General features: G+C 54.2%; 50 protein-coding genes, 1 tRNA gene and 2 pseudogenes (1 of these 53 only partly in view). 28 read left to right on the top strand and 25 right to left on the bottom strand.

Annotation, left to right across the window (positions count from 1 at the left end; genetic code table 11):
• Positions 1-71 (bottom strand): hypothetical protein (locus HMPREF3140_RS29690; RefSeq protein WP_370655577.1); only part of this gene is annotated, 71 nt, incomplete at its 3' end.
• Between the two features lie 278 nt (positions 72-349).
• Here HMPREF3140_RS29690 and HMPREF3140_RS26695 point away from each other — a divergent pair.
• The 3 genes and pseudogenes from HMPREF3140_RS26695 to HMPREF3140_RS28020 form a co-directional block, all read left to right on the top strand.
• Positions 350-1108 carry a metalloprotease LoiP gene (locus HMPREF3140_RS26695; protein ID WP_004151780.1) on the top strand — a complete coding sequence of 253 codons (759 nt, stop codon included), beginning with the start codon at positions 350-352 and terminating at the stop codon, positions 1106-1108.
• Between the two features lie 33 nt (positions 1109-1141).
• Positions 1142-1216, top strand: a pseudogene (locus HMPREF3140_RS29155) (hypothetical protein); the annotation flags it as partial.
• Positions 1217-1302: 86 nt separating this feature from the next.
• Positions 1303-1518: pseudogene (locus HMPREF3140_RS28020) on the top strand (OprD family outer membrane porin); the annotation flags it as partial.
• A gap of 50 nt (positions 1519-1568) precedes the next feature.
• Here the strand turns inward: HMPREF3140_RS28020 and speB are convergent.
• From speB to yqgB, 3 genes are all read right to left on the bottom strand, one after another.
• Positions 1569-2489 (bottom strand): agmatinase, encoded by a 921-nt coding sequence (gene speB, locus HMPREF3140_RS26690; protein WP_002916572.1) that lies wholly within the window; start codon positions 2487-2489, stop codon positions 1569-1571.
• A gap of 233 nt (positions 2490-2722) precedes the next feature.
• Entirely contained in the window at positions 2723-4699 is a 1977-nt protein-coding gene (speA, locus tag HMPREF3140_RS26685) for a biosynthetic arginine decarboxylase (protein WP_004149805.1), read from the bottom strand.
• 8 nt (positions 4700-4707) lie between these two features.
• Positions 4708-4839, bottom strand: coding sequence for an acid stress response protein YqgB (gene yqgB / locus HMPREF3140_RS28015; RefSeq protein WP_002916578.1), 132 nt, complete (start codon positions 4837-4839; stop codon positions 4708-4710).
• 701 nt (positions 4840-5540) lie between these two features.
• On the opposite strand from yqgB, the gene metK reads away from it, so the two are divergent.
• The 8 genes from metK (at position 5541) to ruvX (ending at position 12800) form a co-directional block, all read left to right on the top strand.
• A complete protein-coding gene (gene metK, locus HMPREF3140_RS26675) occupies positions 5541-6695 on the top strand; it encodes a methionine adenosyltransferase (RefSeq protein WP_004149807.1) in 1155 nt (384 codons plus the stop codon).
• Positions 6696-7116: 421 nt separating this feature from the next.
• Complete coding sequence (locus tag HMPREF3140_RS26670; RefSeq protein ID WP_004197026.1) at positions 7117-8472, top strand: sugar porter family MFS transporter; 1356 nt, start codon at positions 7117-7119, stop codon at positions 8470-8472.
• A gap of 77 nt (positions 8473-8549) precedes the next feature.
• Positions 8550-9050 (top strand): SprT family zinc-dependent metalloprotease, encoded by a 501-nt coding sequence (locus HMPREF3140_RS26665; protein WP_029498565.1) that lies wholly within the window; start codon positions 8550-8552, stop codon positions 9048-9050.
• Between the two features lie 94 nt (positions 9051-9144).
• Complete coding sequence (gene endA, locus HMPREF3140_RS26660) at positions 9145-9852, top strand: deoxyribonuclease I (RefSeq protein ID WP_002916589.1); 708 nt, start codon at positions 9145-9147, stop codon at positions 9850-9852.
• Positions 9853-9943: 91 nt separating this feature from the next.
• Positions 9944-10675 carry a 16S rRNA (uracil(1498)-N(3))-methyltransferase gene (rsmE, locus tag HMPREF3140_RS26655; RefSeq protein WP_004144776.1) on the top strand — a complete coding sequence of 244 codons (732 nt, stop codon included), beginning with the start codon at positions 9944-9946 and terminating at the stop codon, positions 10673-10675.
• A 20-nt stretch (positions 10676-10695) separates the two neighbouring features.
• Positions 10696-11646: a glutathione synthase gene (gene gshB / locus HMPREF3140_RS26650; RefSeq protein WP_002916600.1), complete on the top strand. Its 951-nt coding sequence runs from the start codon at positions 10696-10698 to the stop codon at positions 11644-11646.
• Positions 11647-11820: 174 nt separating this feature from the next.
• Entirely contained in the window at positions 11821-12384 is a 564-nt protein-coding gene (locus tag HMPREF3140_RS26645; RefSeq protein ID WP_002916603.1) for a YqgE/AlgH family protein, read from the top strand.
• Positions 12384-12800: a Holliday junction resolvase RuvX gene (gene ruvX, locus HMPREF3140_RS26640; RefSeq protein ID WP_070553234.1), complete on the top strand. Its 417-nt coding sequence runs from the start codon at positions 12384-12386 to the stop codon at positions 12798-12800. The genes HMPREF3140_RS26645 and ruvX overlap by 1 nt, the downstream gene beginning before the upstream one ends.
• Before the next feature lie 52 nt (positions 12801-12852).
• Here ruvX and HMPREF3140_RS26635 read toward each other — a convergent pair whose 3' ends face one another.
• Entirely contained in the window at positions 12853-13506 is a 654-nt protein-coding gene (locus HMPREF3140_RS26635; protein WP_002916607.1) for a LuxR family transcriptional regulator, read from the bottom strand.
• A 347-nt stretch (positions 13507-13853) separates the two neighbouring features.
• Positions 13854-14834 (bottom strand): type IV pilus twitching motility protein PilT, encoded by a 981-nt coding sequence (locus tag HMPREF3140_RS26625; RefSeq protein WP_020801960.1) that lies wholly within the window; start codon positions 14832-14834, stop codon positions 13854-13856.
• A 16-nt stretch (positions 14835-14850) separates the two neighbouring features.
• On the opposite strand from HMPREF3140_RS26625, the gene HMPREF3140_RS26620 reads away from it, so the two are divergent.
• Genes HMPREF3140_RS26620 through hemW form a run of 5 tightly spaced genes read left to right on the top strand, consistent with a single transcriptional unit; the run spans position 14851 to position 18161 of the window.
• Positions 14851-15552 (top strand): YggS family pyridoxal phosphate-dependent enzyme, encoded by a 702-nt coding sequence (locus HMPREF3140_RS26620; protein WP_004144780.1) that lies wholly within the window; start codon positions 14851-14853, stop codon positions 15550-15552.
• Between the two features lie 20 nt (positions 15553-15572).
• Positions 15573-16139 (top strand): YggT family protein, encoded by a 567-nt coding sequence (locus tag HMPREF3140_RS26615; protein ID WP_002916613.1) that lies wholly within the window; start codon positions 15573-15575, stop codon positions 16137-16139.
• Complete coding sequence (gene yggU, locus HMPREF3140_RS26610) at positions 16136-16426, top strand: DUF167 family protein YggU (protein WP_002916614.1); 291 nt, start codon at positions 16136-16138, stop codon at positions 16424-16426. Before HMPREF3140_RS26615 ends, yggU begins: the two co-directional genes overlap by 4 nt.
• Before the next feature lie 12 nt (positions 16427-16438).
• Complete coding sequence (locus HMPREF3140_RS26605) at positions 16439-17032, top strand: XTP/dITP diphosphatase (protein WP_002916615.1); 594 nt, start codon at positions 16439-16441, stop codon at positions 17030-17032.
• Complete coding sequence (gene hemW / locus HMPREF3140_RS26600; RefSeq protein ID WP_032412414.1) at positions 17025-18161, top strand: radical SAM family heme chaperone HemW; 1137 nt, start codon at positions 17025-17027, stop codon at positions 18159-18161. The genes HMPREF3140_RS26605 and hemW overlap by 8 nt, the downstream gene beginning before the upstream one ends.
• 40 nt (positions 18162-18201) lie before the next feature.
• Here hemW and HMPREF3140_RS26595 read toward each other — a convergent pair whose 3' ends face one another.
• From HMPREF3140_RS26595 to trmB, 3 genes are read right to left on the bottom strand one after another with little or no spacing between them, the layout of a single operon-like run.
• Positions 18202-18921 (bottom strand): YggN family protein, encoded by a 720-nt coding sequence (locus HMPREF3140_RS26595; RefSeq protein ID WP_004889772.1) that lies wholly within the window; start codon positions 18919-18921, stop codon positions 18202-18204.
• A gap of 50 nt (positions 18922-18971) precedes the next feature.
• A complete protein-coding gene (locus HMPREF3140_RS26590) occupies positions 18972-19298 on the bottom strand; it encodes a YggL family protein (protein ID WP_002916620.1) in 327 nt (108 codons plus the stop codon).
• Positions 19298-20017 (bottom strand): tRNA (guanosine(46)-N7)-methyltransferase TrmB, encoded by a 720-nt coding sequence (gene trmB, locus HMPREF3140_RS26585; RefSeq protein ID WP_002916627.1) that lies wholly within the window; start codon positions 20015-20017, stop codon positions 19298-19300. The genes HMPREF3140_RS26590 and trmB overlap by 1 nt, the downstream gene beginning before the upstream one ends.
• A gap of 136 nt (positions 20018-20153) precedes the next feature.
• On the opposite strand from trmB, the gene mutY reads away from it, so the two are divergent.
• From mutY to HMPREF3140_RS26565, 4 genes are all read left to right on the top strand, one after another.
• The gene (mutY, locus tag HMPREF3140_RS26580; RefSeq protein ID WP_002916628.1) at positions 20154-21212 is read left to right on the top strand and encodes an A/G-specific adenine glycosylase; all 1059 of its coding nucleotides are present in this window, start codon (positions 20154-20156) and stop codon (positions 21210-21212) included.
• A 28-nt stretch (positions 21213-21240) separates the two neighbouring features.
• Positions 21241-21516 carry an oxidative damage protection protein gene (locus HMPREF3140_RS26575; protein ID WP_004105744.1) on the top strand — a complete coding sequence of 92 codons (276 nt, stop codon included), beginning with the start codon at positions 21241-21243 and terminating at the stop codon, positions 21514-21516.
• Between the two features lie 49 nt (positions 21517-21565).
• Complete coding sequence (gene mltC, locus HMPREF3140_RS26570; RefSeq protein ID WP_002916629.1) at positions 21566-22648, top strand: membrane-bound lytic murein transglycosylase MltC; 1083 nt, start codon at positions 21566-21568, stop codon at positions 22646-22648.
• 191 nt (positions 22649-22839) lie between these two features.
• Positions 22840-24093 carry a nucleoside permease gene (locus HMPREF3140_RS26565; RefSeq protein WP_004144787.1) on the top strand — a complete coding sequence of 418 codons (1254 nt, stop codon included), beginning with the start codon at positions 22840-22842 and terminating at the stop codon, positions 24091-24093.
• 43 nt (positions 24094-24136) lie between these two features.
• Here HMPREF3140_RS26565 and HMPREF3140_RS26560 read toward each other — a convergent pair whose 3' ends face one another.
• Positions 24137-26275 (bottom strand): ornithine decarboxylase, encoded by a 2139-nt coding sequence (locus HMPREF3140_RS26560; protein ID WP_032412416.1) that lies wholly within the window; start codon positions 26273-26275, stop codon positions 24137-24139.
• Positions 26276-26694: 419 nt separating this feature from the next.
• On the opposite strand from HMPREF3140_RS26560, the gene HMPREF3140_RS26555 reads away from it, so the two are divergent.
• On the top strand, positions 26695-27408 hold the full coding sequence (locus tag HMPREF3140_RS26555; RefSeq protein WP_002916694.1) for a DUF554 domain-containing protein: 714 nt from the start codon (positions 26695-26697) through the stop codon (positions 27406-27408).
• 105 nt (positions 27409-27513) lie between these two features.
• Positions 27514-27589 (top strand) — tRNA-Phe (locus HMPREF3140_RS26550).
• Positions 27590-27806: 217 nt separating this feature from the next.
• On the opposite strand, the gene HMPREF3140_RS26545 is transcribed toward HMPREF3140_RS26550, so the two are convergent.
• The 7 genes from HMPREF3140_RS26545 to HMPREF3140_RS26515 all read right to left on the bottom strand — a co-directional run bounded on the left by HMPREF3140_RS26545 (position 27807) and on the right by HMPREF3140_RS26515 (position 33170).
• The gene (locus tag HMPREF3140_RS26545; RefSeq protein WP_004217751.1) at positions 27807-28607 is read right to left on the bottom strand and encodes a tyrosine-type recombinase/integrase; all 801 of its coding nucleotides are present in this window, start codon (positions 28605-28607) and stop codon (positions 27807-27809) included.
• 163 nt (positions 28608-28770) lie between these two features.
• A complete protein-coding gene (locus HMPREF3140_RS26540; protein ID WP_070553232.1) occupies positions 28771-30060 on the bottom strand; it encodes a TraI domain-containing protein in 1290 nt (429 codons plus the stop codon).
• Positions 30061-30194: 134 nt separating this feature from the next.
• Positions 30195-31175 carry an ArdC family protein gene (locus HMPREF3140_RS26535; protein WP_016809383.1) on the bottom strand — a complete coding sequence of 327 codons (981 nt, stop codon included), beginning with the start codon at positions 31173-31175 and terminating at the stop codon, positions 30195-30197.
• A gap of 84 nt (positions 31176-31259) precedes the next feature.
• The gene (locus HMPREF3140_RS26530; RefSeq protein WP_070553231.1) at positions 31260-31865 is read right to left on the bottom strand and encodes a DUF3085 domain-containing protein; all 606 of its coding nucleotides are present in this window, start codon (positions 31863-31865) and stop codon (positions 31260-31262) included.
• 100 nt (positions 31866-31965) lie between these two features.
• Positions 31966-32313: a hypothetical protein gene (locus HMPREF3140_RS26525; protein WP_016809385.1), complete on the bottom strand. Its 348-nt coding sequence runs from the start codon at positions 32311-32313 to the stop codon at positions 31966-31968.
• 97 nt (positions 32314-32410) lie between these two features.
• Positions 32411-32809 carry an antirestriction protein gene (locus tag HMPREF3140_RS26520; protein WP_040236230.1) on the bottom strand — a complete coding sequence of 133 codons (399 nt, stop codon included), beginning with the start codon at positions 32807-32809 and terminating at the stop codon, positions 32411-32413.
• An 82-nt stretch (positions 32810-32891) separates the two neighbouring features.
• Entirely contained in the window at positions 32892-33170 is a 279-nt protein-coding gene (locus HMPREF3140_RS26515; RefSeq protein ID WP_016809387.1) for a hypothetical protein, read from the bottom strand.
• 344 nt (positions 33171-33514) lie between these two features.
• Here HMPREF3140_RS26515 and HMPREF3140_RS26510 point away from each other — a divergent pair, with 344 nt between their 5' ends.
• On the top strand, positions 33515-34468 hold the full coding sequence (locus HMPREF3140_RS26510) for a 14-3-3 family protein (RefSeq protein ID WP_040236228.1): 954 nt from the start codon (positions 33515-33517) through the stop codon (positions 34466-34468).
• Between the two features lie 4 nt (positions 34469-34472).
• On the opposite strand, the gene HMPREF3140_RS26505 is transcribed toward HMPREF3140_RS26510, so the two are convergent.
• From HMPREF3140_RS26505 to HMPREF3140_RS26500, 3 genes are all read right to left on the bottom strand, one after another.
• A complete protein-coding gene (locus HMPREF3140_RS26505; protein WP_040236226.1) occupies positions 34473-35366 on the bottom strand; it encodes an integrase domain-containing protein in 894 nt (297 codons plus the stop codon).
• Between the two features lie 1014 nt (positions 35367-36380).
• Complete coding sequence (locus HMPREF3140_RS29055) at positions 36381-36521, bottom strand: hypothetical protein (protein WP_175437610.1); 141 nt, start codon at positions 36519-36521, stop codon at positions 36381-36383.
• Positions 36522-36524: 3 nt separating this feature from the next.
• The gene (locus tag HMPREF3140_RS26500) at positions 36525-36905 is read right to left on the bottom strand and encodes a hypothetical protein (RefSeq protein WP_070553230.1); all 381 of its coding nucleotides are present in this window, start codon (positions 36903-36905) and stop codon (positions 36525-36527) included.
• On the opposite strand from HMPREF3140_RS26500, the gene HMPREF3140_RS26495 reads away from it, so the two are divergent.
• Positions 36904-37527, top strand: coding sequence for a hypothetical protein (locus HMPREF3140_RS26495; RefSeq protein WP_228705088.1), 624 nt, complete (start codon positions 36904-36906; stop codon positions 37525-37527). The two genes, HMPREF3140_RS26500 and HMPREF3140_RS26495, sit on opposite strands and share 2 nt — an antisense overlap.
• Here HMPREF3140_RS26495 and HMPREF3140_RS26490 read toward each other — a convergent pair.
• Entirely contained in the window at positions 37511-37771 is a 261-nt protein-coding gene (locus HMPREF3140_RS26490; RefSeq protein ID WP_070553241.1) for a helix-turn-helix domain-containing protein, read from the bottom strand. The two genes, HMPREF3140_RS26495 and HMPREF3140_RS26490, sit on opposite strands and share 17 nt — an antisense overlap.
• A 102-nt stretch (positions 37772-37873) precedes the next feature.
• Here HMPREF3140_RS26490 and HMPREF3140_RS26485 point away from each other — a divergent pair, with 102 nt between their 5' ends.
• The gene (locus HMPREF3140_RS26485) at positions 37874-38134 is read left to right on the top strand and encodes a helix-turn-helix domain-containing protein (protein ID WP_040236221.1); all 261 of its coding nucleotides are present in this window, start codon (positions 37874-37876) and stop codon (positions 38132-38134) included.
• 140 nt (positions 38135-38274) lie between these two features.
• On the top strand, positions 38275-38730 hold the full coding sequence (locus HMPREF3140_RS26480) for a cold shock domain-containing protein (RefSeq protein WP_070553229.1): 456 nt from the start codon (positions 38275-38277) through the stop codon (positions 38728-38730).
• Between the two features lie 78 nt (positions 38731-38808).
• Here HMPREF3140_RS26480 and HMPREF3140_RS26475 read toward each other — a convergent pair whose 3' ends face one another.
• Positions 38809-39054, bottom strand: coding sequence for a helix-turn-helix domain-containing protein (locus HMPREF3140_RS26475; RefSeq protein WP_040236217.1), 246 nt, complete (start codon positions 39052-39054; stop codon positions 38809-38811).
• Positions 39055-39157: 103 nt separating this feature from the next.
• Between HMPREF3140_RS26475 and HMPREF3140_RS26470 the strand changes: the two genes are divergently transcribed.
• Together HMPREF3140_RS26470 and HMPREF3140_RS26465 are read left to right on the top strand one after the other, a co-directional pair.
• Complete coding sequence (locus HMPREF3140_RS26470) at positions 39158-39409, top strand: helix-turn-helix domain-containing protein (protein ID WP_016809397.1); 252 nt, start codon at positions 39158-39160, stop codon at positions 39407-39409.
• Between the two features lie 226 nt (positions 39410-39635).
• A complete protein-coding gene (locus HMPREF3140_RS26465) occupies positions 39636-39935 on the top strand; it encodes a hypothetical protein (protein WP_040236214.1) in 300 nt (99 codons plus the stop codon).
• A 43-nt stretch (positions 39936-39978) separates the two neighbouring features.
• Here the strand turns inward: HMPREF3140_RS26465 and HMPREF3140_RS26460 are convergent, their stop codons facing one another.
• The 3 genes in view from HMPREF3140_RS26460 to HMPREF3140_RS26450 are tightly spaced (at most 2 nt apart) and all read right to left on the bottom strand, a layout consistent with a single transcriptional unit that may run on beyond the window.
• Entirely contained in the window at positions 39979-41508 is a 1530-nt protein-coding gene (locus HMPREF3140_RS26460) for a conjugal transfer protein TraG N-terminal domain-containing protein (RefSeq protein WP_070553227.1), read from the bottom strand.
• 2 nt (positions 41509-41510) lie between these two features.
• On the bottom strand, positions 41511-41852 hold the full coding sequence (locus HMPREF3140_RS26455; protein ID WP_016809400.1) for a hypothetical protein: 342 nt from the start codon (positions 41850-41852) through the stop codon (positions 41511-41513).
• A protein-coding gene (locus HMPREF3140_RS26450; RefSeq protein ID WP_070553225.1) for an integrating conjugative element protein crosses the window boundary here: on the bottom strand, positions 41849-42622 show its 3' portion. 648 nt of this gene lie beyond the right edge of the window; only the last 774 of its 1422 coding nucleotides appear in the window; its start codon lies off the right edge, out of view; it ends in the stop codon at positions 41849-41851. Before HMPREF3140_RS26450 ends, HMPREF3140_RS26455 begins: the two co-directional genes overlap by 4 nt.

Genomic DNA, 42622 nt, shown 5'->3' with positions numbered 1-42622 from the left:
GATTTGGCTTTCTGTACAGCGTCCATGCTCAGCGCACGAATAGCGTTAGCAAGCTCTTTACGTGAGGACATTTTGACTCCAGTTCGGACTGTTGAAGGCCATGCCCTTAACGACTTGACGAGAGCGCGTTTTGGGCTACGCCGGAAAAAAGTGTGAACAATGTAACCCAAGCGACAAGTCATGTACATGGAGCATCCTTTTGCCCTTTAAGAAATCTCTGGAACAGGTTGTGCTACGCCGGAATCCGCTCGCCCGCATCCTGCGATACTCTTTATAATTTACGCAGAATACGGTTCCCTGCCGTCGCCGTATTTTCGGATAAACAACCATAAGATTGTGGAAGATAAAAATGAAAATTCGCTCAACCGTACTTGCTCTTGGGATCGCAGCAACCCTCACCGGATGTCAGAACATGGACTCCAACGGTCTGCTCAGCTCAGGCGCCGAAGCCTTCCAGGCATACTCTCTCAGCGACGCGCAGGTGAAAACCTTAAGCGACCAGGCCTGTAAAGAGATGGACGCCAAAGCGAAAATCGCCCCGGCCAACAGTGAATACAGCCAGCGGCTGAACAAAATCGCGGCTGCGCTGGGCGATAACATCAATGGTCAGCCCGTGAACTACAAGGTCTATGAGACCAAGGATGTCAACGCCTTCGCCATGGCCAACGGCTGCATCCGCGTCTACAGCGGGCTGATGGATCTGATGAACGATAATGAAGTCGAGGCGGTGATCGGCCACGAAATGGGCCACGTCGCGCTGGGCCACGTGAAGAAAGGCATGCAGGTCGCCCTGGGTACCAACGCCGTGCGTGCGGCGGCGGCCTCCGCGGGCGGTATCGTCGGTAGCCTGTCGCAGTCTCAGTTGGGCGATCTGGGCGAAAAACTGGTGAACTCGCAGTTCTCCCAGCGTCAGGAATCGGAAGCGGATGACTACTCTTACGACCTGCTGCGTAAGCGCGGTATCAATCCGTCGGGACTGGCCACCAGCTTCGAGAAACTGGCCAAGCTGGAAGCCGGCCGTCAGAGCTCTATGTTTGACGATCACCCGGCATCGGAAGCCCGCGCGCAGCATATTCGCGATCGCATGAAGGCCGACGGCATTAAATAAGCGACAGCGGGAGGCGCTAGCGCCTCCTCACCAATCTTTGCCAGCCAACAATCAAATAGCCAGGGCTTTATTGAAGACAGCCACTTGGAACTCTTTTTACGTAACGCTTATACCCGTCATACTTCAAGCTGCATGTGCGTTGGCAATAACTCGGCCTATCCCTGGGCCTCGCCCCTACGGGGCCAGCGCAAGCGCTGTTCAAAACGGCTAGCCGTTTTGTCCGGCAACTCGAAATATTTAGGGTATATACCAAACGTGATTATCGCGATGGGTTGCCGGATAAAGCCGAATGGGGCCAGGGGATTATCGCCACCTTCAAATCGGGGTTTACCCAGGGACCGGTCGGCTTCGGTGTGGACTGTATCGCCCAGTATGCGGTGCGCCTTGACGGCGGTCGCGGGCCCAGCGGCCTGCGCCTTGATTAACCCCCTGTACCGTACGGCACAGGGGGTTACCGGGGTTATTCGCCCTTCTTCGCCGCCTGGATGTACAGCATCTCCAGCGCCAGGGTCGCCGCCGCCAGAGCGGTAATTTCGGACTGATCGTAGGCCGGGGCGACTTCCACCACGTCCATCCCGACGATGTTCAGATCCTTCAGGCCGCGCACCAGCTTGATCGCGCGGTCGGAGGTCAGCCCACCGATAACCGGGGTACCGGTGCCTGGCGCAAACGCCGGATCAAGACAGTCGATATCAAAGGTCAGGTACACCGGCATGTCGCCGACGATCTGCTTCACCTGGGCAATCACGTCATCAACGCTGCGGTCGTTAACCTGGCCGGCGTCGAGCACCGTAAAGCCATTGTCTTTGTCGAACTCGGTGCGGATCCCGATCTGTACGGAGTGGTTCGGATCGATAAGCCCTTCGTTCGGCGCGGTATAGAACATGGTGCCGTGGTCGAACTCGCAGCCGTTGGCGTAGGTATCGGTGTGAGCATCGAAGTGCACCAGCGCCATTTTACCAAAGTGCTTGGCATGGGCGCGCAGCAGCGGCAGGGTAACGAAGTGGTCGCCGCCAAAGGAGAGCATACGTTTGCCGGCCGCCAGCAGCTTCTCGGCGTGAGCCTGCAGCTTCTCGCTCATTTCGCGCGCGTCGCCGAAGGCGTACACCAGATCCCCACAGTCCACCACGTTCAGGCGCTCGCGCATATCGAAGTTCCACGGGAAACGGTTGTGCTCCCAGGCAAGGTTAGTGGAAACCTGACGGATCGCCGCCGGGCCATGACGGCCGCCCGCGCGCCCGGAGGTCGCCATATCGAACGGCACGCCGGTGATGACCCAGTCCGCATCGCTTTCATACGGCATAAAGTTCATTGGCAAACGCAGAAAGCCAAAGGCATTGGATACCAGGGAGTTATCGTATTGATGACCTAAAGTGCTCATGGATATGACCTCTTTTGACAGTCGTGGAACGTAAAAAATAAGTATAAAAAAACCCCTCCGCGTCGTTAGGCCCGACGAGGAAGGGTTTGATAGATAAATCGCTTATTGGCGTGAATTATCGCCGGTAATGCATACGGGTTCAAGTGAGTATCGCATGCTGCCGGATGACGGCTTCGCCTTATCCGGCCGACATACGCAGGCCCGGTCAGCGCAGCGCCACCGGGCATCAGCAGCTACTCGTCTTCCAGATAAGTATAGCCGTACAGTCCCGCCTCGAACTCCTCGAGGAACTGCTGCTGCAGCGCGTCGTCCAGACCGGTATTTTTCACCTGATCGCGGAACTGGGTCAGCAGCGTATTCGGATCCAGCTGCACATACTGCAGCATATCCGCCACGGTATCGCCCTCGTCGGACAGCTCAACCTCAACGCTGCCGTCAGGGAAGACGAACACGTCCACCGCCTCGGTATCGCCGAACAGGTTATGCATGTTGCCGAGGATCTCCTGATAGGCGCCAACCATGAAGAAGCCCAGCATCGGCGGGTTCTCCGGGTCGTATTCCGGCATCGGCATGGTGGTGGCGATCCCGTCGCCGTCCACGTAGTGATCGATGGCGCCATCGGAATCGCAGGTGATGTCCAGCAGCACCGCGCGGCGCTCCGGCGACTTGTTCAGCCCTTCCAGCGGCATCACCGGGAACAGCTGATCGATCCCCCAGGCATCCGGCATCGACTGGAACAACGAGAAGTTGACGTAGATTTTATCCGCCATTCGCTCCTGCAGCTCATCGATGATGGGACGATGGGCGCGGTTGCTCGGGTCGAGCTGCTTCTGCACCTCATGGCACATGTTCAGATACAGCTGTTCCGCCCACGCGCGCTCCTGCAGGTTGAAGGTGCCTGAGGAGTAGCCGATGTGGATATCGTGCAGGTCCATCTGGCTGTCGTGCAGCCATTCGCGCAGCGAGCGGCGGTTGCCGGTCTCGTGCATCTCCAGCCAGGTTTCCCACATGCTCTGCAGCGGACGCGCAGCGTCTTCCGCCGGCGGGGTCGCCTCGGTGTATTCGTTACGCTCCACGCCGATGATGTTGGAAACCAGCACGGTATGGTGCGCGGTCACCGCGCGGCCGGACTCGGTGATCACCGTCGGGTGCGGCAGGCCATTCTCTTCGCAGGCATCGCCGATCGCCCAGATGATATTGTTGGCGTATTCGTTCAGACCGTAGTTCACCGAGCAATCGGACTGCGAGCGGGTGCCTTCATAGTCCACGCCCAGGCCGCCGCCGACGTCGAAGCACTGAATATTGACGCCCAGCTTATGCAGTTCGACGTAGAAACGCGCCGATTCACGCACGCCGGTGGCGATATCGCGAATGTTAGCCATCTGCGAACCGAGGTGGAAGTGCAGCAGTTGCAGGCTCTCAAGATGGCCTGCCTCGCGCAGAATTTCGACCAGTTGCAGCACCTGGGTCGCTGCGAGGCCGAACTTGGACTTCTCGCCGCCGGAGGACTGCCATTTACCGGAGCCCTGCGAGGCCAGACGCGCACGCACGCCAAGGCGCGGCACCACGTTCAGGCGCTCGGCCTCTTCCAGTACGATAGCGATCTCGGACATCTTCTCAATGACCAGATAGACCTTGTGGCCCATCTTCTCGCCCACCAGCGCCAGACGGATATATTCGCGGTCTTTATAACCATTACAGACGATGACGCTGCGGGTCATCCCGGCGTGCGCCAGCACGGCCATCAGTTCCGCTTTCGAACCGGCTTCCAGGCCCAGCGGCTCGCCGGAATGGATCAGCGATTCAATCACGCGACGGTGCTGGTTAACCTTGATCGGGTAGACGAGGAAGTAATCGCCGTTATAGCCATACGATTCACGCGCGCGTTTGAAGGCGGCGTTGATCGAGCGCAGGCGGTGCTGCAGGATCTGCGGGAAGCAGAACAGAGCCGGCAAGCGCTGCCCTTGCGCTTCACGCGCTTTGACTAATTCCGCGAGGTCAACGCGCGCTTCCGGGACGTCCGGATCCGGGCAAACGCTGATGTGGCCCAGTTCGTTGACGTCATAATAGTTATTGCCCCACCAGGCAATATTATAAGTACGCAGCATCTTGCTGGCTTCCTGGGAGCTCATCGCTACCTCCTGCATGGAACGTAGTACACCGTGTTCGCCTGCTGACGAAGGCGAAACCATAGACATGTCGTCAGACATAGCGAACCTCAATTTTTAATAATAAGTGTAAGACAGTTAACTACTATCGCAGTCCAAAGATGCGATAACAACCCATGAACAGTCCTAAAGCCCAGCACTATCTGCTGGTTTTGCGACTGCGCGACCGGTTTCTTATTCATATCATCGTAAAACACGTAGCCGAACAGAGTATGACAGTCCGGAGAAACCACGAGAAAACTCTTGCCAGGCAAGAGCGCCCTTGTTCAGTTTTCTGACGGCCGACCGGCCCTGGAATCCTGAGAAGCGCCGAGATGGGGTGAACATCGGCTGGTTTGCATGAGAGAGATGCAGGTTGCGGAGTGCTGACGCGCGACAGAACGACGCGACGAATCAAACGAAAAACATTGGTTCATTATCTGGTATCACCTCCACACCGCCCTGCGACAGGGTCGGCGACAAGCCAAAGCTATACATACCGGGCAACAGGCGCTACGCCGCTGCGAGATTCTGTAAATACAGACTGCTTAACCCGGCTGGAAGTGGCACCACAGGGCCATGCCCCGTGCGCTTTTTTAATGAGCCGCGCGCGGCGTTTTATACCGAGAAGCGGGGTAAAAAGCAAAATAAAAATGTGCCTGTTTGCGCGGTTGTCAGGAAATTTTGCCAGGCGGGTTTTCCCATAAATGCGACCGCCATCAAAAAAGGCTGGAAATGGGCTCAAGATTTGACCTAAAATGGCCGTCCAGAAGTTAATCCGTCTATACTGATTAACACTCAGACTGCTCGTGTCGCTACCTGCGCGGCTTTGCGCTGATTATCCACCAAAGCCACATTACACAACAGTATGAGCTATCCGAATCGTCCACAGGTGAAATAAAATATGGCAAAACACCTTTTTACGTCTGAGTCCGTATCAGAAGGGCATCCTGACAAAATTGCTGACCAAATCTCCGATGCCGTGCTGGATGCGATCCTCGAGCAGGATCCGAAAGCGCGTGTCGCATGTGAAACCTATGTCAAAACCGGCATGGTGCTGGTAGGCGGCGAAATCACCACCAGCGCATGGGTTGATATCGAAGAGATCACCCGCAACACCGTCCGCGAAATTGGCTACGTGCATTCCGATATGGGCTTTGACGCCAACTCGTGCGCCGTACTGAGCGCCATTGGTAAACAGTCTCCGGACATTAACCAGGGCGTTGACCGTGCCGATCCGCTGGAACAGGGCGCCGGCGACCAGGGGCTGATGTTTGGCTACGCCACTAACGAAACCGACGTGCTGATGCCGGCGCCGGTGACTTACGCTCACCGTCTGGTGCAGCGTCAGGCTGAAGTGCGTAAAAACGGCACCCTGCCGTGGCTGCGCCCGGATGCGAAAAGCCAGGTGACCTTCCAGTATGACGACGGCAAAATCGTCGGCATCGACGCGGTCGTTCTGTCGACTCAGCACGCGGAAGATATCGATCAGAAATCCCTGCAGGAAGCAGTGATGGAAGAGATCATCAAGCCGATTCTGCCGACCGAATGGCTCAACGCGTCCACCAAATTCTTCATCAACCCGACCGGCCGTTTCGTTATTGGCGGCCCGATGGGCGACTGCGGTCTGACCGGTCGTAAGATCATCGTTGATACCTACGGCGGCATGGCTCGCCACGGCGGCGGCGCGTTCTCTGGTAAAGATCCATCTAAAGTTGACCGTTCCGCAGCCTACGCGGCGCGCTATGTGGCGAAGAACATCGTTGCCGCAGGCCTGGCCGATCGTTGCGAAATTCAGGTTTCCTACGCTATCGGCGTTGCAGAACCGACGTCCATTATGGTGGAAACCTTTGGCACCGAGAAAGTGCCTTCTGAACAGCTGACCCTGCTGGTGCGTGAGTTCTTCGACCTGCGTCCATACGGTCTGATTCAGATGCTGGATCTGCTGCACCCGATCTACAAAGAAACCGCAGCCTACGGTCACTTTGGTCGCGAACATTTCCCATGGGAAAAAACCGACAAAGCGGCGCTGCTGCGGGAAGCGGCCGGTCTGAAATAATCTCCGCGCTTCCTCTCTTCAAGGCCAGCCTCGCGCTGGCCTTTTTATTTACGCCTCACCCCCTTTCTGCGCCCCCATTTCAACGCGCGGCCGCCACAAAATGAAAGCGATTACATAGTAAAGACTGTCACCTTCTGCCCAAAGACGCTATCTCCTGTACCCATTTTTCACAATGTTACATATTGTTTCGGTCAACTCTGATTACCGTTTTTCAAAATGTCGTCTATCCTTGTTTATATTGCTGATTTAAAAAGCATTTAATGGATTACGTTTCTTTACCTTTGTGGAAACGATTACACAGCCGTGATTATAGTCACGTTTTTTTACCGACGAGTGTCCTACCCTAACCATCGACAGAATCAATAACTCAACTGGAGGGCGTTATGCCTGACAACAAAAACAAGGGCGTTCGAACAAGACTATGACGTTCTTCGTCTGTTTCCTCGCCGCGCTGGCTGGCCTGCTGTTCGGCCTTGATATCGGTGTTATTGCGGGTGCCTTACCCTTTATTGCCAATGAGTTCCAGATTTCCGCCCACACCCAAGAGTGGGTGGTCAGCTCCATGATGTTCGGGGCTGCCGTCGGCGCGGTCGGCAGCGGCTGGCTCTCTTTCAAACTGGGCCGGAAAAAGAGCCTGATGATCGGCGCCATCCTCTTCGTCGCCGGTTCGCTGTTCTCTGCCGCCGCGCCAAACGTCGAGATCCTGCTGGTTTCCCGTGTGCTGCTCGGCCTGGCGGTGGGCGTCGCCTCATATACGGCTCCGCTGTATCTGTCGGAAATCGCCCCAGAAAAAATTCGCGGCAGTATGATTTCCATGTACCAGCTGATGATCACCATCGGGATCCTTGGCGCCTATCTCTCTGACACCGCTTTCAGCTACAGCGGCGCATGGCGCTGGATGCTCGGGGTTATCATCATTCCGGCGGTATTGCTGCTGATCGGCGTTATCTTCCTACCGGACAGCCCGCGCTGGTTCGCCGCCAAACGTCGCTTTGTCGATGCGGAACGCGTGCTGCTGCGCCTGCGCGATACCAGCGCCGAAGCGAAACGCGAGCTCGATGAAATCCGTGAAAGCCTGAAGGTAAAACAGTCCGGCTGGTCGCTGTTTAAAGACAACAGCAACTTCCGCCGCGCGGTGTTCCTCGGCATCCTGCTGCAGGTGATGCAACAGTTCACCGGGATGAACGTCATCATGTACTACGCGCCGAAGATTTTTGAGCTGGCGGGTTATGCCAACACCACTGAGCAAATGTGGGGGACAGTGATCGTCGGTCTGACTAACGTGCTGGCCACCTTTATCGCCATCGGTCTGGTCGACCGCTGGGGCCGTAAACCGACGCTGATCCTTGGCTTTATCGTGATGGCCGCGGGAATGGGCGTCCTGGGTACCATGATGCACATCGGCATTCACTCCTCTACCGCCCAGTACATCGCCGTCCTGATGCTGCTGATGTTCATCGTCGGTTTCGCCATGAGCGCCGGCCCACTGATTTGGGTACTGTGCTCCGAAATCCAGCCGCTGAAAGGCCGCGACTTCGGTATCACCTGCTCCACAGCGACCAACTGGATTGCCAACATGATTGTCGGCGCCACCTTCCTGACCATGCTCAACTCGCTGGGCAGCGCCAATACCTTCTGGGTGTACGGCGGTCTGAACGTGCTGTTTATCCTGCTGACGCTGTGGCTGATCCCGGAAACCAAAAACGTCTCGCTGGAACATATTGAACGTAACCTGATGCAGGGTCGTCCACTGCGCGAGATCGGTGCCCGCGATTAACCTTCCTGAGCTTCCTCCCATCCCGGGAGGAAGCTTCCTCTTGCTCTCCCCCCTCCGCCGCACTATCCTCTGGCGCTATGAAAACGCCCCGTATTCCCATCGCTATTCAGCAGGCCGTCATGCGCAGCCTGCGGGAGCATCTCGCCAATGCGAATCGCAAGCTGGAACGCCACTATGCGGAACCGACGCTGGTCTACCTGCAGCGTGGTACTTCCGCTGGCACCGCCTGGCTGGAGAAAAACGAAATTCGTTTAAACCCGGTGCTGCTGCTGGAAAATCAGCGGGAGTTTATCGATGAAGTGGTGCCGCATGAGCTGGCGCACCTGCTGGTCTGGCAGCATTTCGGCCGCGTCGCGCCGCACGGGAAAGAGTGGAAATGGATGATGGAGAGCGTCCTTGGCGTTCCCGCGCGTCGCACCCACCGCTTTGAACTCGCTTCGGTCCGCCAGAACACCTTCCCCTATCGCTGTCGCTGTCAGCAGCACCAGCTCACCGTCCGTCGCCATAACCGGGTGGTTCGCGGCGAGGCCACCTACCGCTGCGTTCGCTGCGGCGATCTGCTGGTGGCTGAAAAATAACCATCGGAATTAATTAGAAACTTTCTGATCTGACTGATTGCATCCGGCACCCTCATTCGCTACGTTGCGGGCTCGTTTTGACACGGAGTTAACGATGTCCCGTATGCATGTTTTAGCCGTAGCGGTATTGAGCGCGGCAGTCAGTGGTCCGCTTGCGGCCGCTGGTATTAATAGTTTTTCCCAGGCCAAAGCCGCTGGCGTCAAAGTGAATGCCGACGTTCCGGGCGATTTTTATTGCGGCTGTAAAATCGACTGGCAGGGGAAAAAAGGCGTTATCGATTTGGAATCCTGCGGCTATAAAGTGCGTAAAAATGAGAACCGCGCCAGCCGGGTTGAATGGGAGCACGTAGTGCCGGCATGGCAGTTCGGCCATCAGCGTCAGTGCTGGCAGGAGGGTGGACGTAAAAACTGCGCCAAAGATCCGGAATACCGCAAGATGGAAAGCGATATGCACAACCTGCAGCCGGCGGTGGGAGAAGTGAATGGCGATCGCGGCAACTTTATGTACAGCCAGTGGAACGGTGGTGAAGGCCAGTACGGCCAGTGCACCATGAAGGTCGATTTTAAAGATAAAATCGCCGAGCCCCCTGCCCGCGCTCGCGGCGCCATCGCCCGCACCTACTTCTATATGCGCGACCGCTATCAGCTGAATCTTTCCCGCCAGCAAACTCAGCTGTTTACCGCCTGGAATAAACAGTACCCGGTCACCGCCTGGGAATGTGAACGTGATGAGCGCATCGCGAAAGTGCAGGGCAACCATAATCCGTATGTCCAGCAGGCTTGCCAGGCGCAAAAGAGCTAACCTACACTAGCGGCAATTGTTAATTTGCAGCCCTGTGCTTCCCGCCCGATGGCGGGAAGCTGGCATCTGCGCAACGAACGGAATATCAAGCATGCGCATTCCTCGCATCCATCATCCAGAACGCCTCATTGTCGGCAGCCAGATCGCGCTGAGCGATGACGCGGCCAACCACGTCGGCCGCGTCCTGCGCATGACCGCCGGTCAGCACCTACAGCTTTTTGACGGCAGTAACCAGGTGTTTGACGCGGTCATCACCGAGGCCGGTAAGAAAAACGTTACGGTTGAGGTGCTCAGTGGCGAACCTGACGATCGGGAATCGCCGCTGCATATCCATTTAGGCCAGGTGATGTCCCGCGGCGAAAAAATGGAATTCACCATCCAGAAATCGATCGAACTCGGGGTAAGCCTCATAACGCCACTGTTTTCCGAGCGCTGCGGCGTTAAACTGGATGCCGAACGTTTGCAGAAAAAGATCCAGCAGTGGCAGAAAATCGCTATTGCCGCCTGCGAACAGAGCGGTCGTAACGTGGTACCGGAAATACGTCCGGCGATGCAGCTGGAGACGTGGTGCGCCGAACAGGACAGCGGGCTGAAGCTCAACCTGCACCCGCGCGCCAGCGCCAGCATTAACACGCTGCCGCTGCCGGTTGAACGCGTCCGTCTGCTGATTGGCCCGGAAGGCGGGCTGTCGGCTGAAGAGATAGCGATGACCGCGCAATACCAGTTTACTGATATCCTGTTGGGACCGCGCGTTCTGCGTACAGAGACTACTGCGCTCACCGCCATCACCGCCCTACAGGTGCGTTTTGGCGACTTAGGTTGAGGCGTTAACGGAGAAGAACCATGATCAAGCTCGGCATCGTGATGGATCCCATCGCAACCATCAACATCAAGAAAGACACCAGCTTCGCTATGTTGCTGGAGGCGCAGCGTCGCGGCTATGAACTCCATTATATGGAGATGAACGACCTCTATTTGATCAACGGCGAAGCCCGCGCCCGGACGCGCACGCTGAGCGTCGAACAGAACTACGATAAATGGTATGACTTCACCGGCGAGCAGGATCTGCCGCTTGCGGACCTTGACGTCATCCTGATGCGTAAGGATCCGCCGTTTGATACCGAATTTATTTATGCCACCTACATCCTGGAGCGAGCGGAAGAGAAAGGCACGCTTATCGTCAACAAGCCGCAGAGTCTGCGCGACTGTAACGAGAAGCTGTTCACCGCCTGGTTCTCTGAACTGACTCCGGAAACGTTGGTCACCCGCAATAAAGCCCAGCTGAAAGCCTTCTGGGAAAAGCACGGCGATATCATCATGAAACCGCTCGACGGCATGGGCGGCGCCTCTATTTTCCGTGTTAAAGCCGGCGATCCAAACCTTGGGGTGATTGCCGAGACGCTGACCGAACTGGGCAGCCGCTACTGCATGGCGCAGAACTATCTGCCGGCCATTAAAGATGGCGACAAGCGCGTGTTGGTAGTGGATGGAGAGCCCGTGCCTTACTGCCTGGCGCGAATTCCGCAGGGTGGCGAGACCCGCGGCAATCTGGCCGCCGGCGGCCGCGGCGAAGCCCGCCCGTTGACCGAAAGCGACTGGGAAATCGCCCGCCGCGTCGGCCCGACGCTGAAGGCCAAAGGCCTTATCTTCGTCGGCCTGGATATCATCGGCGACCGTCTGACGGAAATTAACGTCACCAGCCCCACCTGCGTACGCGAAATCGAAGCCGCCTTCCCGGATATTTCGATCACCGGTATGCTGATGGACGCTATCGAAAGACGTATCGATAAATAAGCACGACGGCGGACCAACGTCCGCTTTTGGCGCAGCGAGCGCGGATTACCGCGCTCGTGAAACGTTGCCAGCCTGACGCCACTCGGGCGCCGGCCAGATAAAGTGCATCGACACCATTCTACTTTGCCCGCATACTGGGTGTTGCTTTTTTGAACCAGGAACGAACCTCTGACAATGAATTTACAGCATCACTTTCTGATTGCCATGCCCGCGCTTCAGGACCCCATTTTCCGCCGCTCCGTAGTCTATATCTGCGAGTACAACGACGAGGGTGCCATGGGCATTATTATCAATAAGCCGCTGGAAAATCTGCAGGTGGAAGGGATCCTTGAGAAGCTCAAAATTGTCCCGGAGCCGCGCAATCCAGAGATCCGTCTGGATAAACCGGTGATGCTGGGAGGCCCGCTGGCGGAAGACCGCGGCTTCATTTTGCATACCCCGCCCTCTGACTTTTCCTCGAGCATTCGCATCTCGGATAACACGGTGATTACCACCTCGCGGGATGTTCTTGAAACCTTAGGGACCGATCGGCAGCCGGGCAACGTGCTGGTTGCGTTGGGCTACTCTTCGTGGGAGAAAGGGCAGCTGGAGCAGGAGATTTTAGATAATGCCTGGCTCACCGCCCCGGCGGATCAGAATATTCTTTTCCGTACGCCGATCGCCGATCGCTGGCGCGAGGCGGCTAAACTGATTGGTATCGACATTGTGACGATGCCAGGCGTCGCGGGGCATGCGTGATGAGCGGAACCTTTCTCGGCTTTGACTTTGGCACCAAAAGCATCGGCGTGGCGGTGGGACAACGCATCACCGCGACCGCACGACCATTACCGGCGCTGAAGGCGCAGGACGGTAAACCGGACTGGAACGTCATCGAAAAACTGCTTAAAGAGTGGCAGCCTGAGGCGGTAATCGTCGGCCTGCCGCTCAATATGGACGGCACCGAGCAACCGCTGACGGCGCGCGCGCGTAATTTCGCCAATAAAATTCATGGCCGCTTTGGCGTCGCGATCCTTCTCTACGATGAACGGCTGAGTACGGTTGAGGCCCGCGCGGGCCTGTTTGAACACGGCGGCTACCGGGCGCTGAATAAAGGCAGCGTCGATTCAGCCTCTGCCGTAGTCATACTGGAAAGCTACTTCGAGCAGAGCTTTTAAACTCTGCCCTCCTGCGCCGCCGGCGGACCGCTGACGGCGCACGTTTACCCGCTTAGTGGCGCAGATGTTCGTTAGCCCAGCTCACCGCCTGGGTGCGATTTTTCACGCTCAGTTTACGAAACACATTGTACAGGTGCGTCCGCACCGTGTTCTCGCTGATAAACAGCGCGCGGGCGATATCCAGGTTCGTCGCGCCGCAGCGCAGTTCGTTGAGGATCTCGCATTCCCGCTCGGTCAGCGGCGAGTTCTCTACTGGAGTCGATGCATGGTCCGCAGCGTACATCGCCGGGTGCATCACGCTCAATTCAGCCGTCTGCTCGCCGTTCAGCACGGCCTTAACGCCCTCAATTAAGCGCGATTCATCATCGTCATGACGGAACACGCCATATAAAGCCGGCCACTGCGCCATTTCGTATAGCTCATACTTTTGTGCGCTATTAATAATCAACAAACGAGGATTATCTGCCTGCAGGCGAATAATATCCCGCCACACCCCGTTTAATTTCTTATTTGACACTGCAATATCAAATAATATTACAGAATCTTTTGCCAAACGCTGCGCCAGCGGTTTATTAATATTTTGTAAAACCACCGGTGCCATCAGGGTTTCGCTCAGATAGCTGGCAAAGGCTTTGCTTTGAATAGACGGGTGGGTAATAAAGGTTACCTGACGAGAAGATGATGAATTTCCATTTAAATTAATCACTTAAAACTCTCCTTAGCTGTTACCCACCGCCATGGTGGTTAAATGAATAAAAAAGATACAAACAGTCGTGAATTTATAAATCACCAAGGTAATTTACAAACTGAAACGTTATTCCATGAGAATCATCCTATTCCCACAAACAGCATAAATCGAATGACTCAAAGCTGTCAAAAGATAATCAAACTTTTTTCCTGGAAATGCGTATTCACTGTCGACATATCTAATCTGAATGTGTTATTTGAATTTATAATCAAAAGTTATTTGTATTACCAAATAATATTAATAAACAACAAATAAACATTCATCTAACATATCATTTAACCTGTCATATCAATCTCTTTCTCATCTTATAGCGCGCCTGCAGCGACACGTTGCTGAAAACTCTGGGTAAAGGTCAACATTCCGGCCTGCATCCCGGTCTGCATCACACCAGGCAATTGATGTACTTTTCCTTCACGGATCAAATTCGCCACCGCTGGCGTGTTGACCAGAAGCTCGTATAGCGCAACTCTCCCGCCCTGACGTGCAGGTAACAATTTTTGCGCCAGCACCGCGCACAGGCTTCCGGCAAGCTGGCTACGAACCTGATCTTTCTCCTCCGCCGGAAAGACATCGATCAATCTCTCCACCGCCGGCGCCGCGCCGCGGGTATGTAATGTCGCCATTACCAGGTGCCCGGTCTCCGCCGCGGTTAACGCCAGGCGAATGGTTTCGCTGTCGCGTAGCTCCCCGAGCAGGATCACATCCGGATCCTGGCGCAGCGCCACGCGGAGCGCCGCGGCGAACGAAGGACAGTGACGGCCAACTTCCCGCTGCTGGATCAGACAGCGCTCGCTGTGATGAATAAATTCCACCGGATCTTCAAGCGTCAGAATATGGCCATCAAGATGCTGATTGAGGTGCCCCACCATTGCCGCCAGGGTGGTCGACTTGCCGCTGCCCGTCGCTCCGGTGACCAACAGCAAACCACTCTCTTCCGCCAGCAGTTCGCTCAGCGCAGGCGGGGCGCCGAGCGTGTCCAGACGCGGGCACTGTTCAGGAAGGAGGCGCAGCACCAGCGATATCCCACGCGTATGGGCGAAGGCGCTGGCGCGCAGCCGCGCACCGCAGGCCAGGGTCAGCGCAAAGTCAATCTGGCCGTGTTCCTGCCAGTGCAGTAACTGTGCGGCATCGAGCCAGTCGTTGAGTAAATTCGCAATATCCGGCGCGGGAAAGGGCGCGGGCTCCAGCCTGCCCTGCCGCCGCCAGCGTGGTGCGGCGGAATTGCACAGGTGTAGATCAGAGACATTATGCTTTACACTAAGGGCTACGATTTCTTCCAGCTTCATAACTCATCCTCGGAATATGAACGATATTGCGCATAACCTGGCACAGGTCCGGGACAAAATCTCCGGTGCTGCCGCCCGATGCGGGCGTGCGCCAGAAGAAGTGACATTGCTTGCAGTGAGTAAAACGAAACCTGCGAGCGCGATCGAAGAAGCCATTGCGGCAGGCCAGCGGGCATTTGGTGAAAACTACGTCCAGGAGGGCGTGGAGAAGATTAACCATTTCCAGCAGGCTGGCGTCAGCGGGCTGCAGTGGCACTTTATTGGCCCCCTGCAGTCCAACAAAAGCCGGTTGGTGGCAGAGCATTTTGACTGGTGCCACACCGTCGATCGGCTGAAAATCGCCACCCGCCTGAACGAGCAGCGCCCGGCGCATTTGCCGCCGCTGAAGGTGCTGATTCAAATTAACATCAGCGATGAGCAGAGCAAATCCGGCATCCCGCTGGAAGCGCTCGACGGCTTAGCGGCGGAGATCGCTGAGTTACCTCATCTGGAACTGCGCGGCCTGATGGCCATCCCCGCGCCTGAGTCAGAATATGTAAGGCAGTTTGCCGTCGCCCGGCAAATGGCGGTAGCATTTGCGCGATTAAAAACGCGGTACCCCACGGTCGATACGTTGTCTCTGGGAATGTCGGACGATATGGAAGCCGCAATCGCGGCGGGAAGCACGATGGTGCGCATCGGTACAGCCATTTTTGGTGCGCGCGACTACAGCAAATAATAAGGAATCTGAGGAACGCCATGAAGACGTTGACTTTCCTGCTTTCAACGGTCATTGAGCTTTACACGATGGTCGTGTTGTTACGCGTCTGGATGCAGTGGGCGCGCTGCGACTTTTACAACCCGTTTTCGCAGTTTGTGGTGAAAGCCACGCAGCCGATTGTCGGACCGCTGCGCCGGATTATCCCGGCAATGGGGCCGATTGACAGCGCCTCGCTGCTGGTGGCATTTATTCTCTGCGTCATCAAAGCGATCGTGCTGTTTATGGTGATCACCTTCCAGCCGATCATCTGGATCTCCGCTCTGCTTATTCTGCTGAAAACCATCGGCTCGTTGATCTTCTGGGTACTGCTGTTGATGGCGATCATGAGCTGGGTCAGTCAGGGCCGTAGCCCGGTGGAGTATGTGCTGATGCAGCTGGCGGACCCGCTGCTGCGCCCTATCCGCAACCTGCTGCCGTCGATGGGCGGTATCGATTTCTCGCCGATGGTGCTGGTATTGCTGTTGTACGTAATCAATATGGGCATCGCCGAAGTGCTGCAGGCCACCGGTAATGTACTGCTGCCGGGGCTGTGGATGGCGCTATGAGTGCCGTTGAAACCTGCGCTGACGGGCTGGTGCTGAGGCTGTACATTCAGCCTAAGGCCAGCCGCGATAGCATCGTGGGCGTACATGGCGACGAGCTTAAAGTCGCCATTACCGCCCCGCCCGTTGATGGCCAGGCCAATGCCCACCTGGTGAAATTTCTCGCCAAACAGTTCCGCGTCGCCAAAAGCCAGGTACTGATTGAAAAAGGCGAGCTGGGCCGCCATAAGCAAGTTAAAATCATCGCCCCACAACAGATCCCGACTGCGGTCGCGGCGCTAACTGAATAAACAGGATTCATCATGCAAAAAGTCGTCCTCGCTACCGGCAACGCCGGCAAAGTGCGCGAACTGGCCTCGCTGCTGGAAGATTTTGGTCTCGATATCGTCGCTCAGACCGAGCTGGGCGTGGACTCTGCGGAAGAGACCGGCCTGACCTTCATTGAAAACGCGATTCTGAAAGCGCGCCACGCGGCGCAGATCACCGGCCTGCCGGCCATCGCCGACGATTCCGGTCTGGCCGTCGATGCTCTTGGCGGCGCGCCGGGTATTTACTCCGCACGCTATTCCGGCGTCGATGCCAGCGACCAGCAGAATCTTGAGAAGCTGCTCGACGCGTTAAAAGACGTGCCGGACGACCAGCGTCAGGCCCAGTTCCACTGCGTGCTGGTCTATCTGCGCCATGCCGAAGATCCCACGCCGCTGGTGTGCCACGGCAGCTGGCCTGGGGTAATCACCCGACAAGCCGCCGGTCATGGCGGCTTCGGGTACGACCCGATCTTCTTCGTCCCGTCAGAAGGTAAAACCGCGGCCGAACTGAGCCGTGAAGAAAAGAGCGCCATTTCCCATCGCGGGCAGGCGCTGAAACTGTTACTGGAAGCATTACGTAATGGCTAATTTGCCGCCGCTGAGTCTCTATATCCATATTCCCTGGTGCGTGCAGAAATGCCCGTACTGCGATTTTAATTCGCATGCGCTGAAAGGCGAGGTGCCGCATGATGACTACGTCCAGCATCTGCTGAACGATCTGCAGGCTGATGCGCAATATGCCCAGGGACGGGAAATAGGCACTATTTTTATCGGCGGCGGAACGCCGAGCCTGCTGTCCGGCCCGGCCATGCAAACCCTGCTGGATGGCGTCCGCGCCTGCCTGCCGCTGGCCGCCGGGGCGGAAATCACCATGGAAGCCAACCCGGGTACCGTGGAGGCCGATCGCTTCGTTGATTATCAGCGCGCCGGGGTGAACCGCATCTCCATCGGCGTACAAAGCTTTAGCGAACCGAAGCTGCAGCGCCTGGGGCGGATCCACGGCCCGGAGGAGGCCAAGCGCGCAGCACGTCTCGCCAGCGGCCTCGGCTTGCGCAGCTTCAACCTCGACCTGATGCACGGTCTGCCGGACCAGTCGCTGGAGGAGGCGCTGGACGATCTGCGTCAGGCGATTGCCCTCAACCCGCCGCACCTGTCGTGGTACCAGCTGACCATTGAGCCGAACACCTTGTTCGGCTCCCGGCCGCCGGTGCTGCCGGATGACGACGCGCTATGGGATATTTTCGAGCAGGGGCATCAGCTGCTGAGCGCCGCCGGCTATCAGCAGTACGAGACGTCCGCCTATGCTAAGCCAGGCTTCCAGTGTCAGCATAATCTCAACTACTGGCGCTTTGGCGACTACCTCGGCATCGGCTGCGGCGCGCACGGCAAGATCACCTTCCCTGACGGACGCATTCTGCGAACCGCCAAAACCCGCCACCCGCGCGGGTATATGGAAGGCCGTTACCTTGAGCGTCAGCATGATGTGGGAGAAGCGGATAAACCGTTTGAGTTCTTTATGAACCGTTTTCGCCTGCTGGAGGCCGCGCCGCGCGCTGAATTTAGCCGCTATACCGGACTTGAGGAAGCGGCGATCCGCCCGCAGCTGGACGCGGCGATAGCCCAGGGCTACCTGCAGGAAGACGAGCAGAACTGGCAGATTACCGAGCACGGTAAGCTGTTCCTGAATTCCCTGCTTGAGTTGTTTCTGAACGAGTAAACGCAGCGGCGGTCCTGCCGGGAAGCGGACCGCCATGGCATTATTTCAGCGAGCCAACCAGCGCTTTGCGGCTGTCCTCCAGCGATACCACCCGGCTGCAGACGTCCTTACCAAACTGCTGGAAATCGGCCTCCTGGTTTTTCCATTCCTCCTGAATCGCCGTTTGCAGGCCGCCGAGGCTGCCGAGAATGCCCTGTAGCGGATTACCGCCGCCTTTGAGCACCGCTTTCGCCCCCATCTCGTTAATGCTGTCCTGCAGAATGCCGCCCATCGCCTGATTCACCAGCTGCTGGCCATCGGCGCGTACCTGGTCGATAGCTTTATAGTGGAAGGTCAGGCCATCGCTGCGACGTTCGATAATGCGGTTCATCTGTTCTTTCAGCTGCGCGTCCAGTTTGGTCAGGCGACCGTGCATGCTGCTGTTGGCGCCAACCTGTTCGGTAATGATTTTATCCAGCGCCTTGCGGCTTTTTTCGACTCGCGAACGCGCGCCTTGGTCAATCCACGGCAGGCTGCTGCGCAGGCTGGCCTGATAATCCTGCGCCTGTTCGCGCTGGGCGGCGCTGAGCGCATAGGCCTTGCCGTTAAAGGTCAGATTGCCGTCCGGCTTTATCACCAGATCGCCGTTTTCCCCTTTCACCTGCACCTGCTGCGGGCTGAGGATCACATCGTCACGCGGCGTGACGCTACACTGGTAGTCCGCATGGGCAGACAAAGCGGTGATGGAGAGCGCCACCGCCAGCAGCGTTTTACGCATCATAAAACTCCCTTAAGACAAAACGGGCCGGCAATTGCCGACCCTTGTCAAACTTAGTCCCACCAGACGTCAAAAAGTTCGCTGGTGCGCACATCCTCTAACTTACGCGCTTCCAGCCATTTGCGTACGATAGCCTGATGCTCTTCAGTGCACTTACCAATCTCCTGCATGCAGATGAGCCCTTCCCAGGAGAGATAACCGCTGCCGTCGAAGGCCAGCTTGTTCGGCTCTATCACCTCTTCGATCAGATCGTTGACCGTCTGGTCGATCTGCTCTTCGCTGGTCCCTTCCGGGAAACGCCAGGCGACGGAGAAGCCTAACTCCTGAAACTCATCGATATGCATTTTTTTACGCAGACGACGGCTACGATTCTTGGCCATTATTTCACCCTCTCGAACATTAAGTCCCATACGCCGTGGCCGAGACGATGGCCACGCTGTTCAAATTTGGTTACCGGGCGCGATTCCGGGCGCGGTACGTAATCGTTGCTTGCCGACTGGTTACGATAGCCTTCCAGCGAGGACATGACTTCCAGCATATGCACGGCATAAGCTTCCCAGTCGGTCGCCATATGGAAGACGCCGCCGAGCTTCAACTTGCTTTTCACCAGCTCAGCGAAAGGCGGCTGCACGATACGACGTTTATTATGACGCGCTTTATGCCACGGATCAGGGAAAAACAGTTGCACCATATTCAGCGAGTTATCCGGGATCATGGTATGCAGCACTTCCACCGCATCGTGACACATTACGCGCAGGTTTTGTACGCCTTCTTCTTCCGCAGAAGCCAGACAAGCGCCAACGCCCGGGGAGTGTACTTCAATGCCGAGGAAATTCTGTTCCGGTTTGGCTTTCGCCATCGCCACCAGCGAGGCGCCCATCCCGAAGCCAATTTCTAAGGTGACCGGCGCGTCACGGCCAAACAGGGCGGCGAAATCGAGCGGCGCATCGTTGAATTCAACGCCCATCACCGGCCAAATGTTATCCAGCGCATGCTGCTGCCCTTTCGTCAGGCGGCCCTGGCGACGGACGAAGCTACGAATACGGCGCAGCGGGCGACCGTTTTCATCGAATTCCGGAGAGATGACGTCGTTTTTCATAAAAGTTTGGTCTGCTTGTGAATGTGTTCGGAAAACGGGCATTATCCAAAGTTACCCGGCGGATGCAAGGGTTTACAGCCACTCGCCCTTATGCTGCAATCTGCCCCCCTGTAATCGCGATCCCGGAGCCGTAGCTTTGACTTTTCTCGCCACGCAATTTTCAGCCCAGGTTCTGGACTGGTACGACAAATACGGGCGTAAAACCCTGCCCTGGCAAATCGCCAAGACGCCCTACAAAGTATGGCTCTCCGAAGTGATGTTGCAACAAACCCAGGTGACCACGGTAATCCCCTATTTTGAACGCTTTATGGCGCGTTTCCCCACGGTGGTGGATCTCGCCAACGCGCCGCTGGATGAAGTGCTGCATCTGTGGACCGGTCTGGGCTACTACGCGCGGGCGCGCAACTTACATAAAGCCGCACAGCAAGTCGCCACACTGCACGGCGGGGAATTCCCCCGGACCTTTGACGAAGTGGCGGCGCTGCCCGGCGTCGGGCGCTCAACGGCGGGGGCGATTTTATCCCTTTCGCTCGGTCAGCATTATCCGATTCTCGACGGCAACGTGAAGCGCGTGCTCGCCCGCTGCTATGCTGTCAGCGGCTGGCCGGGGAAAAAAGAGGTGGAAAAACGGCTGTGGGACATCAGCGAAGAGGTCACCCCGGCAGAGGGCGTCGAGCGCTTCAACCAGGCGATGATGGATCTCGGGGCAATGGTTTGCACCCGCTCGAAGCCGAAGTGCGAGCTGTGTCCGCTGAGCAACGGCTGCGTGGCCTACGCGAACCATTCATGGGCGGAATATCCGGGCAAAAAACCGAAGCAGACCCTCCCGGAACGCACCGGCTACTTCCTGCTGATGCAGCACGGCGACGAGGTGTTTCTTTCCCAGCGTCCGCCGGTGGGTCTGTGGGGCGGGTTGTTCTGTTTTCCGCAGTTTGCAGACGAAGCGGAGCTACGCGAGTGGCTGGCGCAGCGCCAGATAAAGGCCGATAATCTGACGCAATTAACCGCTTTTCGCCACACTTTCAGCCATTTCCACCTGGATATTGTGCCGATGTGGCTTACAGTGCACTCATCTGGCGCATGCATGGATGAAGGCAACGCACTCTGGTATAACTTAGCGCAGCCGCCGTCGGTCGGTCTGGCGGCCCCCGTGGAGCGCTTGTTGCAACAGCTAAAAGCCGGAGCGCCGGTATAAATTTTTCGGCTATCAAAGAGGATTAATTATGAGCAGAACCATTTTTTGTACCTTCCTGCAGCGTGAAGCGGACGGCCAGGATTTCCAGCTGTATCCGGGCGAGCTCGGAAAGCGTATTTACAACGAAATCTCCAAAGAAGCCTGGGCGCAGTGGCAGCACAAGCAGACCATGCTGATCAACGAGAAAAAGCTCAGCATGATGAACCCGGAGCACCGCAAACTGCTTGAGCAGGAGATGGTGCAGTTCCTGTTTGAAGGGAAAGACGTGCACATCGAAGGCTACACGCCGCCGGAAAAACAGTAAGGGCCCTGCGGCCTTTAAAAAAACAAACACAACACGCACGCCCGGAATGATGAAAAAATACTTAGCGCTCGCGCTGATTGCGCCGTTGCTCGTTTCGTGTTCCAGCTCCAATAAAAAAGGCGCCGAATACAACGAGGCCTGGGTCAAGGACACGAACGGATTCGATATTTTGATGGGCCAGTTCGCCCACAACATCGAGAACATTTGGGGGTACAACGAAGTCCTGCTCGCCGGGCCAAAGGACTACGTCAAGTACACCGACCAGTATCAAACCCGCAGCCACATCAACTTCGATGAAGGGACGATCACCGTCGAGACCATTGCCGGCACCGACCCTCGCGGACGACTGCGCCAGGCGATCGTCAAAACCCTGTTGATGGGCGATGACCCCAACTCCATTGACCTCTATTCCGATGTCGATGACATCCAGATCTCCAAAGAGCCGTTCCTCTATGGCCAGGTGGTGGATAACACCGGGGCGTCGATTCGCTGGGAGTGGCGCGCCGCGCGCTTTGCCGACTATCTGCTGCAAACCCGTCTGAAGAGCCGCAACAACGGCCTGCGCGTGGTCTACAGCATCACCATTAACCTGGTGCCGAACCACCTCGACAAACGTGCGCATAAATACCTCGGCATGGTGCGTCAGGCCTCGCGTAAGTATGGGGTTGATGAGTCGCTGATCCTCGCGATTATGCAGACCGAATCCTCCTTTAACCCCTATGCGGTCAGCCATGCCGACGCCATGGGGCTGATGCAGGTGGTCCAGCACAGCGCCGGCAGAGACGTCTTCCGCTCCCAGGGTAAATCCGGCCTGCCAAGCCGCAGTTATCTGTTCGACCCGGCGAATAATATCGACACCGGTACCGCCTACCTGGCGATGCTGAACAATGTTTACCTCGCCGGCATCGATAACCCCACCTCGCGTCGCTACGCGGTGATCACTGCCTATAACGGCGGCGCCGGCAGCGTACTGCGGGTCTTCTCCAGCGATAAAGTGCAGGCGGCCAATATTATCAACAGCATGGCGCCAGGGGACGTCTACCAGACGCTGACCACCCGCCATCCGTCGGCGGAATCGCGCCGCTATCTGTACAAAGTTAATACGGCGCAGAAAAGCTACCGCCGTAAATAGCCCTCCTCCCGACTCCGGCCTCAGCCCCGCGCTGAGGCCGCGCTTATACTCCGCCATACTCTGTAATATCTTTCGGTTTTCTGCGGCAGTTAACAGAAGCATTAAGCTAGTGAATGATAGAATCGCATCAAAATAACGGGATTAATGTTATTTTAAAAACATAACAAGCCCACATTCGTGAGGATAACTACATGAATCTTAAGCTGCAGCTCAAAATACTGTCGTTCCTGCAGTTCTGCCTTTGGGGGAGCTGGCTCACCACGCTTGGCTCGTACATGTTTGTCACGCTGAAGTTTGACGGCGCGGCAATCGGCGCAGTGTATAGCTCGCTCGGTATCGCCGCGGTGTTGATGCCGACGCTGCTCGGCATCGTCGCCGATAAGTGGATCAGCGCCAAATGGGTATACGCCATCTGCCACCTGGTCGGCGCGTTAACGCTGTACCTCGCGGCGCAGGTCACCACGCCGGGCGAGATGTTCCTCGTGATCCTGCTTAACTCGCTGGCCTATATGCCGACGCTTGGCTTGATCAATACCATCTCCTACTACCGCCTGCAGTCGGCGGGGCTGGATATTGTCACCGATTTCCCGCCAATTCGTATCTGGGGCACCATCGGCTTTATCCTCGCCATGTGGGGCGTGAGCTTCTCCGGCTTTGAACTGAGCCATATGCAGCTGTACATTGGCGCGACGCTGTCGGTCCTGCTGACTCTGTTCACCCTGACGCTGCCGCATATTCCGGTCGCCAACGCCCAGCGCAATCAAAGCTGGACGGAGATGCTCGGCCTGAACGCTTTTGCGCTGTTTAAAAACAAGCGTATGGCTATCTTCTTTATCTTCTCGATGATGCTCGGCGCCGAGCTGCAAATCACTAACATGTTCGGTAACACCTTCCTGCACAGCTTCGATAAAGATCCGCTGTTTGCCGGCAGCTTTATCGTCGAGCACGCGTCAGTGCTGATGTCGATTTCGCAGATTTCCGAAACGCTGTTTATCCTGACCATCCCATTCTTCCTTAGCCGCTACGGCATTAAGAACGTGATGCTTATCAGTATTGTGGCGTGGATGCTGCGCTTCGGCCTGTTCGCCTTTGGCGACCCGACGCCGTTCGGCACTGTACTGCTGGTGCTGTCGATGATCGTCTACGGCTGCGCCTTCGACTTCTTTAACATCTCCGGTTCGGTGTTCGTTGAGAAAGAGGTGCGCCCGGAAATCCGCGCCAGCGCTCAGGGGATGTTCCTGATGATGACCAACGGCTTCGGCTGTATTCTCGGCGGGATGGTGAGCGGCAAAGTCGTCGAACACTTTACCGTCGAGGGGATCACTGACTGGCAGAGCGTGTGGCTGATTTTCGCCGGCTATTCGCTGGTGCTGGCCTTTGCCTTCGTGGCGCTGTTCAAATACAAACACGTCAGACAACCGACCGCCGCCCAGCAGAGCGTGTGATCGGCAAAAGTAAAACGCCCCGCCTGTTCGGCGGGGCGTTTTTTTATCCCTTCAGCACGTAGCCATACAGCCGCTTAATGCCGTCCGGATCCGTCTCGCTGTAAACCCCCTGCAGCTCCGGCGAGAAGCCAGGCAGCATATTGACCCCCTCCTCCAGCGCGAGGAAATAGCGCAGCACGGCGCCGCCCCAGACCTCGCCGGGCACCACGCACAGCACGCCCGGCGGATACGGCAGCGCCCCCTCCGCCGCGACGCGGCCTTCCGCCTCGCTCAGACGCACCAGCTCAACGTTGCCGCGTATAAACTCGTGGTTGGCATCCTGGGGATTCATCACCACCCTTGGGAAGCTCCGTTTACGGAACATCTCTTTTTGCAGGCTCTTCACGTCAAAGCTAACGTACAGATCGTGCATCTCCTGGCACAGCTCGCGCAGGGTATAGTCGCGATAACGCACCGGATATTTGTTATAGATGGTCGGCAACACATCGGCCAGCGGCGTATCCGCTTCAATATGCTGTTCAAACTGCCCCAGCATCGCTACCAGCTGCGCCATTTTTTCGGCACTTTCCGCCGGCGTCAGCAGGAACAGAATCGAGTTGAGATCGCACTTCTCCGGCACGATGCCGTTTTCACGCAGATAATGCGCCAGAATAGTCGCCGGAATGCCGAACTCACTGTACTCCCCACTCTCCGCGTCGATGCCCGGGGTGGTCAGCAGCAGCTTGCACGGGTCGACAAAATACTGGTCGTCCGCGTAGCCTTCAAAACCATGCCAGCGCGCGTCGGGTTCGAAGCTGAAGAAGCGGCGCTCCCGGGCGATCGCCTCGGTCGGGTGATCCTGCCACGGGCGCCCCGCCACCATCGGCGGAATAAAGGGCTGGATCATCTTGCAGTTGGCGATGATCGCTTTGCGCGCCTCAATGCCCAGCGCCACGCACTCGGCCCACAGGCGGCGGCCGCTCTCGCCTTCGTGGATTTTAGCGTTGACGTCCAGCGCGGCGAACAGCGGATAGAACGGGCTGGTGGAAGCATGCAGCATAAAGGCGTTATTCAGCCGCTTGTGCGGACAGAAACGCGCCTGGCCGCGCAGATGGTTATCCTTTTTATGGATCTGCGACGTCTGTGAGAAGCCGGCCTGCTGCTTGTGCACGGACTGGGTGACAAAAATACCCGGATCGTCGGGGGTCAGCTCCAGCAGCAGCGGCGAGCAGTCGGCCATCATTGGGATAAACTGCTCATAGCCCACCCACGCCGAGTCGAACAGGATGTAATCGCAGAGGTGGCCGATCTTATCCACCACCTGGCGGGCGTTATAGACCGTGCCGTCGTAGGTCCCCAGCTGGATCACCGCCAGACGAAACGGGCGGGAGGCATTGGCTTTCTCAGGCGCCGCTTCGCGGATGAGATCCCGCAGGTAATGCTCATCAAAGCAGCGCTCGTCAATGCCGCCGATAAAGCCGAACGGATTGCGCGCGGCTTCCAGGTAAACAGGCGTCGCCCCCGCCTGGATCAGCGCCCCGTGATGGTTTGACTTGTGGTTGTTGCGATCGAACAGCACCAGATCGCCGCGGGTCAACAGCGCGTTGGTCACGACTTTGTTGGCCGCCGAGGTGCCGTTGAGGACGAAGTAGGTTTTATCCGCGTTGAACACCTTCGCAGCGAACTTCTGCGCGTGCTTGGCCGATCCTTCGTGGATCAGCAGATCGCCTAATTTCACATCGGCGTTGCACATGTCGGCGCGAAAGACATTTTCGCCCAAAAAGTCATAGAACTGACGGCCTGCAGGGTGCTTTTTGAAAAACGCCCCGTGCTGATGCCCCGGACAGGCAAAGGTGCTGTTATCCATCTCGACGTACTGGGTCAGGGTATTGAAAAACGGCGGCAGCAGACGCGCTTCATAATCACAGGCCGCCGCCTCCAGCTCCAGCCACTCCTGATCTTTACCGGCGATCACCGCCTGCACCCCCTCCGGCTTGTCGACCGCCGTCTCACTCAGCAGGTAGACCGGCAGGTTAAATCCGCTACGCCTGAGGAGAGTAAGGATGCCGCTGCGACTGTCGGCCACGGAGATGACGACTGCCGCCACATCGGTAAAATCGGTACTGTCCAGCGCCACAACGCGACGGTGGGTGGACAAGCGGGTGACCAGCTCGCAGCTGGCGGCAATGTGCATGGATTTCATAAGCGCAAATGCCCGTATCGGGAGTGTAAAAACCTCAGACAAGGGAGACCTTGCCCAACGATGTGTCCGGGTCTGACGGATTCAGCTCCGACCGCCGGACATCAGTAAAAGCAGACGCGTCCGATCTTACTGTTGCCCTACAGTGAGCATACGTGTCCTTCACCGCATGGTGAACAGAGGGGTAAGCGTAGCAAGATGAGGCAGCCCGCGCATCTGGGCGCGGCGTCGCTGGCGAGATAATGGCTGTGTCGTCATCGGCGGCCTCATATCAGGGAGGAGAAAATTCGCGCAATCATGGCACCTTTCCCGAACAGGCGCAAGATGAAAACCGTATGCACTTATATCACGGATACACAAGCTTTCCCGGTAAGTTAACGCCATAATAATGCGGTTATCAGGGATTTTTAACAGGAGTCAGCGTGGTTACAGGACCTTTTATTAACGCCAGCGCGGTGCTGGTCGGCGGTGTGCTGGGCGCCTTACTCAGCCAACGGTTGCCGGAACGGATCCGCACCGCAATGACCTCTATTTTTGGCCTGGCGTCATTGGGCATCGGCATTTTACTGGTCATTAAGTGCGCCAATCTGCCGGTGATGGTGCTGTCGACCCTGGTAGGGACGCTGCTCGGCGAAATATGCAATATGGAAAAAGGCATCAATACGCTGGTCAGTAAACTCCAGCAGTTGATGTCAGCGAAAGGCAAGAAAAAGGCTTCGGCTCATGAGTCTTATATTCAGAGCTATGTGGCGATTATCGTCCTGTTCTGCGCCAGCGGCACCGGCGTCTTCGGCGCCATGCGCGAAGGGATGACCGGCGACGCCAGCATTCTGATTGCCAAAGCGTTTCTCGACTTTTTCACCGCCACCATCTTCGCCTGCACCCTGGGCATTGCCGTCGCCGCCATCAGCGTACCGATGCTGCTTATCCAGCTGACTCTTGCAGCCTGCGCGGCGATCATTATGCCGCTTACCACGCCGATGATGCTGGCGGATTTCAGCGCCGTCGGCGGCATGCTGCTGGTGGCCACCGGGCTGCGCATCTGCGGGATAAAAATGTTTGCCGTAGTGAATATGCTGCCTGCGCTGGTGCTGGCGATGCCGATTTCCGCGGCCTGGACGCTGTTTTTTGCCTGAAAACGCGTGCTTTTAGCGCAATGTGGTGATAGATTGTTCAGTCTGCTGCAAAACAGATAAATTTCGTTGACGAGGCGCGGCGATTACGGTTTAATGCGCCCCGTTGCCCGGATAGCTCAGTCGGTAGAGCAGGGGATTGAAAATCCCCGTGTCCTTGGTTCGATTCCGAGTCCGGGCACCACTTACACAGTACCGTTCGGCTAGCTTCATGTGTACAAGGCATGAAATAGCGGGGCGAAATCAGATGTGAGGACAGAGTTTAGACAGCGATGAATGTCATCACCTGTTGAACTTGATTGTTCCACTCTGTGCGAAACCCTATTCAGTCCATCTGAATAGGGTTTTTCGCTTTAGGCGATGTTACAGTTTTTAGTGAAACTGTCAATATGCGCCATTTTTCACCATCTTAACTCCTGCTCCAGCGTCGCCTTCAGGCTTTCGATATTCACCTCCACATATTCCAGCGTTGACGCCAGACTAACGTGCCCCAGCAAGGTTTTCACCGTTTGCAGATTACGTTCCGGCGTGCGCATCAGCTTCGTCGCGATGGTATGACGGAAACGATGAGGGCTAACCAGAAAACCACACTCCCGGGACAACCGACGGAAAAAGGACCGGAGAGGAACTTTCGTCATACCATCTTGATAATTTGCCTTTCTCCTGAAATCAAACCAGGCGATGTTAAATAGCTGCTCATGTGGCATTGCCCCCGCCTTTGTCACCTGACTGACCAACTCCTCAAGCGATGGACGCAGGGCGGAGATAATCGGCACCTGATGTTCACGGTGATTTTTAGCCCCCTCAAGCCGTAAGTGAATGCAGTGCGAATCAAAATCGACATCGCTAATTCTGATATGTAAGAACTGATTCTGGCGTATGGCCGTATAGCGCAAGATATCCAGCACGGCAGTCCAGAACCATGCTGGAGCCAATGCATTACGATAACGATCGCCGGATTGCTCCCTTCCCCTCTGCTGCTGCATAACCCGATAGACCGTTTCAAGCTGACTGTCAGAAAGTGTTTTTTTACGTTTAACGCCCGGGCAAGCCACAACGCCATTAAACGGGTTCTCTTCCTGGAATAGTTTTTTCTTGATAGCAAAGTTGAACAACGCACGCATATGGGCAACCTTGTTATTCCAGGTACGAACCTTCAGCCCCTGCACTTTTAATACTTCTTCTTTCCACCTCAGCACCAAATCGGCACTGACCTCCCCAGGTAATACTTTCGCAAACTTCGTAAACGTTCTTACTACCTTGCAATAACTCCACTGCGTGTCAGGCCGTAATGTTTTAGCGTAAAAATACTTCTCCAGAAGAACTTCAAATGTTAACAATTCATCCATAGTCAATTTCGTCCCATTAGTTCAAAGAGCTAACTTCTAATAACGGGGTATCTGCTGGCACTGTTGCTGCGCCATAAATTTCTTTCGCAGGTACAAGATAGCCGTGATAAACCTTCTGGCTCTCCCTATTACGGCACTGGTATACATTTGCTCCCCCGCGCTGCCGCCTGTGCAGATTTATTTTTTCAAACTGCCGCTGAACATCACGCCAGTTGTCTATTTTTAATGGTCGCAGTGCCTCCCTCTGTTCCGCCATAAACCTATGAAAAATTGACGGAGTTTTCAGGAATACAGCCCCCGCGATCACATATACGTGACCATCCGGCTCATTGGCTATCGTTTTTTTCTGCTGTATAGATTGTCTGAGCCAGTCAATAAACAACTCACCAGCAGGATGAGAGCGGCGCAATGCCGGTTCAGAAGAAAGATCGGCACCTTCCACATTCTCCATAAAAGACGGTAAATCATCGGGAATATTTTCAACATACTCACAGGGCGGCGGTGCCTGTTGTAAGAAAGTGGCGTAATCGTCAAAAGCTGAATCAGGACAAGCTTCTGGCAACGCGGATGGTGTGACTGGCAGCGTTTTATCACTGCCCTCCCCAGCTTGTAAGACTATTGCCCCTACAACGCCTGATTGCGCCCGATACCCGGCCAGAAACATCGAAAGCGCCATTAACGCGTCAGGCCATCGACTCAGCCAACACAGCCCCTCCTCCGGCAACAGCCTGAAGGCCAGCATGGCGCTGTAGCCATATACCTTTTCCGGCTGCGTTTCTGGCACAAAGCGGAAGCGATAGGGGTTATCCAGAACGCCTGCAACCGGCGACCAGACCTGCCCGTTATCCAGCTCAACGTGGAGATGCGCCAGATTGTCCAACACGCTAAACATGGTCGCCCAGACAATAACCGCAGACCACACAGCCCCTTGCGTTGCCTGATCTTCAGGGTCAGCACCCGGCGGCAACAAGTAGCTTTTTGACAGTTTCACCGCATTTGCCAGCGTTTTAAGCAAACAATCGACCATCCCACCGGGGTACGCATACCCCCCCTGCTCCGCTACCGGAAACTGCTGCATTAGTAGTACACACTGCTCCAGAGGAGTCAGGTAATACTGCTGATACAGGTTTCTGGGCAGAGAAGAGTAATCCCACAGCGTTTGCAGATATTGCTGACGTAGAGGTGTGCCCAGCAACACCTCTACGCTGGCCGGAGCAAAATAACCCGCAGGCACAGGTGAACGGTTATCGGATAAGGGTTCCGGCGGATGCGCCTTGTCACGCCAGAAAAATAGAGTATTGAGCATAAATACCGCCGATGGCTGAAATGAAAAGCTGCCACTCTATTTCTCCGCCCACAAACAACAACAAACAACTCTGTTTAGGTTCCTAATAATTTCCAAATCCCATAAAAAATGCTCCCGAAGGAGCATTTAGCGCATCAGGCCACCGAACGGCGAACATCCTGAGCAAGGTTAAGTAAAAATTCACAGGCCTCGCGCGCCTGGCGGCTGGCCCGGAAAATAGCGTGTTTGTCCTCTTTCAGCGTCTTCAGCCATGAGGCAAGGTAGCTTTCATGTTGCACCTCACCATAAACGCCCAGTTCGGCACAGAGAAAAGCGCTACCCAGCTCTGCGATAAGCTCTTCAAACGCATAAATCGGATCGCCAAACCGGCTCAATGAAGACGTGATGCCCTCGCGGTTTAGCCGTTTGGCATGACCGCTGGCGTGAACCAGCTCATGCAACAATGTCGCCCAATAATCAGCATCAGAAAAAAACTGACCGACTGCCGGTAATACAATCTCATCGGTGGATGGACGGTAAAATGCTCGGTTCTGGCTAAACGATGTAGCCTTTACGCCGGAGGCATTCAGCATATCAAGAATGCGGTTAAACACCGGCGTACTGACGGTATCCACATCCTCCTGCGACAAAGGAACGGCAGTCACCCCAACGACGGATTCTGGTAAACCATCGCACTGTTCAACGTTGAACAGGTACAGCGATTTAGCTATAACCCGGGATTCCATAACCGGTTTGCCATCGGCGTCAAACAGCTTACTGCCGCTTTTATCTTCCGCCTGCTTTTCAAACGGTTTGAATATAACGCCGAGACTGCTGCTTTCACCTTTACGAACCTGCCCACCGACTGCCTGCGCCTGCTTATAGGTGAGCCAGCGATTGGAACGGTAGCCCTTCTCTTCCGCCGCCAGCCACAACAGCATGATATTAACGCCGTTGTAGTGACACCCGGTCGCGGCATTAACCGGAAACGGGCTGGAGGCATATTTCTCCACCGAACGCCACGGCTTACGCCAGGGCGGTACGCCTTTTTCCAGCGCGGCAACAATGCGATCGGTCACCTGCTGATACAGGTCTGTATGTCCAGCACGTTGAGAACGAGAATTTGATTTCTTCATGGGAAACTCCTTTTAAAAAAGGCGTATCCCGCTCCCTATGGGCGCAGAAATACGCCCCACAGGGATTGATGAATGTCAGTCAGTTCAAATGGCGACGGCCTGAATAACGCCTTCGGTCGTTACCCGCTCGAACTGCTTTTGCAGTTGCCTGCATGCGATAAGAAAACAGTGATGGTCATCAGCTTTTGCCCGTTTGCAGCCAACAACGGCAACGTCAACAAGCAGCCGCTGCGCCATCATGCGCCAGCTTTTCAGCTCTTTCTGGCTTCGGCAGGCAGTGAAGTGCACCTGGGCCATAACGTTTATTCTGCCCGTCAGATGACGGTACTCCGCGACGGGCACACAATTTTGCCAGCCGGTAATAAACATCGCCAGCCTCTGCGCCTTAAGCATAATAGACAGCTGGTAGGGTTTGGTGATGATGTCCACGATACCGCCTTCCGTCAGCGGTATCCTTTCTTCAAAGCTATCGCCGCCGACCAGTATGCGGGCCATCGAGACCCATTCCGAGTCGAGATCAGGGTGACAGCCGTCAGCATAGGCTAAATGTCTTACCCGACCATCATCACGTTGTTCACCGCCGTCAACCATCAAATAAACGCCGTGATCCTTAGCCAGAACGACAGGCTTATCGGTAGTTATTGATTCCGTTACGACGGCCTTCAGGTCAGAACCATAAAAACGCAGCATAGATATCTCCTCAATAATTGCCGGAGACAGCTTCCCCGAGGAGAGAAGCCCCCCGGGGAAGTAAGTTCAGTAAAAAGAAGTGAAACGAATTACGCGAAGGCTATAAATATCCCATCGCTTCCAGTGCCAGAGAGCACTTTGCATCTGCGTTCCCGGTATAGAAATAATGAGCCCAGGCCTCCCTGTTCACCTTTTCTCCAAGCGCCAGAACGTCATGTAATAACGGTTCACTGGCTGAATGAGTAAAACGGCCAAAAACTAAAGCCTGCGCCAGCTGATAAGCAATGTCGGTAAGGACATATTCGTTATCGGTAAAACCGTCCTCATCGCGTTCCTCATCAATTCCTAAACGCATTTTGGCGGCAACGAATAACAGCTCCCCTTCTGCATTGGCTAAGTCATAAAGATCCTGAACAACAGACTGTGGCTCAAACGATAACGCGATCATGGTGTTCTCCTTACGATGTCATACCGAAAGGAGAACGCCCCCGAAGGAGTGGTTCCTTTCGGGCAGCGTTTATTACGTTAACGGTCGGTAATAACCTTTAGTCAATGGCCGCCATAATGGCGTTAGTACATGAATGCATTAAGGCGTAATTGCGCAACGCATAATAGGCTTCGATGTCCTCATCGGCTTCAGTGCGGTTCGCCAGCTCGCAGAGAGCGTAAAGCGAAGCCGTAATGCCAAACGTGTCGGAGTCCATTGTGCCCTGATAGTAGTTTTCCGCCGATACGCTCCAGTTCTGAGACGTGGCCGGGTAAGCATAAAAGCCGCCGTTGGATAACTTCATCCCCAGCCAAAGCCCACCCTGGTACTCACAGCTCAGCCGGTCTGCCCAGCGGTAAAGTAATTGTTCAAAACAAAACAGACGTACCGCCTGTTCTTCATCGTTCTGATCGAGCAGGCGATCAAAATCGACCTGTGTGATAGTGAAATCTGTCATTGATGGGTATCTCCCTGAATAAAGCGGAGGGAGAACACGCCTGGAGGGTGTTTTCCCTCCGGGATGATGAAAAGAGTTAGTGTCAGGCGGTGGCTAATGACACCTTAAGGCAGCAGCCAACGCGCTTAACCGTAAATTTCTCGATGTGTGCAGTGACGCTTCCCCCAGTACGAGTAAAAACGATCAGCTGGAACGTCACCTGCCCCGTTTCACTGTTCTGCCGATGCTCCCAGACGTTCAGCGCTTCCTTAACCAACCGGTTTTGGCTGGCGATAGCGCTTTCAACAGAGCTGGAAAAGTCGACCGCAGCTTCCCAGGCGGGAGACGTAATCGAGATGGATAACATTTCATAGGTGTTCATCTGTGTTCCTTACAGTAAAAAGGGAACACGTCCCCAACGGGAAAATGTTCCCATTGGGTGAGTAGAATGCACTAACCACGCTTATTCATTGCGTAAGCGACGTTCAGTACAGGAATGAGCCTGAAAAGGCGTAGGTATTAAGAAGAGTACCTTCACCGCAGTTTGCGGCATCCGTTTACAAAGGCTAAATGGATTTGGGTTTGACCGCCGTAAGCGCCACCTTGCAGGTCGTGGAGGCTTTGGGTGTTGTCAGAGACAACGATTAGGCGTTACGATTCTAAACCAGTCATGTATAAAAAAACAACAAGCAGCTATGTGGTGAGTTATAAAAAGGGACAAGTGAGATGGAAAATTCTATTAGCTTTATGGCAAGAGATGGCGTTATTTCTTTAGATACGTTTCTTAAAACACGTAAATTTAAGAATGGAATGGGTATCATATTTCTCGACAGAAACGTCGTGAGCCCTGTAACCAGTAATAGTTTAAAAGACAAATTCTCATCATTAAAGCATTACCGTTTCTCTGTCATTCTTTCGGCAATGGAAGGAAAGAACAAGCGATTACCGACCCATGAAGAATATATTGAAGAATATCAAAAATCATCCGAGAAGATAGGACTAGCATTCGGGGAGGATCGGGTAGACAGGGAAAAGGTAGAATCTTTTTATTATGCAGTGAAAGGCGAGTATGAATCACACATTAATGCCGAATATAAATTCCTCGCGCAATCCATTGAGATTCTAAAAGATAAAACCCTAACTGAAAAAGCAGAGAAAATCATAGAACTAACGCACAGCATTTCAAAAGAGCACCCATCAAAGATGAACCCGCTTCTGATATTGCTTGTATTTTGTCATTTATACAAAGGACGCGGAAGACATTTCATAGACAAACTGTTAAAAGTTAACAAGCAAGAACCTTTAGAACAAAAGCTTCATAATGTTATCAGCGACCTAATGATCATTACATTAGTTCTAATATCTATTAGCAGCGAGAAGAAATATATTGCAGAAGCTGATGCCAATAATGGTAAGGTAAAACATCCAGACGGTAGTTCTGTAACACTAAATTTTAAACATCGCTTTGTATTCTGTAGTGCTGACGCTGCATTACTCGAATTTTATATGTTGTATATAGAACTGCATGAACACTTACATGTTATATTTCGACATCAAAAAAGAATATTAAATGGCGCAATAGAGCCAAGATTACATAGCGTTTGTGCCAAATTATTCCCGGGAGCGACCAAGGAAGAGGCAGCAAAATTACTCAATGAAATACACTCGTATATTTTATAAAAGGCTAATCGTCATGAGGCTCTCCTTTGTTATAAACTCGCGCCACATAATGCCCGCGCCCGTCCCCGTGCCCCAAATCCATAGAAACCAACGCTTCGGCTTCCTTTTTGCTAAAACCTCTCTGCATATGATATTCCGTCGCCTCGCGGGAATAGGCATAGCGCAAACTATGCGGAGAAATCTTTCCCGTTAGCCCTGCGTCCTTAACGATATTCCGATAGCGATCGATGGCGGAATGGAGATTGGGTTTATCGACCAGCTTGCCGTTATTATTCATTGCTATTTTAAGCGCATGATTCACGGCCTGAAGCGTTTTCTCACGATCGACAACCGTCGTATCTCTGGGCTTGCCGCCTTTGGTGCCAAAAACAACTCGTACGCGCTCATCGCCGCGTAATAAGGCCTGCTGCCAGGTACGCAATGACTTGGCTGACTGCACGGCCTCTTCCGTTCTTAACCCCAGGCAGCGGGAAAGCTGCACCGCAGCCGCGACGCCTTCATCCTTGCTCTTAATTACAGAAAATACGGCCTGATAACGCTCGTCGGAAATAGCCACCTTCGTTCCGTCACGACTGGCCCCGGACAACCCAAGCGCGCTATTGCTTAAACACTCATGGGCGGGATCGGCCAGTTTCGACCTTCCGGCTACGTTAAATATCGCCCGTAGCGCCGCCATTTCATTCTGCAACGTGCGCTTTGAAATGCTTTCCGCCAGACGGCTGCGAATATACAGCTCAACGTGATGAGTTTTAATATGCCTGACGTCCCGGATCTGAATATTCAGATTCAGCATTCTCTCCGCCATGCGATCGGCGATTTTCATTCTGTCAGCCACGGTTTTAAAACTGCCCCCGGCCTGCCGGGCCAACGTCGACAGGCTTTTACTCAATTTAGACATCAAGACCTCTGGTTATAAACACGTACTCCCTGTCAGGCTTACCTTTGCCTTGCGTGAGCAAAGGTAAGCCCCAACCGTTTTAAAGCTGTGCATCTCAACCCCGACGACACGGTTAATTTTGCGCATCCTGCGGCTCGACTGGTATCTGTGCATCGGGGCGGCGAAATGTTGAGTTCTTACGAGGCTCCCCAGCTCTCTGAGCTGCTCGTGGCTAACGCCATGCTGACTACTGTCAGGCTGCCTCCATTGCCAGTTTCTGCTGGCATTGCCGTCGATACCGAGTCGATCTTTCTCCTTTTTTAGTGGTGGACGTTTTCAAACGGGTTCGGCCCGTTTTTAACGTCGATTGATGAAAAAACATCCTGATCATTCCCCTTAAGGCACATTCGCCAACCGGTACTACGTGTCGGTCAGAGCGTAGAGGATGCTGTTAAAGGCCGAATAGTCTGGGCCCGTGGGTTGCGCGCTGCGCGCGTCACTTGGTATCGCTAACGCTCTGACACAAGTGACGCCGCGCAGCCTTCTGCCGCCAAATGCCTGCCGTAGCAGATGCCAAATGTTCCAAATGGCATAGCAGACGACACGCAAACGTTGGCAACGATAACTGGCCGAATGAGTAACACTCATTGCCTGAGGGATGAGCTTTTCAGCTCGAAAAAGAGAACGCCGTGGAGGCGCTGATATGAAGAGAGTGCCTTAATCGCAGGTAGCGACGCTCGTTGACAAAGGCTAAACAGGCTTGGGTTTGACCGCTTTTTTCAGCGCTACCTTGCAGGTCATGGTGGCTTTGGGTGTTGCCTATAGCAACGTTAAAGCGTTTATATACTAGCCGTTATTTTTATTGCCAACAAGACGATTTTTAGTTATTCATAATATTTATAATTTACATTTGAAAGGATGCATTATGACAGATAACACAACCGAAGAACTAAAAGAAATTCTCCAGAAAATTAGTAAGAAAGTCATTAAACTAATTCCTTACCTGACAATTTTGTCAGGTTTAATGGTATGGAGTTATTTAAATAACATCGGCAGACTAGATTTACTGATAGATTCCTTTTCCATTAATATAGGATTAGTATCTTTATTAATATCCGCCGTAGTATTATCTCTCGCAATAGCTATAACACTTATCCTCCCCAGCTCGATACTCATTTTTCACTCCTCGATGTTTCCAAATATAATCAACAAACCAATCTCTATACCATGGTTAGGTTGGGGATTTTCTACTTTATTCTTGGCATTGACATTTCTTCCACACATTCCATCTATAACAAAAATAATATCACCACCTTCAGCATCATTAATCTTTATCATAATAGCAGTAATATCATTTATCATTTTCTTGGTTATTTCATGGTACAGTGGTGATTTCAAAAACAACGATTTATTTAAAATAGCTAAAAATGTCGGCAAAGCACTAATAGAAACATTTACTACAGTATTCGCCACATTATCAATTGCCATCCCCATTACATTTTTATTAAAAGACAGCACTGGGGAAAAAACTACATCACTACTCATAGCACTGGCTTTCATGATCGCATTTGCTCTATCATCTTTTCTTCCCGCAATAGTTTATTATCGCAATATAAAAAACACATCATCAAACAATGAAAGCAAAAGCATCATTCCATTAGCAAAAAACTTATCTATAGCAGTCATTATAACGATAACTATCACGTCCCTTCTGTTCCCCAATGTAACGACTACCTTAATGAATAGCTCTCTTTACTCTATCGGAGTCATTGATAATAAAAATCATTATTTTCTAATAGATGGAGAAAAATACAAGCCAGATATGTTCCCACAGAATACATGGAAGACGTCGACAACCGATAAAATCGGACCAGACTTCTTTATCTACGGGATAAGAATGTTCTCCGCCGGGAATAAAAATTTGATTTGTCCAGATAGCGTTGGTTCCTTCAAAAGGGAAATTAATGGAACAAACTATGATTTAATCACTTCCTCTGATAATGAAGATAACGCAAAAAAACTAAAAGATATGACCAAGATCTGTGTCGTTTTAGACAGCAACAATGCACAACAATGGGATACTTTTTTCGAAAATAACGTTCAAAAAAAGGATAAGAATTGTCTGCCTGTAGCCAGAATTATTATTCTGGCTTTACTTTTTTCGGCTACGATTCAGTTTTAAAACCCTGATAAAGAGCCAACACCGCTTCAGCAAACTTATCATCAACGGTATAAAAATAGCATTCCGGCACATCCAGCACTTTTGCAAAACAGCAAACCAGTTCAAACGAAGGCTTGTGCGTTCCGCTTTCATAGTGGGATAAACGTGAATATGCCGTAGCCTCTTCAATCCCAGCCATTACACCTAACTTTTCCTGAGTTAGCCCTGCGCGTAATCTGGCATCCTTCAAACGTTTAGGAATCATATTGTTACCATCAATCAATATATTGACAGTATCTTTAGCATTCCTTAAGATTAATTATCTTTAGAATTACTAAAGATGGATTCGCATACTGGAGATAAAACCATGGAAAACAACGACTGGCATCCGGCAGACATCATCGCCGGGCTAAGAAAGAAGGGAACATCGCTTGCCGCAGTTTCACGCAGCGCGGGCCTGTCGAGCTCCACACTGGCAAACGCGCTGCTCCGCCCCTGGCCGAAAGGCGAGAAGCTGATTGCCGATGCGCTGGGCATCTCACCGGAAATAATCTGGCCCAGCCGCTATTTTGACAGTGAAGGTAAATTACTCACGCGCCAGATAAGGAGTGGACAAACCAACAAATAGCGTAAGAATTATTAGCTCATAGCACAGTACACCGCCCTCCTCTGCATCTCCCCTGTTCATTAACATACAGCAGTTGAACGAAACCACACCGCAGAATAAGATGTCAGCTGGTTTATAAACGAACAGCATGGATGGCTCGAGTGAAAGGAACGGTGAAGTGGTTTAGTCAGGAAAAGGGATACGGCTTTATTACCGCAGAAGGTAATCAGGATTATTTCTTTGGCGTCAGAGATGTTATCGGCGCTGTTCTGCCCGCCACCGGCTCTCAGGTCACATTTACCCCGGCCACCGGACCCAAAGGACCAAAAGCGATTGAAGTCACCATTCTTTCGCAGCCTGAGCACGCCACTCAGGATAACAAAATCAAGTGCCCCCACTGCGCCCGCCAAATAATTCCCCGCCTGGTCACCTACAAAGGCGAATCAGAGAAGTCCTTATGCCCTTTCTGTGGCGGCACCGTAAAAGATTTTACAGGCACATCAATACTGGATGATCTCGGCGATATATTCTGGGGAATGATAAGAAACATTGCCGTTGCCATTATCGACACCGCCACGGCCATTGTTATTGAGATCAAAAAAAGTAAGAAAAAATAGTCTTAAACCGTTCGCTTTCACCACTAATGGCAACTGGTCGCACCGCTTGTGGTCAAAGAGGTAAAAGCACTTCCACCATCAAAGCGGCGTGACCTTTACCAGAATCTTTTGTAGCAGCGGAGCCGGTTCAATCCCCAGCAGCCCCGCAATATAGGCAAACTCAATCACATCTAACCTTCTTTCACCACTTTCAACCTTGGCAACAAAAGATTGTGGGCGTTTCAATGCCTGAGCCAGTCTTTCCTGAGTAATGCCTTTCTTTATTCTTATCTCGCGAAGATTCTTTATAACAAGTTGATATTCAGATGAATATATTGATGACATGGCAGCTATTCCGCGTTATATCCCAAAATCGAATATCCGCCATTTACATAATTATCCCAAAACAGGATAACCGGTAGCTCGATAACGTTACGGAACGAAGAACATGGACTTACAAGACTGGCATCCGGCGGACATCATCGCCGGGCTCAAAAAGAAAGGAACATCGCTTGCCGCCGTTTCACGCAGCGCAGGCCTGTCGAGCTCCACGCTGGCTAACGCGCTGCTCCGCCCGTGGCCGAAAGGCGAGAAGCTTATTGCCGATGCGCTGGGCATTTCACCAGAAATAATCTGGCCCAGCCGTTATTTTGATGAAGCCGGAAATCCCGTTCATCGCCACACGCGTTCAAAACTCTGACCGTCCTTACACCGTTACCCACAACCCCCACAATCGCTATCGCCGTTCTGACGAACGTCGACCGCTCCCGCTCACCGGCCCCTTTGGTGGTGGCCGGTTCGCTGGCTTAGGCTCATGTGGATTTGTGGATAACGGACGGCCTGTGAATGTGGCGACTTGTTGAACAATAGCACCCCGTGCGTTAGCATCGGAGCAATATCACGGCCATAAAACAGGGAAGGGTTTGATGAGCGAAGAAAAGTTTAACCCGCAGGATATTGAAGAGATTCTTTCTCGCCCGCCGTCTTCCGACAGCCACAAAGTCAAGAAAGGCAATATTCCCGAAATCGCCAAAAGCATCGGCATTGGGGCCATAGAAATCGCCAAAGCGCTTCCGATTCTTGCGTTCGGCGCACTGTCTATTTCCACTAAGCACACCCCGATAACAAAAGCAGGCTATCGGGATGGCCCGGAAGGATATGGCTATTATGATGAAACAGGTCTGAGGAATCGTACTTTTGACCCCGGCCAATCAGACGATAAATAACCAGAAGCACCCTGAATAATGAACGGGTAGTTCTGGCCGACGGTTATTTCATCATCGATTTTCCCTTTGTCATCGCAGCTCCGGCCACGTCTGACGCAACCTCTCCCCCTTTCTCTCCTGCTGATTGCGCCTTACCTGCGCCTTTTTGCAGCGACCCCGCCACTTCACCACCGACCTTAATTCCCGCCCAACTCAACGCCCCAATCCAGAACGCCGGAAACACCAGATACATCGTCCCCATCACCAGGTTCATCACCCAGCCGTCCGTCGTTGAACCGGCAAAGTCAGCAAAAGGCACCGGGTTCCCGCCGTCGACGTTATCCAGCCCGCTGTAGACAATGTCGATCAGTCGGTCATCCAGCCAGCCCGCAAGCTCCCACCAGAACGTGAGGAACATCAGGGCAAACATGGCGAACGAGACCGTCACCACAGCCTTGGGTGAATAGACGCTGAACATCAGTACCAGAGGAATGACAATCACCAGCGCCATTTCCAGCAGCGCCTGCACCATCGGCAGGGTATATTTGAGAATATCGAGTCCGGGCAACGCCACCACCTGCCCGGCAGCGACGCCTAGGCTCCCCAGCGCGCTGGATACAAAGCTGAAGGTACCCGCCGACGCGTTATTCCCCATCATATAGGTTTCACCATCGCCGGAAAGCGAGGCATTTTTCGGACTAACCACCCAGCGCAGCGCGATCTCTTCCCATTCGTTGCCGAACTTTTTCTTCAGCGCGCGAGTCGTGATGTCATTGTAGCTGCTCATCACCCGCGTCTTCAGACCGACGGTCGGAGTGTTCCACCACTGCTTACAGGTAGGGTAGCCGCCCCGCCCTACGTCGGGATAACCATCATCCCGATTCGCATCGTAGGGCCACTGCGAACGCGGTTTGGTGGAGGTGTAATAGTCGTAATACCCTGACGTCGAAAGAAAGTAGTCAGAGCCAATCCAGCCGACGGAATTAATGGTCGCATCCGAAAGCTGGGCATTGGTCGACTTCAGCCGGAAGTAGGCTTTTGCATAGCACTGATTAGCGAAGTCCTGCACCTCTTCCAGCAGGATCGGATCCTTTATCTGCGTGTGCTGCACGTCGAAACGTAGCTGACGCAGATTATCACCGCAGGGAATACTGGCGATCGTCGCGTGCGTTACGCCTTTTGACAGGCTGTGGATCATGTACCACCACACCGGCACCATGGCCGTTTTACCGTCAAAGTCATTAATCAGCGTGGCATAGCCTGACTTCTGGGGGAGCGGGATGTTTACGCCACACCGGGCGCTGCGCTCCTTGTTGAACTTGATGGTGTTGACATCCACGTTAACGACCGGCGTCACGCAAAACATCAGCACAACGAAGGCCACGTAAATAACGTGCTCGATGCGCACCAGCGCCAGCGTGCCCTTATTGCCCTCATCGTCCCCCTCTTCGCGGGTTCGTAACCAGGTCGCCAACACTTTACCGGCAATGGGCAGCGCAAACAGGCCGGTTGAAAGCAGCGTTTTCCAGATGGCGTTATTCAGGATCCAGCCCAGTAAGATGAGAAAATACTCCAGATAGCTGTCGGCACTCATCGTCAGCTCCCCGCGTAAATATTCAGTTCAACCATGAGCGTCATCCCCGCCATCAACCACTCGATGCGGCGAACGGCGGCAAGGTTGCCGGTTTGCTGAAGCAACCGGCGGCGTACCCGCTGAAACCACAGCCCGGCGATCAGCGCATACAGCGCCAGTCGCCAGACCAGCAGCCAGGGGGCGGCATCATCCAGCCAGACGCGAAACGCCGTCAGGCTTCCGGCATAGCGAACGCCCAGCCAGCCGATCCCTAGCGCCAGAGCGAGCGAACCGACGATGGCCAGTAACACTTTCCCGCTCAGGCGAATGCTGCACCAGAGCATCTTTCTTCGGGAAACCATCATGGCGTCACCTCCGTACCCAGCTGCTGCACAGCTTCATCGGCATCGGGATTTTTCTGGCGGGCGCTGTTCTCCAGGCCGCGCTGCGTCTGTCGCGACAGCGCTGTAACAATGGTGTTGTTGCTGATCTGCTTGCGTAACTCCATCTCGTTCTTCAGTGCCACAATTTCCCGGTCCAGAAACTCCAGCCGGCGATCGGCTTCCGTCAGCGCTTCCTGCTGCTCCGCAACGTGAGGTTCCGACTGCCCGGCGGTTAACATCCGGCGCATACCGAACGCGGTCGCCACCGTGTCCGCCATCGCCAGCTCGCTTGCCAGACGTTGCACCAGAGCGGTGTTGTCCGGGTCATCCTTTAGCGCCTGAACAACGCCACGCGTCACCGTCAGGTCACCGGTTTTCAGCTTCGCCAGATTAGCCGCATTGACCGGCAATGAACCGTTCACCAGCTCGACCAGAACCTCGTAATTCTTCTGGGTTGTCTCATCGAGCATCGGCGTGAAGCCGGTTCCCGGCGTCGTGGTGCCGGGTTCGTTCTCCAGCCCGCCGCTGGCGCACTCATTGCCGGATTTACAGGTGCGAATAGAGCGATCGCCTAGCACGCTGGCGACCGCCTGAGCCGCCTCATCGCCGTTTTTATATTTGCGGCACAGCGCGCCGTTACAGGCGCTTTCACTAATGGATGCGCTGCTGTCCGCCGCCTGCTTATTGAGGATGTTGTACCCGGCCCTGGCAATATCGTGCGTTGGCCGGATCGCGGCCTGCCCTTTACCGCC

The sequence above is a fragment of the Klebsiella sp. HMSC16A12 genome, from assembly GCF_001808265.1.
GTDB lineage: Bacteria > Pseudomonadota > Gammaproteobacteria > Enterobacterales > Enterobacteriaceae > Klebsiella > Klebsiella pneumoniae.
Note: the sequence above shows the minus strand (reverse complement) of the source record. Positions and strands in the feature narration are given on the sequence as shown.

Bases quoted from the DNA above. Each gene is read 5' to 3' on its own strand.
- HMPREF3140_RS26695 (WP_004151780.1), top strand. From the start codon at position 350: ATGAAAATTCGCTCAACCGTACTTGCTCTTGGGATCGCAGCAACCCTC.
- speB (WP_002916572.1), bottom strand. From the start codon at position 2,489: ATGAGCACTTTAGGTCATCAATACGATAACTCCCTGGTATCCAATGCC.
- speA (WP_004149805.1), bottom strand. From the start codon at position 4,699: ATGTCTGACGACATGTCTATGGTTTCGCCTTCGTCAGCAGGCGAACAC.
- yqgB (WP_002916578.1), bottom strand. From the start codon at position 4,839: ATGAATAAGAAACCGGTCGCGCAGTCGCAAAACCAGCAGATAGTGCTG.
- metK (WP_004149807.1), top strand. From the start codon at position 5,541: ATGGCAAAACACCTTTTTACGTCTGAGTCCGTATCAGAAGGGCATCCT.
- HMPREF3140_RS26670 (WP_004197026.1), top strand. From the start codon at position 7,117: ATGACGTTCTTCGTCTGTTTCCTCGCCGCGCTGGCTGGCCTGCTGTTC.
- HMPREF3140_RS26665 (WP_029498565.1), top strand. From the start codon at position 8,550: ATGAAAACGCCCCGTATTCCCATCGCTATTCAGCAGGCCGTCATGCGC.
- endA (WP_002916589.1), top strand. From the start codon at position 9,145: ATGTCCCGTATGCATGTTTTAGCCGTAGCGGTATTGAGCGCGGCAGTC.
- rsmE (WP_004144776.1), top strand. From the start codon at position 9,944: ATGCGCATTCCTCGCATCCATCATCCAGAACGCCTCATTGTCGGCAGC.
- gshB (WP_002916600.1), top strand. From the start codon at position 10,696: ATGATCAAGCTCGGCATCGTGATGGATCCCATCGCAACCATCAACATC.
- HMPREF3140_RS26645 (WP_002916603.1), top strand. From the start codon at position 11,821: ATGAATTTACAGCATCACTTTCTGATTGCCATGCCCGCGCTTCAGGAC.
- ruvX (WP_070553234.1), top strand. From the start codon at position 12,384: ATGAGCGGAACCTTTCTCGGCTTTGACTTTGGCACCAAAAGCATCGGC.
- HMPREF3140_RS26625 (WP_020801960.1), bottom strand. From the start codon at position 14,834: ATGAAGCTGGAAGAAATCGTAGCCCTTAGTGTAAAGCATAATGTCTCT.
- HMPREF3140_RS26620 (WP_004144780.1), top strand. From the start codon at position 14,851: ATGAACGATATTGCGCATAACCTGGCACAGGTCCGGGACAAAATCTCC.
- HMPREF3140_RS26615 (WP_002916613.1), top strand. From the start codon at position 15,573: ATGAAGACGTTGACTTTCCTGCTTTCAACGGTCATTGAGCTTTACACG.
- yggU (WP_002916614.1), top strand. From the start codon at position 16,136: ATGAGTGCCGTTGAAACCTGCGCTGACGGGCTGGTGCTGAGGCTGTAC.
- HMPREF3140_RS26605 (WP_002916615.1), top strand. From the start codon at position 16,439: ATGCAAAAAGTCGTCCTCGCTACCGGCAACGCCGGCAAAGTGCGCGAA.
- hemW (WP_032412414.1), top strand. From the start codon at position 17,025: ATGGCTAATTTGCCGCCGCTGAGTCTCTATATCCATATTCCCTGGTGC.
- HMPREF3140_RS26595 (WP_004889772.1), bottom strand. From the start codon at position 18,921: ATGATGCGTAAAACGCTGCTGGCGGTGGCGCTCTCCATCACCGCTTTG.
- HMPREF3140_RS26590 (WP_002916620.1), bottom strand. From the start codon at position 19,298: ATGGCCAAGAATCGTAGCCGTCGTCTGCGTAAAAAAATGCATATCGAT.
- trmB (WP_002916627.1), bottom strand. From the start codon at position 20,017: ATGAAAAACGACGTCATCTCTCCGGAATTCGATGAAAACGGTCGCCCG.
- HMPREF3140_RS26575 (WP_004105744.1), top strand. From the start codon at position 21,241: ATGAGCAGAACCATTTTTTGTACCTTCCTGCAGCGTGAAGCGGACGGC.
- mltC (WP_002916629.1), top strand. From the start codon at position 21,566: ATGAAAAAATACTTAGCGCTCGCGCTGATTGCGCCGTTGCTCGTTTCG.
- HMPREF3140_RS26565 (WP_004144787.1), top strand. From the start codon at position 22,840: ATGAATCTTAAGCTGCAGCTCAAAATACTGTCGTTCCTGCAGTTCTGC.
- HMPREF3140_RS26560 (WP_032412416.1), bottom strand. From the start codon at position 26,275: ATGAAATCCATGCACATTGCCGCCAGCTGCGAGCTGGTCACCCGCTTG.
- HMPREF3140_RS26540 (WP_070553232.1), bottom strand. From the start codon at position 30,060: ATGCTCAATACTCTATTTTTCTGGCGTGACAAGGCGCATCCGCCGGAA.
- HMPREF3140_RS26535 (WP_016809383.1), bottom strand. From the start codon at position 31,175: ATGAAGAAATCAAATTCTCGTTCTCAACGTGCTGGACATACAGACCTG.
- HMPREF3140_RS26530 (WP_070553231.1), bottom strand. From the start codon at position 31,865: ATGCTGCGTTTTTATGGTTCTGACCTGAAGGCCGTCGTAACGGAATCA.
- HMPREF3140_RS26525 (WP_016809385.1), bottom strand. From the start codon at position 32,313: ATGATCGCGTTATCGTTTGAGCCACAGTCTGTTGTTCAGGATCTTTAT.
- HMPREF3140_RS26520 (WP_040236230.1), bottom strand. From the start codon at position 32,809: ATGACAGATTTCACTATCACACAGGTCGATTTTGATCGCCTGCTCGAT.
- HMPREF3140_RS26515 (WP_016809387.1), bottom strand. From the start codon at position 33,170: ATGAACACCTATGAAATGTTATCCATCTCGATTACGTCTCCCGCCTGG.
- HMPREF3140_RS26510 (WP_040236228.1), top strand. From the start codon at position 33,515: ATGGAAAATTCTATTAGCTTTATGGCAAGAGATGGCGTTATTTCTTTA.
- HMPREF3140_RS26505 (WP_040236226.1), bottom strand. From the start codon at position 35,366: ATGTCTAAATTGAGTAAAAGCCTGTCGACGTTGGCCCGGCAGGCCGGG.
- HMPREF3140_RS29055 (WP_175437610.1), bottom strand. From the start codon at position 36,521: ATGAGTATCGAGCTGGGGAGGATAAGTGTTATAGCTATTGCGAGAGAT.
- HMPREF3140_RS26495 (WP_228705088.1), top strand. From the start codon at position 36,904: ATGATCGCATTTGCTCTATCATCTTTTCTTCCCGCAATAGTTTATTAT.
- HMPREF3140_RS26500 (WP_070553230.1), bottom strand. From the start codon at position 36,905: ATGAAAGCCAGTGCTATGAGTAGTGATGTAGTTTTTTCCCCAGTGCTG.
- HMPREF3140_RS26490 (WP_070553241.1), bottom strand. From the start codon at position 37,771: ATGATTCCTAAACGTTTGAAGGATGCCAGATTACGCGCAGGGCTAACT.
- HMPREF3140_RS26485 (WP_040236221.1), top strand. From the start codon at position 37,874: ATGGAAAACAACGACTGGCATCCGGCAGACATCATCGCCGGGCTAAGA.
- HMPREF3140_RS26475 (WP_040236217.1), bottom strand. From the start codon at position 39,054: ATGTCATCAATATATTCATCTGAATATCAACTTGTTATAAAGAATCTT.
- HMPREF3140_RS26470 (WP_016809397.1), top strand. From the start codon at position 39,158: ATGGACTTACAAGACTGGCATCCGGCGGACATCATCGCCGGGCTCAAA.
- HMPREF3140_RS26465 (WP_040236214.1), top strand. From the start codon at position 39,636: ATGAGCGAAGAAAAGTTTAACCCGCAGGATATTGAAGAGATTCTTTCT.
- HMPREF3140_RS26460 (WP_070553227.1), bottom strand. From the start codon at position 41,508: ATGAGTGCCGACAGCTATCTGGAGTATTTTCTCATCTTACTGGGCTGG.
- HMPREF3140_RS26455 (WP_016809400.1), bottom strand. From the start codon at position 41,852: ATGATGGTTTCCCGAAGAAAGATGCTCTGGTGCAGCATTCGCCTGAGC.